This window comes from Pseudomonas sp. SLBN-26, assembly GCF_006715895.1.
In the GTDB taxonomy this organism is placed as follows: Bacteria; Pseudomonadota; Gammaproteobacteria; order Pseudomonadales; family Pseudomonadaceae; genus Metapseudomonas; species Metapseudomonas otitidis.
Genome location: NZ_VFOB01000001.1, coordinates 5680102 through 5734333 on the forward strand (window position 1 = coordinate 5680102; position 54232 = coordinate 5734333).

General features: G+C 67.1%; 55 protein-coding genes and 1 tRNA gene (2 of these 56 running past the window's edge). 31 read left to right on the top strand and 25 right to left on the bottom strand.

Translation table 11 applies throughout. The annotated features are described in order from the left end of the window. From FBY21_RS26320 to FBY21_RS26335, 4 genes are all read left to right on the top strand, one after another. Nucleotides 1-95, top strand: the final stretch of a protein-coding gene (locus FBY21_RS26320; RefSeq protein ID WP_142015094.1) for an FAD-dependent oxidoreductase. It extends 1306 nt beyond the left edge of the window; 95 of the gene's 1401 nt are visible here — the last part of the coding sequence; its start codon lies off the left edge, out of view; it ends in the stop codon at nt 93-95. A gap of 109 nt (nt 96-204) precedes the next feature. After that, entirely contained in the window at nt 205-1029 is an 825-nt protein-coding gene (locus tag FBY21_RS26325; protein WP_142015097.1) for a helix-turn-helix transcriptional regulator, read from the top strand. A gap of 192 nt (nt 1030-1221) precedes the next feature. Beyond that, complete coding sequence (locus FBY21_RS26330; protein ID WP_142015100.1) at nt 1222-2298, top strand: polyamine ABC transporter substrate-binding protein; 1077 nt, start codon at nt 1222-1224, stop codon at nt 2296-2298. 56 nt (nt 2299-2354) lie between these two features. After that, the gene (locus FBY21_RS26335) at nt 2355-2918 is read left to right on the top strand and encodes a hypothetical protein (RefSeq protein WP_142015103.1); all 564 of its coding nucleotides are present in this window, start codon (nt 2355-2357) and stop codon (nt 2916-2918) included. Here the strand turns inward: FBY21_RS26335 and FBY21_RS26340 are convergent. The 3 genes from FBY21_RS26340 to FBY21_RS26350 form a co-directional block, all read right to left on the bottom strand. After that, nucleotides 2884-3960 (bottom strand): ATP-binding protein, encoded by a 1077-nt coding sequence (locus FBY21_RS26340; RefSeq protein WP_142015106.1) that lies wholly within the window; start codon nt 3958-3960, stop codon nt 2884-2886. The two genes, FBY21_RS26335 and FBY21_RS26340, sit on opposite strands and share 35 nt — an antisense overlap. After that, a complete protein-coding gene (locus FBY21_RS26345; protein WP_253543792.1) occupies nt 3957-4700 on the bottom strand; it encodes a response regulator in 744 nt (247 codons plus the stop codon). The genes FBY21_RS26340 and FBY21_RS26345 overlap by 4 nt, the downstream gene beginning before the upstream one ends. Before the next feature lie 130 nt (nt 4701-4830). After that, nucleotides 4831-5274, bottom strand: coding sequence for a hypothetical protein (locus tag FBY21_RS26350; RefSeq protein WP_142015108.1), 444 nt, complete (start codon nt 5272-5274; stop codon nt 4831-4833). Between the two features lie 213 nt (nt 5275-5487). Here FBY21_RS26350 and FBY21_RS26360 point away from each other — a divergent pair, with 213 nt between their 5' ends. Next, the gene (locus tag FBY21_RS26360; protein ID WP_142015116.1) at nt 5488-5778 is read left to right on the top strand and encodes a hypothetical protein; all 291 of its coding nucleotides are present in this window, start codon (nt 5488-5490) and stop codon (nt 5776-5778) included. Nucleotides 5779-6052: 274 nt separating this feature from the next. On the opposite strand, the gene FBY21_RS26365 is transcribed toward FBY21_RS26360, so the two are convergent. From FBY21_RS26365 to FBY21_RS26375, 3 genes are all read right to left on the bottom strand, one after another. After that, on the bottom strand, nt 6053-6553 hold the full coding sequence (locus tag FBY21_RS26365; protein ID WP_142015120.1) for a hypothetical protein: 501 nt from the start codon (nt 6551-6553) through the stop codon (nt 6053-6055). Nucleotides 6554-6805: 252 nt separating this feature from the next. Beyond that, complete coding sequence (locus tag FBY21_RS26370) at nt 6806-7306, bottom strand: hypothetical protein (RefSeq protein WP_142015123.1); 501 nt, start codon at nt 7304-7306, stop codon at nt 6806-6808. Nucleotides 7307-7327: 21 nt separating this feature from the next. Continuing rightward, the gene (locus FBY21_RS26375) at nt 7328-8044 is read right to left on the bottom strand and encodes a hypothetical protein (protein WP_142015127.1); all 717 of its coding nucleotides are present in this window, start codon (nt 8042-8044) and stop codon (nt 7328-7330) included. Between the two features lie 218 nt (nt 8045-8262). Here FBY21_RS26375 and FBY21_RS26380 point away from each other — a divergent pair, with 218 nt between their 5' ends. After that, nucleotides 8263-8469: a hypothetical protein gene (locus FBY21_RS26380; RefSeq protein ID WP_044400114.1), complete on the top strand. Its 207-nt coding sequence runs from the start codon at nt 8263-8265 to the stop codon at nt 8467-8469. 67 nt (nt 8470-8536) lie between these two features. On the opposite strand, the gene FBY21_RS26385 is transcribed toward FBY21_RS26380, so the two are convergent. Together FBY21_RS26385 and FBY21_RS26390 are read right to left on the bottom strand one after the other, a co-directional pair. Beyond that, the gene (locus tag FBY21_RS26385; protein ID WP_142016625.1) at nt 8537-8791 is read right to left on the bottom strand and encodes a DNA-binding protein; all 255 of its coding nucleotides are present in this window, start codon (nt 8789-8791) and stop codon (nt 8537-8539) included. A gap of 187 nt (nt 8792-8978) precedes the next feature. Beyond that, nucleotides 8979-9236 carry a helix-turn-helix domain-containing protein gene (locus tag FBY21_RS26390; protein WP_044400120.1) on the bottom strand — a complete coding sequence of 86 codons (258 nt, stop codon included), beginning with the start codon at nt 9234-9236 and terminating at the stop codon, nt 8979-8981. A gap of 271 nt (nt 9237-9507) precedes the next feature. On the opposite strand from FBY21_RS26390, the gene FBY21_RS26395 reads away from it, so the two are divergent. Together FBY21_RS26395 and FBY21_RS26400 are read left to right on the top strand one after the other, a co-directional pair. Then, complete coding sequence (locus FBY21_RS26395) at nt 9508-9687, top strand: hypothetical protein (protein WP_139134056.1); 180 nt, start codon at nt 9508-9510, stop codon at nt 9685-9687. A 3-nt stretch (nt 9688-9690) separates the two neighbouring features. Beyond that, nucleotides 9691-9894, top strand: coding sequence for a hypothetical protein (locus FBY21_RS26400; RefSeq protein ID WP_107331564.1), 204 nt, complete (start codon nt 9691-9693; stop codon nt 9892-9894). 173 nt (nt 9895-10067) lie between these two features. Here FBY21_RS26400 and FBY21_RS26405 read toward each other — a convergent pair whose 3' ends face one another. The 5 genes from FBY21_RS26405 to FBY21_RS26425 form a co-directional block, all read right to left on the bottom strand. Continuing rightward, entirely contained in the window at nt 10068-10544 is a 477-nt protein-coding gene (locus tag FBY21_RS26405; protein ID WP_142015131.1) for a GNAT family N-acetyltransferase, read from the bottom strand. 177 nt (nt 10545-10721) lie between these two features. Continuing rightward, nucleotides 10722-10795: transfer RNA gene (locus FBY21_RS26410), tRNA-Gly, on the bottom strand. A 120-nt stretch (nt 10796-10915) separates the two neighbouring features. Continuing rightward, nucleotides 10916-11800: an alpha/beta fold hydrolase gene (locus FBY21_RS26415; RefSeq protein WP_142015135.1), complete on the bottom strand. Its 885-nt coding sequence runs from the start codon at nt 11798-11800 to the stop codon at nt 10916-10918. A gap of 431 nt (nt 11801-12231) precedes the next feature. Then, a complete protein-coding gene (locus FBY21_RS26420; RefSeq protein WP_069564330.1) occupies nt 12232-12924 on the bottom strand; it encodes a 16S rRNA pseudouridine(516) synthase in 693 nt (230 codons plus the stop codon). Continuing rightward, complete coding sequence (locus FBY21_RS26425; protein ID WP_142015140.1) at nt 12924-13130, bottom strand: cysteine-rich CWC family protein; 207 nt, start codon at nt 13128-13130, stop codon at nt 12924-12926. Before FBY21_RS26425 ends, FBY21_RS26420 begins: the two co-directional genes overlap by 1 nt. A gap of 301 nt (nt 13131-13431) precedes the next feature. Here FBY21_RS26425 and pcsA point away from each other — a divergent pair, with 301 nt between their 5' ends. From pcsA to FBY21_RS26445, 4 genes are all read left to right on the top strand, one after another. Further along, nucleotides 13432-14154, top strand: a complete 723-nt coding sequence (pcsA, locus tag FBY21_RS26430) for a phosphatidylcholine synthase (protein WP_044400135.1) — start codon at nt 13432-13434, stop codon at nt 14152-14154. A 148-nt stretch (nt 14155-14302) separates the two neighbouring features. After that, nucleotides 14303-14839: a hypothetical protein gene (locus FBY21_RS26435; protein ID WP_044400139.1), complete on the top strand. Its 537-nt coding sequence runs from the start codon at nt 14303-14305 to the stop codon at nt 14837-14839. 468 nt (nt 14840-15307) lie between these two features. Beyond that, nucleotides 15308-16672 (top strand): glutamine synthetase family protein, encoded by a 1365-nt coding sequence (locus FBY21_RS26440; RefSeq protein WP_142015143.1) that lies wholly within the window; start codon nt 15308-15310, stop codon nt 16670-16672. A gap of 74 nt (nt 16673-16746) precedes the next feature. Beyond that, on the top strand, nt 16747-18057 hold the full coding sequence (locus FBY21_RS26445; protein WP_142015148.1) for an NAD(P)/FAD-dependent oxidoreductase: 1311 nt from the start codon (nt 16747-16749) through the stop codon (nt 18055-18057). Between the two features lie 628 nt (nt 18058-18685). Here FBY21_RS26445 and FBY21_RS26450 read toward each other — a convergent pair. Beyond that, nucleotides 18686-19474 (bottom strand): helix-turn-helix transcriptional regulator, encoded by a 789-nt coding sequence (locus tag FBY21_RS26450; protein ID WP_142015153.1) that lies wholly within the window; start codon nt 19472-19474, stop codon nt 18686-18688. 150 nt (nt 19475-19624) lie between these two features. Here FBY21_RS26450 and FBY21_RS26455 point away from each other — a divergent pair, with 150 nt between their 5' ends. Both FBY21_RS26455 and FBY21_RS26460 read left to right on the top strand, forming a co-directional pair. Then, entirely contained in the window at nt 19625-20440 is an 816-nt protein-coding gene (locus tag FBY21_RS26455; protein WP_142015157.1) for a carbon-nitrogen hydrolase family protein, read from the top strand. A 115-nt stretch (nt 20441-20555) separates the two neighbouring features. Beyond that, the gene (locus FBY21_RS26460; protein ID WP_044400153.1) at nt 20556-21878 is read left to right on the top strand and encodes an APC family permease; all 1323 of its coding nucleotides are present in this window, start codon (nt 20556-20558) and stop codon (nt 21876-21878) included. A gap of 326 nt (nt 21879-22204) precedes the next feature. On the opposite strand, the gene FBY21_RS26465 is transcribed toward FBY21_RS26460, so the two are convergent. Both FBY21_RS26465 and FBY21_RS26470 read right to left on the bottom strand, forming a co-directional pair. Continuing rightward, nucleotides 22205-23590 (bottom strand): MFS transporter, encoded by a 1386-nt coding sequence (locus FBY21_RS26465; protein WP_142015159.1) that lies wholly within the window; start codon nt 23588-23590, stop codon nt 22205-22207. 151 nt (nt 23591-23741) lie between these two features. Further along, nucleotides 23742-24656, bottom strand: a complete 915-nt coding sequence (locus tag FBY21_RS26470; protein WP_142015162.1) for a LysR family transcriptional regulator — start codon at nt 24654-24656, stop codon at nt 23742-23744. A gap of 113 nt (nt 24657-24769) precedes the next feature. Between FBY21_RS26470 and FBY21_RS26475 the strand changes: the two genes are divergently transcribed. From FBY21_RS26475 to FBY21_RS26500, 6 genes are read left to right on the top strand one after another with little or no spacing between them, the layout of a single operon-like run. Beyond that, the gene (locus FBY21_RS26475; protein WP_142015166.1) at nt 24770-26494 is read left to right on the top strand and encodes an acyl-CoA dehydrogenase family protein; all 1725 of its coding nucleotides are present in this window, start codon (nt 24770-24772) and stop codon (nt 26492-26494) included. 16 nt (nt 26495-26510) lie between these two features. Then, nucleotides 26511-27707, top strand: a complete 1197-nt coding sequence (locus tag FBY21_RS26480) for a CaiB/BaiF CoA transferase family protein (RefSeq protein WP_142015169.1) — start codon at nt 26511-26513, stop codon at nt 27705-27707. Nucleotides 27708-27743: 36 nt separating this feature from the next. After that, nucleotides 27744-28544, top strand: a complete 801-nt coding sequence (locus FBY21_RS26485) for an enoyl-CoA hydratase-related protein (protein ID WP_142015172.1) — start codon at nt 27744-27746, stop codon at nt 28542-28544. Continuing rightward, nucleotides 28541-30070 (top strand): 3-hydroxyacyl-CoA dehydrogenase, encoded by a 1530-nt coding sequence (locus FBY21_RS26490; protein WP_142015177.1) that lies wholly within the window; start codon nt 28541-28543, stop codon nt 30068-30070. Before FBY21_RS26485 ends, FBY21_RS26490 begins: the two co-directional genes overlap by 4 nt. Next, a complete protein-coding gene (locus tag FBY21_RS26495; RefSeq protein ID WP_142015180.1) occupies nt 30070-31272 on the top strand; it encodes a 3-oxoadipyl-CoA thiolase in 1203 nt (400 codons plus the stop codon). The genes FBY21_RS26490 and FBY21_RS26495 overlap by 1 nt, the downstream gene beginning before the upstream one ends. A gap of 47 nt (nt 31273-31319) precedes the next feature. Beyond that, nucleotides 31320-32579 (top strand): OprD family porin, encoded by a 1260-nt coding sequence (locus tag FBY21_RS26500; RefSeq protein WP_142015184.1) that lies wholly within the window; start codon nt 31320-31322, stop codon nt 32577-32579. A 289-nt stretch (nt 32580-32868) separates the two neighbouring features. Here the strand turns inward: FBY21_RS26500 and metR are convergent, their stop codons facing one another. After that, nucleotides 32869-33786, bottom strand: a complete 918-nt coding sequence (gene metR, locus FBY21_RS26505) for a transcriptional regulator MetR (protein WP_074973385.1) — start codon at nt 33784-33786, stop codon at nt 32869-32871. A 147-nt stretch (nt 33787-33933) separates the two neighbouring features. Here metR and FBY21_RS26510 point away from each other — a divergent pair, with 147 nt between their 5' ends. The 5 genes from FBY21_RS26510 (at nt 33934) to FBY21_RS26530 (ending at nt 40654) form a co-directional block, all read left to right on the top strand. Continuing rightward, complete coding sequence (locus FBY21_RS26510) at nt 33934-34821, top strand: LysR substrate-binding domain-containing protein (protein WP_142015188.1); 888 nt, start codon at nt 33934-33936, stop codon at nt 34819-34821. 95 nt (nt 34822-34916) lie between these two features. After that, a complete protein-coding gene (aguA, locus tag FBY21_RS26515; protein WP_107330844.1) occupies nt 34917-36026 on the top strand; it encodes an agmatine deiminase in 1110 nt (369 codons plus the stop codon). A gap of 10 nt (nt 36027-36036) precedes the next feature. Continuing rightward, nucleotides 36037-37122 carry an extracellular solute-binding protein gene (locus FBY21_RS26520; protein ID WP_044414447.1) on the top strand — a complete coding sequence of 362 codons (1086 nt, stop codon included), beginning with the start codon at nt 36037-36039 and terminating at the stop codon, nt 37120-37122. Between the two features lie 109 nt (nt 37123-37231). Further along, the gene (metE, locus tag FBY21_RS26525; RefSeq protein WP_142015191.1) at nt 37232-39517 is read left to right on the top strand and encodes a 5-methyltetrahydropteroyltriglutamate--homocysteine S-methyltransferase; all 2286 of its coding nucleotides are present in this window, start codon (nt 37232-37234) and stop codon (nt 39515-39517) included. A 141-nt stretch (nt 39518-39658) separates the two neighbouring features. Next, nucleotides 39659-40654, top strand: coding sequence for an alpha/beta fold hydrolase (locus FBY21_RS26530; protein ID WP_044414444.1), 996 nt, complete (start codon nt 39659-39661; stop codon nt 40652-40654). A gap of 704 nt (nt 40655-41358) precedes the next feature. Here the strand turns inward: FBY21_RS26530 and glpD are convergent. Both glpD and FBY21_RS26540 read right to left on the bottom strand, forming a co-directional pair. Further along, nucleotides 41359-42885, bottom strand: a complete 1527-nt coding sequence (glpD, locus tag FBY21_RS26535; RefSeq protein WP_074973396.1) for a glycerol-3-phosphate dehydrogenase — start codon at nt 42883-42885, stop codon at nt 41359-41361. Between the two features lie 126 nt (nt 42886-43011). Beyond that, nucleotides 43012-43770: a DeoR/GlpR family DNA-binding transcription regulator gene (locus FBY21_RS26540; protein WP_044414439.1), complete on the bottom strand. Its 759-nt coding sequence runs from the start codon at nt 43768-43770 to the stop codon at nt 43012-43014. Between the two features lie 105 nt (nt 43771-43875). Here FBY21_RS26540 and ybaK point away from each other — a divergent pair, with 105 nt between their 5' ends. From ybaK to FBY21_RS26555, 3 genes are read left to right on the top strand one after another with little or no spacing between them, the layout of a single operon-like run. After that, entirely contained in the window at nt 43876-44346 is a 471-nt protein-coding gene (gene ybaK / locus FBY21_RS26545) for a Cys-tRNA(Pro) deacylase (RefSeq protein ID WP_044414438.1), read from the top strand. A gap of 27 nt (nt 44347-44373) precedes the next feature. Further along, a complete protein-coding gene (glpK, locus tag FBY21_RS26550; RefSeq protein WP_074973401.1) occupies nt 44374-45870 on the top strand; it encodes a glycerol kinase GlpK in 1497 nt (498 codons plus the stop codon). Nucleotides 45871-45908: 38 nt separating this feature from the next. Further along, the gene (locus FBY21_RS26555; protein WP_253543796.1) at nt 45909-46694 is read left to right on the top strand and encodes a substrate-binding periplasmic protein; all 786 of its coding nucleotides are present in this window, start codon (nt 45909-45911) and stop codon (nt 46692-46694) included. A 24-nt stretch (nt 46695-46718) separates the two neighbouring features. Here the strand turns inward: FBY21_RS26555 and FBY21_RS26560 are convergent, their stop codons facing one another. Both FBY21_RS26560 and argF read right to left on the bottom strand, forming a co-directional pair. Further along, nucleotides 46719-47828, bottom strand: a complete 1110-nt coding sequence (locus tag FBY21_RS26560) for an ABC transporter ATP-binding protein (protein WP_074973403.1) — start codon at nt 47826-47828, stop codon at nt 46719-46721. Beyond that, on the bottom strand, nt 47825-48742 hold the full coding sequence (gene argF, locus FBY21_RS26565; RefSeq protein WP_142015199.1) for an ornithine carbamoyltransferase: 918 nt from the start codon (nt 48740-48742) through the stop codon (nt 47825-47827). The genes FBY21_RS26560 and argF overlap by 4 nt, the downstream gene beginning before the upstream one ends. Before the next feature lie 330 nt (nt 48743-49072). Between argF and FBY21_RS26570 the strand changes: the two genes are divergently transcribed. From FBY21_RS26570 to grxD, 3 genes are all read left to right on the top strand, one after another. Next, nucleotides 49073-49507 (top strand): hypothetical protein, encoded by a 435-nt coding sequence (locus tag FBY21_RS26570; protein WP_142015203.1) that lies wholly within the window; start codon nt 49073-49075, stop codon nt 49505-49507. Between the two features lie 139 nt (nt 49508-49646). Next, nucleotides 49647-51755 (top strand): molybdopterin oxidoreductase family protein, encoded by a 2109-nt coding sequence (locus FBY21_RS26575; protein WP_142015206.1) that lies wholly within the window; start codon nt 49647-49649, stop codon nt 51753-51755. 96 nt (nt 51756-51851) lie between these two features. Continuing rightward, nucleotides 51852-52178 carry a Grx4 family monothiol glutaredoxin gene (grxD, locus tag FBY21_RS26580; RefSeq protein ID WP_044414422.1) on the top strand — a complete coding sequence of 109 codons (327 nt, stop codon included), beginning with the start codon at nt 51852-51854 and terminating at the stop codon, nt 52176-52178. A gap of 58 nt (nt 52179-52236) precedes the next feature. On the opposite strand, the gene bfr is transcribed toward grxD, so the two are convergent. The 4 genes from bfr to FBY21_RS26600 form a co-directional block, all read right to left on the bottom strand. Beyond that, nucleotides 52237-52707 (bottom strand): bacterioferritin, encoded by a 471-nt coding sequence (gene bfr, locus FBY21_RS26585; RefSeq protein WP_044414420.1) that lies wholly within the window; start codon nt 52705-52707, stop codon nt 52237-52239. A 195-nt stretch (nt 52708-52902) separates the two neighbouring features. Next, a complete protein-coding gene (locus FBY21_RS26590; RefSeq protein ID WP_044414418.1) occupies nt 52903-53121 on the bottom strand; it encodes a bacterioferritin-associated ferredoxin in 219 nt (72 codons plus the stop codon). Nucleotides 53122-53362: 241 nt separating this feature from the next. Further along, nucleotides 53363-53734, bottom strand: coding sequence for a hypothetical protein (locus FBY21_RS26595; protein WP_142015211.1), 372 nt, complete (start codon nt 53732-53734; stop codon nt 53363-53365). Nucleotides 53735-53831: 97 nt separating this feature from the next. After that, on the bottom strand, nt 53832-54232 hold the end of the coding sequence (locus FBY21_RS26600) for a putative RNA methyltransferase (RefSeq protein WP_142015215.1). The gene runs 403 nt beyond the window's last position; the window shows 401 of its 804 coding nt (coding positions 404-804); its start codon lies beyond the right edge, outside the window; the stop codon is at nt 53832-53834.

The window sequence follows — 54232 nt, forward strand, 5'->3', positions numbered from 1 at the left end:
CCGGCGAGGCCACCGACGAGTCCTTCTACCAGACGGTGCATGGCGCCTATGCCTCGGGCCTGCGGGCGGCGAACGAACTGATGCAGGCGAGCTGAGCCGCGCCGCTGGTCAACAGGCCGCCCCCGCAACGGGGCGGCCGCTGACCGGGATGGACTCCGTTGACTATCATCCGCGCGAACTGTCCGCCATCACGAGTCACCCGCCATGACTGCCACGACCCACCTGCCGGACGACGCCGAGCAGACCGAGCTGACGCGCAAGACCATCCTGCTCTACCGCGAAGGCTGGCGGACCGGTGACCTGGAAGGGCTCCTGAAGCTCTACCACCCCGACGTGGAGTACCACGACTACTCCAGCAACCGCCTGATGCGCCTGCCGGAGCTGAGGGCGTTCGTCTACGAGAGCCTGCCGCGCCTGAGCGGCGAGCTGCTGGAGCACACCGACCGCATCCGCATCGACGGCCACACCGCGTTCATCCAGTACCGCATCTGCCTGCATGGCAGCCGTGGCCTGGTGGCCTTTCGATCCAGCGAGGCGATCACCGTGTGCGATGGCCTGGTCTGGCGGGTGAACGAGTACGCCAACCTGGAGCGCATCGAGCCGGATGGTTCCACCGCATCGGATAGCCGCCCGGCGCTGAGCCGTCTGGGGCTCTCGCCCCGGCAGATCGGGATCATGGCGTGCGACCTGGAGAACTACTTCCAGCACCAGCGCCCCTACCTCGACCCTGATCTGGACCTGCAGCAGGTCGCCGCCGCCACCGGCTATACGCGCAACCAGATCTCCCACCTGCTCAACCAGGTGTTGGGGCAGAGTTTCTACCGCTACGTCAACCAGGCACGCCTCAGCCACCTGCTGGAGCGCTTGCACCAGAGCCCCGAGAGCGGGCGTGTCGACGACTGGGCCTTCGCGGCGGGGTTCAACTCCCTTTCGGCCTTCTACAAGTGCTTTCGCGAGCGCATGGGCATGACCCCCAAGGCCTACCAGGCGCAGCTTTCCACGCGGGCCCGCGCGCAAGACAAGCCCTGAGCGGCTTCATTAGCCTCGAACGCGCCGGGCCAGTCGCGCCGGTGCCGTTCCGGGCCCGTGCCCGCTCGTATCCAGGGTGCTCTCTTCGTCGGCGCGATGCGCTAGGCGGTCTTTGCAGACCGGCTTCGCGGCGTGTTGCAGCCGGCTTTTCAGTGACTGCAGACAACAAGAAAACTCCCCCGAGGTGGCGTCATGCTGAAAAAACTCATTCCCCTCCTGCTGCTGGCCAGCGCAAGCCAGGCAGCCGAGGAAGTCCGCGTGTACAACTGGAGCGCCTACGTGGCCGACGATACGTTGGCCAGGTTCACCGCCCAGACGTCGATCGGTGTGCACTACGACATCTACGACAGCAACGAGATCCTCGATGCGAAGCTGATGGCCGGGCACTCCGGCTATGACGTGGTGTTCCCCTCCAACCACTTCATGGTCCGGCAGATCCAGGGCGGTGCGCTGAAGAAGCTGGACCGCTCCAAGCTGCCGAACTGGAAGAACCTCGACCCCCGGCTGCTCAAGGCCACGGCGGTGAACGACCCGGGCAACCAGTACGGCTTTCCCTACGTCTGGGGCACCACCGGCATCGGCTACAACGTGGACAAGGTGCGCGCGGTACTCGGCGCCGATCACCCGATCGACAGCTGGGACCTGATCTTCAAGCCGGAAACCCTCGCCAAGCTTTCCACCTGCGGCGTGGCAGTGCTGGACAATGCGCCGGAGCTGCTGCCCATCGCCCTGCACTACCTGGGGCTGCCGCACCACAGCACGGAGCCGGAGGACTACAAGAAGGCCGAGGCCTTGCTCAAGCAGATGCGCAAGCACGTCACCTACTTCCACTCCTCGAAGTACGTCACCGACCTGGCCAATGGCGATGTGTGCCTGGTGGTGGGTTTCTCCGGGGATGTGCTGCAGGCGGCGGCCAGCGCCAATGAAGCGAAGAACGGCATCCACATCGAATACATGGTGCCGAAGGAGGGCTCGACGACCTGGTTCGACATGGTGGCCATGCCCGTGGACGCCAAGGATGAGGATGCCGGCTACGCCTTCATGAACTACCTGCTGCAACCCGAGGTGATGGCCTCGGTCACCAATGCCATCAAGTACGCCAATGGCAACCAGGCGGCGGACGCCCTGGTGGACCCGGCCATCCGTGCGGACAACAAGGTGTACCCCTCGCCGGAGGTCTTCGGCACGTTGTTTGCGCTCGAGGCCGTTCCGCCGCGTATCGACCGGCTCCGCACGCGGATCTGGAACAGCGTGATCACTGGGCACTGACCGCCAGGCCCCGCTCCGCGCGAGGTTGGGGCCACATTTGCAACAGGTGTAGCGCGATGCACACACAACACCCCGCCACGCCGGCGGAGGCCACTGGGCACGGGACCGCTGCGGCGTGTGAGGCGCCGCTGTTCTACCCGCGCCTGCTGGCGCTGCTCGAGCCGTGCCAGGCTTCCCCCCGGCTCGCGCTCCGGCGGCAGGTCCGGCGCTTGCTGCGGGCGCAGGGCCCCCGTGAACAGGCCCTGCGCTGCCTGGCGATCGAGGGGGTGGATATCGTCACCGCCGCGCTGCTGGCCGGCGCCTATGGGCAGGGCGAATTCAAGAGTGCCGGCGCCTACATCGCCTTCGTCAACAGCGGGCGCGCCAGCCCGCTCCGGGAGGCGCCGCTCCACGGCCAAACCCACCACCTGTTGCTGACGGCGGCACGGACCGCCCGCCGCTCGGTGGCCTGGCGCGAGCGCTACCAGCTGTGCAGACGGCACGGCCGCACCGAAACCCAGGCACTCAAGGGGCTGGCACGGCATCTGGCACGGGTGGCGTTCAGCCTGATGGAAACGCGGGGTGACTACCTGCCTGGGGGACGCATCAGCCGCTCACGCCACCCCGCACCGGCCAGCTGAGGCTGAAGGCGGTGCCGCCGAGCGATGAGGGGTGACAGCTGGCGTGGCCGCCGTGGGCTTCGACGATGGCCCGGACCACGGACAGGCCAAGGCCGCTACCGCCGCTCTTCCGCGAGCGGGAGGGGTCGCCCCGGCGAAAGGCCTCGAACACCAGCGCGGCGGTTTCGGCCGGCAGGCCCGGGCCGCTGTCCTCGACGCTCACCCGGCAGGTGCCGTCCTCGATGTGGGCGTGGATCTTCAGCGCGCCCGGTTCGGCGTACTTCAGGGCGTTCTCCAGCAGGGCCATCAGCGCCTGGCGGATGCGAAAGGCATCGCACTCCACCTGGGCGCGGGCGGGCACCTCCAGCTGCAGCACGAAGCCCTTGGCCTCAAGGCTGGAGGTGAAGGCCTGGGCGATGCTGGTGACCTCCTGTGCCAGGTCGGTCGGGGCCAGCTCCATCTCCAGGTGGCCGCTGTCATTGAGGCTCACCACGCGCAGGTCTTCGATGAGCCTGCCAAGCCCTTCCACCTGGCGCAGCAGCCCTTCGAATATCTCGTTGCTGGGGGTGAAGACGCCTTCGGTCAGCCCTTGCAGGCGGCCACGGAGGATGGTGACCGGGGTTCGCAGCTCGTGGGCCACGGCGGCGTTCCAGAACTGCTGCTCGCGGGTCATGCCCTCCAGGCGTTCGGCCATGGTGTTGAAGTCGTGCACCAATTGGGCGGTTTCCCCCATGGCGTGTTCGTCCAGCGTGGCGCGGGCCTGCAGGTTGCCCTGGGCCACCTCCCGCAGGCTGTGGGCCACCGAGTTCAGCGGGGTGAGGATGCGCCGGGAGAGCTGGAAGGCCACGTAGCCGGCGATCACCAGCGCAGCGAGGATCGTGGCCAGCACCCAGGCCAGTTCGGTGCGCGTCGGCGGCCAGGTCTCCGAGATGCTGCTGGGCTCGTAGGCATAGAGCACTTCGTAGAAGGCATAGGTGCCGACGATGGAGATGAGCATGATGCCCAGCGCCATGGTGCACAGGGACAGGATGATCTGCCGGCGCAGGCCTGGGGTGCGGCTCATGCTTCGCCACCGAAGCGGTAGCCGACGCCACGCACGCTGGTGGGTACGCCCTGGATGCCCAGCAGCTCCAGCTTCTTGCGCAGCTTGCTGATGTGGCTGTCCACCGTGCGCTCCTGGGTGTCGCCCTCGGGCAGGCAGGCCTCCAGCAGCTCGCCACGGCTGAACACCCGTCGGGGGGCGCGCATCAGGCTGGTGAGCAGCTTGAACTCGGTGAGGGTGAGGTCCAGCAGGTGCCGCTGGCCGGCGCAATCCACGCTCGCTTCGTGGTTGTCCAGGTCGATACGGAAGGCGCCGACACTGAGCACCCGCGAGCCCTCGGCGCGGGTGGCCTTCGCCCGCCGCAGCACGGCCTGCACCCGCGCCACCACTTCCGCCGGGTTGAAGGGCTTGACCACGTAGTCGTCCGCGCCGATGCGCAGCCCGGTCAGCTTGTCGATGTCCTGGTCCAGTGCGGTGAGCAGGATCACCGGGGTGTCGCCGCGATGGCGGATCTCGCTGAGTACCTGCCAGCCGTCCAGCAGCGGCATCTGCACGTCCAGCAGCACCAGGTCGGGCTTCTGGCTATGGTGCCGGGCCAGGGCGTCCTGCCCGTCCCTGGCGTGGACGGTGCGCAAGCCGCTGCGCTGGAGGTAGGCCGCGAGGATCTCGGCAATCTCCACTTCGTCTTCGGCAATGAGAATGAGGGCGTCGGCGGGTTTGCTCCGCATCGCGGCGGTCGAGTCCATAGCACGCTGGTTCATGGAAGGCCCCTGTGTGTTCAGCGGCGCATTATCGCGCCAAACACGGGGGCGGACACCAACGGCGTCGCACCGATCTCAAGGTGCTGCGGGCCGCCGCCCAGGGGCGGCGGTTCGCCTGGGGTGGTCGGCGTTACGCCTGCCAGTGGCTGTTGGAGGCGCCGTCTTCCTGGTAGCGGCCGAGCAGGTCCAGGGTGGAGCGCAGGCGCTCGGCTTCCTTCATGTCGTTGCGCTGCTGCGCCCCGTCGATGCCGTCGCGCAGCAGCTTCAGGTAATCGAAGCTGCGGCTGTTGTCGGCGCTGCCATCCACCGCCGACACACCGTTAAGGGTCATGGACACCAGCGACTCGGTGCCATCCAGCGTGCCCGTTGCCTTGACCTGGGCGTTGATCCACTCCATCAGCTCGCCACGGTTCATGTGGCTGAAGTCGGCCTTGGGCGGCTGCCCCGCCTTCTCGCCGGCCAGCGCAGCGGCATAGTCCCCGGCGAAATCCCCCGTGCCCTGCGCCGTACCCCGGCCGGTTTTCTGCGTGCTGGAGGCGCCGGCCCCCTGCATCAACTGGGTATCGATCCTCATGGTTCTGCTCCTTCAGGTTGGGCTAGGCCCGTTATTAGCAGGTTCCATGCCGAGCCCTGCAGGCGCCGGATGGCGCGGCTTGCAGGTGCGTGCGGGTGGAGGAGGGCGGCAGGTGTGTGCCGGGGGGCGGCAAGGGGGGGGCTGGGTTGGCATACCAGCGCCCGCCATGCACTATCCGCCACCCACACGGGATGCCGCCTTGCGACCGAGACCATGAAGAAAGCCGCCCTCCTGCTGATGCCCCTGCTTTGCGTGGCCTACCTCTACACCGGCTACTACGAGACACGCTGGGCGGAAGACAACCGAATGGTGTTCTTCATCAAGCAGTACCCCTCCCTCACGCTGGAATTCCCCAACATTTTCGCCAGTGACCGAGACGACAAACCCCTGGAGCAACTGACCGCCGAAGAGCGGGACACGGTGCGTGCGTACTGCAAGTACCGCCTGGGTATTGAAACGCGGCTGGAGACGCAGGCGGAGTTGGAGCGGTGCAAGGGGTTGTAGCTGGGTGCCGTGTCAGCAGGGGCAATGAGGCGTAATTGAATGGCTACAAGCGCTATGCGGTTTGAAGGGGCGCTCATTATTCGTCAGGGATGCGGCGCTGCGTTAACTCCTAAGGCAATGGCCTTTCCATTTGCATGATCCAATCAGCAAGAATCGTGAAGTGGGTTGGCTGGTTTTTATTGTGCTGACTGGCCGCGCGGCCCTAAAGTTTTCCTGCTTCTTGTTGGCCTGTTTGCGGAGGGGCGGGTTAACTCCGCGTCATAATCAGGCATGATTAATTTACTACCTTGATATTGAAGGTTTTTTGGAAGCTGTGAGAATTTTCTGGTGCACACCCTGAGTTAAACAAAAGCGGTGCACCTGTTTCCGAAATTCCGAGCAGGCGAATTAACCATCCTCCCTTTGCCTGAAGTATGTGGTAGCGAATAATTACCTTATTTGTTTCGATGTCCCTAAATACATAAGGGTCAATTCTTATTTTCAAAGCTGTGCCTTCGGCGTAAGTATCTGAGCCTCTTGATTCAAATATCACTTGACGATTCTTTGCATTCTGCTCATCAATTTCCACGACGGCGTATTTATCGCAAAGCGAGCTGAACTGAAAGGCACCGATCAACTCATCACAGAAAGGTGCTAGGAGCAGTATTGAAAATATCGCCAGCTTGCTTGTGGTTTGCCTGGTTTGGGATTTTATGTTTCTTGTGAGTTTCTTGCTAATGGCCCTGCAGATCAGTAGCCATGTAACAAGGACAGCGATTAAAAGTATTCCGCTCATGGTGTTCTCCGGTAGATACGGCTACACGCGCTATACGGTTTGAAGGGCGCTCATTGTTCGTCAGGGATGCGTCGCTGCGTTAACGCCAAGGCAACGGCCTTTCAACTTGCATGATCCAATCAGCAGGAGTCGTGAAATGGGTTGGCTGGTTTTGGCTCGTGCTGACCGGCCGCGCGGCCCTGAAGTTTTCCTGCTTCTTTTGAACCTATTTGCGGAGGGGCAGGGGCAACGCCGCGTCATAATCATACTTGATTAATTTACTACCTTGATGTTGAAAGTCTTTTTGAAGTCGTGAGCATTTTCTGGCACACACGCTGGATTAAACAAAAGCGGTGCATTTGTCTCCGAAATTCCGAGCAGGCGAATGAGCCATCCTCCCTCTGCCTGAAGAATGTGGTAGCGAACAATTACCTTATTTGTTTCGATGTCCCGATATACATAAGGGTCAATGTAGATTTTCAAAGCTGTGCCTTCGGCGTAAGTGTCTGAGCTTCTTATTTCAACTCTTACTTGACGATTCTTTGCATTCTGCTCATCAATTTCCACGACGGCGTATTTATCGCAAAGCGAGCTGAACTGAAAGGCTCCGATCAACTCATCACTGAAAGGTGCTAGGAACAGTATTGAAAATATCGCCAGCTTGCTTGTGGTTTGCCTGGTTTGGGATTTTATGTTTCTTGTGAGTTTCTTGCTAATGGCCCTGCAGATTAGTAGCCACGTAACAAGGACAGCGATTAAAAGTATTCCACTCATGGTGTTCTCCGGGAAATACGGCTACATCATCGGGCTAAAGCTGCTGGCGGCGGAGCAGTAGCGCTGCTTCATAAGCTCGCTGCTCGGCTCACGGTCCTGCTGCCAGCGCTCTCCCCAGCCCCTGCACTCGGCTTTGAAGAACTGCTTCGCGCCTTTGCGGCACTCCCGGTAATCGATCGAGCCGCGTTTGTGGTTGTCGCACACGCTGCCGTTGTCGATGTAGTTGTTCACGATGGTCCAGGTTGCGTAGTAGCTGCCGCCGCCGTCCCATTTCCTGACCATCTGGCCGTCCTTCTCAATGGATCGGCGGCGGGTGGACGTTTGCTGGTTGGGCTGCTGATAGGCGAGCGACTGCCGCACGCCTTCCATGCTCACCACGTTGTCGGGCTGCCGGGGCGTGTAGTTGTGGTCGTTGAAGTCGGTCTGCCGCTGCGGGGCTTGGGCCTGTGCTCGGCGCTGTTCTTCCTTGCGGCGTTGATCGGCCCAGAACTGCTCTTCGGCGGTGGCGGTTTGCGGTTGCCGTTCAGCCCCGTTGCCGTATGGATCGGTATGCACGTATTCCGCTGGCGGCTCGGCGGGTTGATCGTTGAAGCGGGGGAAGGCGAAGTGGGTGCCTGCCAGGTTGAGCAAGCCAAACACCAGGGCACAGCCTGCGAGCCCTGGCACCAGCCAGCGAACCCATGCGTTTTTCCCGTTCCGTCTTACATGGCGGGGGGCGTCATCCCAATCGGCTTTCATGGCCATCACTCCTTTGATCGGCAAGCCGCTGAATCCTATTCAGCCAGGGCGCCGTTATCAACGCCGGTGCCCATGCCCATTGGTAGGGGGCCTACGCATGCAGGGGTAGCTGGGATGCCGAAGTTTCCTAGGAGACGTCTGAATCCATCTGGCTGCCCTCGCGCTAACCCGGCCCCTGTGCTGTTCTTCACCTCGTGAAAATGTGAGGTGTGTCACACATGCAATTACATGAAGGTGTCTGCCGTGCGGGCGATGTGGTGTCGATCAACATCCTTGATGGGGAGCCGGACGAGCGGGTAATGCGGTTGCTGCTGACCCAGGGGATCGAGGTGGAAGTGCTGGAGGTTCTGGAGGGGGCGGTGAAGCTGGCGGTGAGGGCACCGGGTGGGATGCTCATCGTGGAGGAGCTGACGTTTCCTCCGTGATGCTGCTGGGGGGGTGTTACGAGCGGCTCGCCGGGGAACTGGCGGGCCGCTTCTATATATAGAAGGCCTATTCGGTATCCGTGGCATTCGCCTGATCGTACTCGGGGCTGGTCTGGCCGCACTCGGGGGCGATCTTTCCGCTTACAAGCCACAGCGCGTACTCCGGGGCCAGTTCGACGATGACCTTGATGTCGTCCTCGTTGACCCTCCTTCCACCCTTTCTGAGCGCATACCACTTCTCGCGGTCGACACCGCTCAGCTCTTCCAGCTTCTTGGCCGTGAGCTTCTTATGCTCAAGTATTGCGACGATTCGCTCTCTCATATTCTCAATTCGCCTCTGGAGGTGCTGGAGGGTTCTGGAGGGGGCGGTGAAGCTGGCGGTGAGGGTATCGGGTGGGATGCTCACCGTGGAGGAACTGACGTTTCCTCCGTGATGGTGCGGGTTGAGGGCTGGGTGTTACGGGCGGCTCGCCGAGGGGGTTGGCGGGTCGCTTCTATCTATAGAGGGCCTATTCGGTATCCGTGGCATTCGCCTGGTCATACTCGGGGCTGGTCTGGCCGCACTCGGGAGCGATCTTTCCGCTTACAAGCCACAGCGCGTACTCCGGCGTGATATTGGCCATTGCTTCGATGTCGTCTTCGTTCGCACGGCGCTTTCCATTTCGTAGGGCGTACCACTTCTCGCGGTCGATCCCGCTCAGCTCCTGCAGCTTCTTGGCTGTGAAGCTCTTCGCGTCCCATATGGCTATAAGCCGCTCTCTAATCATTCCAATTTGTTCTTAGTAATTAGCAAATAGTGCTACTAACTATCTGCAATGGTGGTTATTCTTGCATTATGTGATTTGCATTAAATGCAAATCATCATTTCCCAATAAAGACCAACATAGTGCAACAAAGGCCAGGGAGATGGAAGAAAACTACCTTGTTCTTATGTCATGCCGTAAAGCCCGGAGCCCTTACCGCGCCGCTACCAGCTTGCTGTTCCGACTGCTCCGGATCATCCGCTTCGACCTGCATCGCGATCCCAACGCGGCTGCCATGAGGTTTCGCCAACTGGTGCTGCTGTTCCACGTCGCCGGCTTCGTGGACGACCTGCAGGTCAGCCGCCTCAACAAACTGGGGGACAACGCTCTGTACTACGGCCTGCGCGCCGCGCTCCACCGCGCCCGTGCCGACTTCTGGACCCGCCACCGTTCAGAATCCGTGAAGGATAGCTAAGCCATGGACCGTGATGACTTCCTGGCGCCGCCACCGCTGATGCCATGGCGCCAGTTCGCCAACTGGATTCGCATGGGCGACGAACACGACGTGGTGTGGGGCTGGATTCGCAACGGCTACCTACCGTCCCGTAAGGTGGGCAAGTACGTGATGGTCAACGTGGCGCTGCTGACTCAGCAGATGTTGAAGCAGGAGCCTGATCCGTAGGCAGGGGAGGGCGGATGACGCCGACACTTGCAAGCCCTGGAAACGACCAAGCCCCTGGAAGTATGGGGTTCAGGGGCTTGGCTTTTGATGGCAGCACCTACCACCGCCAGTCGATCCGGGCTTTTCAGGGCGAACCAGCTGGCGTTTGCGAGGAAGGACGTGACGGTCTGTCATCACCAGGTGATTGCGTAGATGCTTTGAGGCTCATTGAAACGCGTCAGCTCACGCTCAAGGGTCATCCCGATTCTCTTGAGCAAGCGTATGGAGGCGAGATTTCTGCTCTGCGTTTCGGCAATCACTCTTCTAAGCCCCATCACGTTTTTCCCGTAGTGCAGCGCGAGGGTTAACGCCTCGGTGGCGTATCCCTTGCCGAAGTGCTCCGGGAGCAGTTCGTAACTCACCTCAATATCAACGCCATCATGATGCTGGTCGAACGAAACAACGCCAGCGAACTGCCCAGCTCGCTGGGTTCGGATGACCCATAAAGGGGCTTCTCTGTGAGCACCTACCTCAAGTTCCGCCCGCTTCACCGCCGCCTCTTTGCTGATCGGGCCTCCCAAGTAAGCGCGCACCACAGGGTCGGTATACAACCTCACGAGATCTGCGGCATCTGCAGGGCATGGCGGTGTTAGACGAATACGTGAATGCATTGACGTTTCATCGCAGGTAAGGGGACTCGGCATCTTGGGCACACCTCGATTCAATGGCGCTTGCATCGATGGCTGGAGTGGCAGCGGGATTTGCTGAGTTCTTTCACACTTCCCAACCCCCAGAAACGACTAAGCCCCTGAAAACCGAGGTTATTCAGGGGCTTAGCTTTTGATGTCTGGAGCGGGCGAAGGGAATCGAACCCTCGTCATGAGCTTGGGAAGCTCAGGTAATGCCATTATACGACGCCCGCTTGCGAGGCCGACTTTTTACCAGAAGTCGTGGCCGAAATGAAGCCCTGCCCCTGAACCTTCCGTGATGAAACGCACCTTGCCGGCCGCCCGCGTCGGGCGCTGGCGGCCGGGTGTGCGCGTCATACGGCCATGGCCTGCGGGCCCAGGCCGTGGAGGACGCGGGGCTGCTGGCTGCGGGTGGGGGCGTTGAGGAAGCCCAGCAGGACGTCCTGGGTCTGCTGCCAGCCGGCCTTGTGCTCCAAGTCGATGAAGTGGCCGGCGTTGCGGATGGTGGCGAACTGGCAGTCGCGCACGTGGCGGGCGAAGCCGCAGGCGTCCTCGGGGGAGGTGTAGAGGTCGTGCTCGCCGTTGATGAACAGCAGGGGGATGTCCACGGCCTGCAGGCAGTCGACGTAGCAGTGGGCGTCGAGGTTGAGCACCTGGCGGATGTGGAAGTGCATCTGCAGGTATTCGTGGTCGTCGAGGCTGGCGACGTGCTTGTGGTTGAAGCGCTTGAACAGCGTCGGCAGGTAGCGGCCGATGGTGGCGTTGACCAGCTGCGCGACGTTCTCCCGGTCCAGGGCCTGGAGGTGGGTCATGCCGTTGCGCAGGTAGTCGAGCATCGGTTCGTTGAGCACCGGCGAAAAGGAGTTGATCACCGCCTTGCGGATGCGCGCGGGGTTCTGCGACAGGGCGAGCAGGGTGGCGACACCGCCCCAGGAGAAGGAGGAGACGTAGTCCACCTGGTGGTGCTCGATGAGCGCCAGGAGGATCTCGGCCTCGGCTTCCTTGGTGACGGGGCTGCCGTGGTCGTTGTGGGGCTTGGACTGGCCGGCGTAGGGCTGGTCGTAGAGCACGACGTTGAACTGCGGGTGCAGGTACTTGACCGTCTGCGCGAACGAGGCCGTGGTGGCGAGGGAGCCGTTGACCAGGATGATGGTCCGGCTGGCCTGCGGGTTGGCGTAGAACTCCGTGTGAACCTTGTACTTCCTGTTGACTGTGACGACTTGGGTTTGAGGCCTCATGTCGTTTCCTCCGGGCGCAGGTTGGACGAGCGGGCGATGGGGGCATCGTTCGCGGCGCATGGCAGTCAGATAAACGCCTGGAGATGACAGGGGAATGTCAGGCGATGATTTTTAGAATTATTTATTTTTCAATGATTTACAGCGAAAAAGGGTGGCCGTTCCAGCGCCTCTGAGGGGGCGTTGGAGTGGGTCCTTTGACCAGGCAGGTGGAACAGGGCAGGGCGCGTGCGCCGGTACAGCGGGTCGCTTGGAAGGTCGTTGTGACTCATTGGTCACACTCTGACCTTGGGTTGGGAGTTAAGCAGCCGCGTTTTCCGCCCGCAAGCCTCTGGCCGAAAAAAATCCTGCAGTTGGTCGGCTGCCTGGCCACGGAGCTGTGAGTGGGGGCGGGGGCGAAAGGTTCGGGGGATCGGGCGGCCGCTGGTCGGGCTTCAGAACAGGGCGATCTCGTCCGGCGTGAGGGCGCGGTACTGGCCGGGGCCTAGGGCCGGGTCCAGCGGCAGGTCGCCCATGCGCTCGCGGTGCAGGCCGACGACCTTGTTGCGGAAGTGGCCGAACATGCGCTTGACCTGGTGGTAGCGCCCTTCGTGCAGGGTGAGGCGGGCCTGGCGCGGGGCGAGGATTTCCAGCTGGGCGGGGCGGGTGACGAGGTCTTCGTAGGCGAAGTAGAGGCCGGCGGCGAAGGCGGCGATGCAGGCAGGGTCGATCTCGTCTTCGGTCTCCACGCGGTAGACCTTGGGCTGTTTGGTTTCGGGCTGGGTCACGCGGCGCGACCAGAGGCCGTCGTTGGTGATCAGCAGCAGCCCGGTGGTGGTGAGGTCGAGGCGGCCGCCCAGGTGCAGTTCGTGCTTGTCGGGCTCGTCCAGTAGGTCGAGCACAGTGGGGTGTTCGTCGTGGCAGGTGGCGCTCACCCAGCCGGCCGGCTTGTGCAGCATGAAGTAGCGGGCGGGCTTGCCGGGCTGGATCTCGCGGGCGTCGAGGGTGACGCGGTCGAACACGCGCACTTCGCGCCGGGCGTCGCGCTCGGGGGCGCCGTTGACCTGCACGCGGCCTGCGGCCAGGGCGAGGCGGGCGTCCTGGCGGTTGAGGTCGGGGAGGTTGCCCAGCAAGCGGTCGAGGCGCATCAGGCCGGCTCGTCGTCGGCGCGCAGGCGGGCGCAGCGGGGGCACAGGCAGGCGCGGCCGCGTGCCTCCAGCGGCACCTGGCGCAGGGCCTCGGGGTCGATCTCGACGCTGAAGCACCAGCACGGCTGGGCATCGCCACGGGCGAGGCTGCACTGGTTGGGCTGGCCGCAGAGCGGGCAACGGGCGGGGTCGAGGGGCTGGCTCATGGGACGGGCGTCGGGTTTCGGCGCGCTAGGGTGCAGCGGGGTGGGCGGGGATGCAAGCCGCAGCGGGCCGACGGTCGGTCAGGCACCTGCCGGGCCTCTGGCCGGGGCGCTGCGGCGGCACAGGGGCAAGCCGCTGGGCGGCGGAGCGTGCCCAACGTGAAGGAAGCTGCATCGAATGACTGGCGCAACGAGTAGAATCTTCGGCATTGTGCCCGTCGTCGCTCGGACTCGATCGATGAACGTGTAGGAAAAACCTGTTGTCTACCCAACATCGTCACCACTCAGCGGAATAGAGACGAACGTGTCCACTCAAATCAACGCGGTCAATAAAGCCAAGGCCTGGTCGGCCCACGGCGTCACTGCCACCGGTGTGGTGCTGGCCCTGATGGCCATCCTGGCACTCTTCGACAACCACCCCCGCGACTGCCTGCTGTGGCTCGGCGCGGCGTTGCTGGTGGACGGCCTGGACGGCAGTTTCGCGCGCAAGGTCCAGACCAGCACCATGCTGCCGAACTTCGACGGTTCGACGCTGGACCTGGTGATCGACTACCTCACCTACGTGTTCATCCCCGCCATCTTCATCTACCGCTACGTGCCGCTGCCGGATTACACCGTGCTGCCCACGGTGAGCCTGATCCTGGTGTCGTCGCTGTTCTGCTTCTGCAACCTGAACATGAAGAGCAGCGACAACTACTTCGTCGGCTTCCCCGCCGCCTGGAACGTGGTGGCGCTGTACCTCTACCTGCTGGACCTGCCGCCGGTGGTGAGCTTCGGCATCATCTGCGTGCTGGCCGCGCTGACCCTGACCAAGCTGAAGTTCCTGCACCCCTTCCGGGTGAAGCGCCTGATGCCGCTGAACATCACCGTGACCTTCGTGTGGATGCTGAGCAGCATGTTCCTGGTCATCCAGTACCCGGGCATGAAGCCGATGATGCTGGTGCTGTGGGGCCTGTCCTCGGCCTACTTCGTGGGCGTGTGCCTGTGGCGCAGCCTGATGGACTGGACCGGCAAGCTCCGCGCCTGAGCCGGTTGGTGGTGAAAGAGCCCGTCCTTGTGACGGGCTTTTTCGTGGGACATCGGCGGCCCGGCAGTGCGAGGGCCGGTTCGGCTGACGGCGCGGCGGCTTGCCTATATCCTTCACGCCTCGTTATCCACCCCAGGACTTCCTTGCCATGAAAGCGCAGCTCGTCGAACTCATCACCAAAATCAGCTCGGGTTGCATGACCGAGCAAGAGATCGAGCAGATCGCCGACGAAGCGGCCCAGGCCTATGCCGACCCGGAAGCCTTCCTCGCGGCCAATCCCGACATCAACTACGACGACACCTTCACCATCCCCCTCGGCGAGTGGGTGGTGGTGGGCAGCCTGCCGGAGACCGTGCTGTTCCACGCGGACGACTACCCGGAGCTGCTGAGCCAGATCATCGCCTCCTTCGGCCCGAGCGTGACCTTCAACATCCAACCCAAGCAATTGAAGAAGGTCGAGCCGCTGCGCGCGGTGCGCAGCATCCAGGTGCAGCTCAGCGCCCTCTACCCGGAGAAGGGCGGCTACGTGCTGGTGGGTTTCAGCGACCCGATGGAAGAGGGCGTGCTGCAGGCCGTGCTGGTCTACACACAGGACCTGCCGCGCGTGCTGGAGCTGGCCGAAGAGCTGGGCATCGAGGCCGTGGCCGTCTACGAGGCCATGCAGGGCGCCCAGGACGACGCCTGAGGCATGTGGGGGCGGCGTCATTCGCGAAGGCCCGGTGCCCGGGCACTTCGCGGTCGAGCCCGCTCCCACAAGCGGTAATTTGTTTAGCGCCGCCTGAACCAAAGATAGGAAAAACTGGATTTTAAGCACCCATGGGGGCGTGCGAGTCTCCGGGGCATCCTTGTTTTCGGCACCTTCCCGATGGGTTCGACCCGCACAACCGCCCCCGTATCGCACACGCCGCCCCACCTGGGCAGCGTGCGCTGGCGGTGCCGCCGGTGGCCGGCCCTGACCCGCGTCTCCCTCCCTCTCGAACTGGCCTTCTGGGCGCTCTGGCACTGCCGCCACGCGCGCCCGCCGGATAGCGCACCTGCCTGATCGCGGCCCACGCGCCGCACCGTGACTATCGTTGACCTTGCCCGCCTGCACAGCCTTTGCATGGCCAGGGACGGGACCATTTCGCGCGCCACAGGGCGCAGAGGGAGCCACATGACATTCGCCAGAGCGCAGGAAGCCCAGGACTTCCTGGACCAGAACCCGGACATCGACACCTTCGAGCTGTTCATCCTCGACGCCAACGGCGTGCCGCGCGGCAAGCTGCTGCACCGTGAGGAACTGCTCGCCGTCTACCAGAGCGGCCGGCCGCTGCCGAGCACCATCCTGGGGCTCACCCTCAACGGCGAGGACGTGGAGGACTCCGGCCTGGTCTGGGACGTGGGCGACATCGACTGCCGCGCCTACCCGCTGCCCGGCAGCCTGGTGCGCCTGCCCTGGCGGCGCATGCCCACCGCCGCGCTGCAGGTGTGCATGCACCCGGAAGAGGGCATGCCGGCGGCCATCGCCGACCCGCGCCACCTGCTGGTGCAGGTGATCGACCAGCTCAAGGCCGACGGCTACCACCCGGTGATGGCCTGCGAACTGGAGTTCTACCTGCTGGACCAGAAGAACGACGCGCAGGGCCGCCCGCAACCGGCGCTGGACACCGACGGCCGCCGTCCGTGCACCACCCAGGTCTACGGCCTGCGCGAGCTGGAGCAGATCGAGCCGTTCCTCGCCGACCTCTACGCCGCCTGCAAGGCCCAGGGCATCCCGGCGCGCACCGCCATCTCCGAGTACGCCCCGGGCCAGGTGGAAATCACCCTGGAGCACGGCGACGCGCTCACCGCCATGGACCAGGCCGTGCGCTACAAGCGCCTGGTCAAGGGCGTGGCCAATGCCCACGGCATGCGCGCCTGTTTCATGGCCAAGCCCTTCGACCACCTGGCTGGCACCGGCATGCACATGCACGTCAGCCTGGCCGACGCACAGGGCCGCAACCTGTTCGCCAGCGAAGACCCGGCCGGCACCCCGCTGCTGCGCCTGGCGGTGGGCGGCATGCTCGAATCGCTGCTGGATTCGCTGCTGCTGTTCTGCCCCAACGCCAACTCCTACCGCCGCTTCCAGGCCAACAGCTACGCCCCGCTGGCGCCCACCTGGGGTGTGGACAACCGCACCGTGAGCCTGCGCGTACCGGGCGGCCCGGCGGCCAGCCGGCACGTGGAACACCGCATCTGCGGCGCCGACGCCAACCCCTACCTGGCGGCGGCCGCCATCCTCGCCGGCATCCACCGCGGCCTGCGCGACGAGATCGACCCCGGCGAGCCGGTCCAGGGCAACGGCTATGCCCAGGCCACCGAGCGCCTGCCCACCGACTGGCTCACCGCACTGCGCGCCCTGGAGGCGTCCACCTGGGCCCGCGAAGCGTTCGGCGAGGCCTTCCTCGGTGTGTACCTGGCTGTGAAGCGCGCCGAGTACCGCCAGTTCATGGCCGAAGTCAGCGAGCAGGACTGGCGCTGGTACATGGACCAGGCCTGACCCTTTTTTGCGCGGGCCGCCGGGCGGCCTGCACCCGTTGGATGCCCCCACAGGGGCACTGAAGGAATGACCCGATGAATGCTGTACTGAAGAACACCGCCAGCGCCGAGCGCTGCCGCTCCTACTACACCGCGACCCTCAACCAGGAGACCGACTACCCCACCCTGACCGGCACGGTCGAAGCGGACGTGGTCATCATCGGCGGCGGTTTCACCGGCGTCGCCACCGCCGTCGAGCTGGCCGAGCGCGGGCTCAAGGTGGCCCTGGTGGAAGCCAAGAAGATCGGCTGGGGCGCCACCGGCCGCAATGGCGGCCAGGTCACCGGCAGCCTTTCCGGCGACGAGGCCATGCGCAAGCAGATGCGCCAGCGCCTGGGCAAGGAGGTGGATGACTTCATCTGGAACCTGCGCTGGCGCGGCCACGAGATCATCAAACAGCGCGTCGCCCGTTACGGCATCCAGTGCGACCTCAAGCACGGTCACCTGCACGCGGCGATGAAGCCCGCGCACATGGACGAGCTGAAGGCCTCCTACGAGGAAGCCCTGGCCCGTGGCATGGAAGGGGAGGTGACCCTGCTGGATGCCGCCGGCATGCGCAGCCACCTGGAGAGCGACCTGTACCTGGGCGCGCTGAAGAACACCCGCAACATGCACCTGCACCCGCTCAACCTGTGCCTGGGCGAGGCCCGCGCGGCCGAGAGCCTGGGGGCGATGATCTTCGAACACTCCGAGGTGCTGGAGATCGTCCACGGGCCGCGCCCGGCGGTGGTCACCGCCCAGGGCCGGGTCAACGCCGGGCAGGTGCTGCTGGCCGGCGATGTCTACCACAAGCTGGAGCGCAAGAAGCTCAAGGGCATGATCTTCCCGGCCATGGGCGGCATCGTCACCACCCGCCCGCTGGGCGAGGTCGCCGACCAGATCAACCCGCAGGACCTGGCCGTCTACGACTGCCGCTTCGTGCTCGACTACTACCGCCTCACCGCCGACAAGCGCCTGCTGCTGGGCGGCGGCGCCAACTACTCCGGACGTGACTCGCGGGACATCGCCGCCGAACTGCGCCCGGCCATCGAGCGCACCTTCCCCCGGCTCAAGGGCGTGGAGATCGAGTTCCAGTGGAGCTGCGCCATGGGCATCGTCATCAACCGCATCCCGCAGCTGGGCAAGCTCTCGCCCAATGTCTGGTACTGCCAGGGCTACTCCGGCCACGGCGTCGCCACCACCCACATCATGGGCGAGATCATGGCCGAGGCCATGACCGGCACCCTGGGGCGCTTCGACACCTTCGCCGGCTGCTCCCACATCAAGGTCCCCATGGGCGACGTGTTCGGCAACCCCATGCTCGCCGTGGGCATGTGGTACTACCAGATGCTGGAAAAACTCCGCTAAAACCCCGTAGCCCGGGCTTCAGCCCGGGTGGCCCGTGCCGACCGCATGGGCTTCGCCGAGCTCAGCCCATCCTACGTGGGCCTTGCCCGCTCCCTGTGGGAGCGGTTTCAACCGCGAAGTTTGGTGTCGCCTAGCCTTGATCGCGAATGCATTCGCATCCAGATGGCACGGCACCTACCGATCCGCAGCCCGCGACCAACGATGGGCTTCGCATAGCTCAGCCCATCCTACGGACGGAGCAGGCCCGCAGGATGCGTCGAGCTCGGCGAACCGCATCGATCCGTTACGGGGATGTGGGAGCGGTTTAAACCGCAAAGGGTGAGCGCGCCGGGCCTTGATCGCGAATGAAGTCGCATCCACAGGGCATGGCACCCTACCGATCCGCAGCCCGCCAGCAACGATGGGCTTCGCATAGCTCAGCCCATCCTACGGACGGAGCAGGCCCGTAGGATGCGGTGAGCTCGGCGAACCGCATCGATCCGTTACGGGGATGCGGGAGCGTTTTCAACCGCAAAGGGTGAGTGCGCCGGGCCTTGATCGCGAATGAATTCACACCCACGGGGCACGGTACCTGTAGGGGCGAATTCATTCGCCAAGGAGCGCGCAGCGCTCCCCTCGCCCCTGCGGTCTACCCCCGCTGCGCCTTGAGGAACAGCGAGAACAGCTCCGACTGCGACTTGATCCCGAGCTTGGCGTAGATGTGCTTGCGGTGGACCTTCACCGTCTCCGCCGAGATGGCCAGCTTGCGCGCCACTTCCTTGCTGGAGCAGCCGCTGAGCATCAGCCGGGCGACCTCCAGCTCGCGGGCGGTGAGGGCGCTTTCCACCTGCTGGCCCACCTGTTCCAGCTGCACCGCCCAGTTCGGCGCCGGTTGCGGGGTGCTGGCCAGGCGTTCGGCCTCGAAGGCCAGGCGCTGACGCATCAGCCCCACCACCCAGGGTTCCACCAGGCTCAACAGCGCGATCTGCTCGGGGGTGAAGGCCTGGCGCGAACCAAGGGACAGGCACAGGGTGCGCCCGCCCTCCAGCGGCACGTTGAACTGCAGCTCGTCGGTCACCACGTTGAGTCGGTGATAGCGCTGGTAGTAGTCGGTCTGCTCGAAGCATTCCGGCGCCACGTCGGCCAGGCGCAGCAGGCCGCCACGGTTGCTTTCGCGGCTGTGGATGTAGAAGGGGTCCAGCAGGTAGAGGCCGTCCAGGTAGTCCTGGAACAGCAGATCCGGCTCGCCGTCCTCGCCCGGGCATTCGGCGAACACCAGGGGCCGGCCTTCGCTGAACAGTAGCGCCACCCAGCTGTCGTGGGGCACGTACTGGCCGAGGGTGCGCACCAGCGCCACCCAGAAACCCGGGGCGTCCAGCGACTCGATCAGTTGCCCCACCGAGCGGTGCCAGGCGATGTCCTGCAGGCTCAACGTCATGCTTCTACCCCTGATGGGTTACCACGCGGGCGTGATTTCACCGAAGGCGCCGGGGGTTCCATACTGCGCGAACACCGGGACCGACGCAGCGCGCATTCTGACCGTTTTGCGCCAGCAGGTCTCGCGCAACGACAAGAATCAGGAGTGCCCATGAAGGTCGAACTCGTCCAGCTCACCGGTCGTGACGGCGATACCGCCCACAACCTCGCCGCTGCCCTGGAAGCCATCGCCGCCTGCGCCGCCGACACCGACCTGGTGGTGTTCCCGGAGACCCACCTGATGGGCTTCCCCAACGCCGAGAACATCGCCGCCGTCGCCGAACCGCTGGATGGCCCCACCGTCCAGGCCGTACAGCGCGCCGCCCGCGAGCGCAACGTCGCCGTGGCCATCGGTGTGGCCGAGAACGACGCCGGCACCTACTACAACACCACGCTGCTGATCACCCCCGAAGGCATCGCCCTGACGTACCGCAAGACCCACCTGTGGGCCTCCGACCGCGGCATCTTCACCCCCGGCGACCGCTACGCCACCTGCCTGTACAAGGGCGTGCGCGTGGGCCTGCTGATCTGCTTCGACATCGAGTTCCCCGAGAGCGCCCGAGCCCTTGGGCAGCTCGGCGCCGAGCTGATCATCGTCACCAACGGCAACATGGACCCCTACGGCCCCACCCACCGCACCGCCATCATGGGCCGCGCCATGGAGAACCAGGCCTTCGCCGTGATGGTGAACCGCGTGGGTGAGGGTGACGGCGGGCTGGTGTTCGCCGGTGGCAGCGCCGTGGTCGACCCCTTCGGCCACCTGCTGCTGGAAGCCGGGCGCGAGCCGTGCCGGCAGGTCATCGAACTGGACCTGGCCCAGCTCGCCGCCGCCCGCAGCGACTACCGCTACCTCGACGAACGCCGCATGCACCTGCCCGGCCGGCTGGTCGAGCACGAGGGCGGCCTGCGCGAGTGGCTGATTCCCTGAATCACGATCTGACGGGCGCCTGCAGGGCGCCCGCCTGGCCGCCCGTTCGAGGCGGTCGCTCCACCTTCGCCGACTTCGGCTCTGCCATAACAACCAACAATTCGGAGTAGCAGTAATGGCTCGTCTTCAGCGCACCCTGTCGCTGGGGTCCGTGGTGCTGTTCGGCATCGCGTACATGACCCCGATCATCGTCCTCGGCACCTTCGGCATCCTCGCCGACGTCACCCAGGGCCTGGTGCCCGCCGCCTACGTGGCGGCGTCCCTGGCCATGCTGTTCACCGCGCTGAGCTACGCGCGGATGGCCGCCGCCTTCCCGGTGGCCGGCTCGGCCTACACCTACGTGCGCAAATCCATCAGCCCCAAGCTGGGCTTCCTCGCCGGCTGGGCGGTGCTGCTGGACTATCTGTTCCTGCCCATGGCCATCTGGCTGATCGGCGCGGCCTACCTGCACTCGGCCTTCCCCGACGTGCCCCAGGCGCTCTGGGTGCTGGCCTTCATCGGCGTCACCACGGCCATCAACGTGGTCGGGCTGAAGCTGGCCAAGACCGTCAACGGTGCGCTGATGCTGGTGCAGTTCCTGGTGCTGCTGGCCTTCGTCGCGCTCTGCGTGCACTACGTGCTGGGCGATGCCAGCAAGCCGCTGTGGTCCCTGGCGCCCTTCGTCGGCGAGGGCCTGAACCTGCCGCTGGTGATGAGCGGCGCGGCCATCGCCTGCTACTCGTTCCTCGGCTTCGATGCGGTGAGCACCCTCACCGAAGAGACCCGCGACCCGCGCCGGACCATTCCCAGGGCGATCCTGCTGATCACCCTGATCGGCGGGCTGATCTTCATCGCCACCTCCTACTTCGTGCAGCTGGCGCACCCGTCCATCGAGTTCCAGAGCGCGGACTCGGCGGCCTACGAGATCGCCCGCAACATCGGTGGCGATGTGTTCGTCTCGGTGTTCCTCATCGGCCTGATCGTCGGCCAGTTCACCTCGGGCCTCTCCGCACAGGCCAGCGCCTCGCGCCTGCTGTTCGCCATGGGCCGCGACGGCGTGCTGCCTCAGTCCCTGTTCGGCCGCCTCAGCGAGCGCTTCGGCACCCCGGTGGGCAGCATCGTGCTGTGCGGCGTGGTGGCCCTGCTGGCGCTGAAGATGGACGTGACCACCTCCACCTCCTTCATCAACTTCGGCGCCTTCCTGGCCTTCAGCCTGGTGAACCTGTCGGTGATCTTCCACTACTGGCTGCGCAGCGATCAGCGCGGCCCGCGCGAGGCGCTGCTGTTCGTGGTCTGCCCGCTGATCGGCATGGTCTCCACCCTGTGGCTGATGATCAGCCTCGACCACCTGGCGATCATCCTCGGCCTCTCCTGGCTGGCCCTGGGTGTGATCTACCTCGCCTGGCTCACTGGCGGCTTCCGCCGCCAGCCGCCGGAGCTGCACTTCGAAGAGGCTTGAGGTCAGCTGCTGCGGGTGACGCTGAGGGGGGGCTGAAGCCCACCTTACGCGCGGATGTCCGGGTTACCGCAGCGGAGCGGCTTTGGGTGGGCGCGAATTCATTCGCGAAAGCAGGCCGGAGGGCTGCCTGTCGGTTCCTGGCCGCTGGGGAGTCCATCGCGAATGAATTCGCTCCCCACAGGCTGGGATGCCGCATGTGGCCCGTAGGAGCGAGCTCTGCTCGCGAAGCCTTTGGCGGTGCTGTGCACTGCTTGGCGACTGAAGTCGCCCCTACAGGTGCGGTGCCGGGCCCTACCCGCGCGCAGGCACGCGGGTAGGGGAGAGGGTCAGGCCGGGTGGGTCTGGCCGAGGGGGGCGCCTTTGCGCTGGCGGGGCGGGGTGTCGGCTTCCGAGGGGCCGTCGTCCCGTTCGGCGGCGGACAGCTCGCTGGCGCGGTGCCCGGTGATGCGCAGCAGGGCCAGGGTGCACACCAAAGACACTACCGCGTAGAGCGCCGAGGCGATGGCCACGCCGACGATGCTGCCGGTGGAGTTGAGGATCCACTGGGCCAGCAGCGGGGTGCCACCGCCCACCAGCAGGGAGCACAACTGGTAGGCCAGCGACAGGCCGGAGTAGCGCACCCGGGTGGGGAAGGCGCGGGCCAGGATGCCGCCGATGGCACCGTAGAACATGGCGTGGGGGATGGTCGCCAGGCACATGCCGACGGCGGCGATCCAGTACACGTTGGTCTCCACGGCGAAGAACATCGCCGGCATCAGGATGAACTCCGGCAGCACCATGATCGCCACCGCCTTGCGCATGTCGATGCGGGTGGTCAGCAGCGCGCCGAGGGGCTGGCTGATGAACTGCACCACCAGCGCGATGACGATGATGCTGAGGAAGGTGCTCTGGCTGTAGCCCAGGGTCTTGGTGGCCCAGGACAGGGCGAAGGTGCTCTTGAAGTAGGTGACGTGGATCACCGGCAGCGTCCCCGCGCCCAGCAGCACCACCAGCCAGTGTTTGCGCAGCACTTCGAGGATCGGCAGCTTGGCGGTCTTCTTCTCGCGCATCAGCCGCTGCATGTCCGCCGACTCTTCCAGGGTCAGGCGGATCACCATGCCGACGATCACCAGCGCCGCCGAAAGCAGGAAGGGAATGCGCCAGCCCCACTGCAGGAAGTCCGGCATGGGCAGGCTGCTGAGGGCGAAGAAGGCCAGGGTCGCCAGCAGGTTGCCGGTGGGCGAACCCTGCTGGGCGAAGGCGGCGTAGAGGATGCCCTTGCCCTTGGGCGCGCTCTCGCTGGCGATGAGGATGGCGCCACCCCACTCGCCGCCGACGGCGATGCCCTGCAGCACCCGCAGGCACACCAGCGTCACCGGTGCCCAGACGCCGATCTGCGCATAGGTGGGCAGCAGGCCGATGCCGGTGGTGGCCAGGCCCATCATCACCAGCGTGATGACCAGGGTGGTCTTGCGGCCGATGCGGTCGCCCAGGTGGCCGAAGATGATGCCGCCCAGGGGCCGGGCGATGAAGCCGGACCAGAGCGTGGCGAAGGACAGCAGGGTGGCGACGCCCGGGTCCATGTCGGCGGGGAAGAACACCTTGCCGAACACCAGCGCGGCGGCCAGGCCGTAGATGTAGAAGTCGTACCACTCGATGGTGGTGCCGATGAAGGAGGCGATGCCGGCCTTGCGGGCCTTGCGATGCTGCTCCTGGAGGGAGGTCGTGTGCATGGAGTCCACCTGTCTTGTTCTTGTTGTCGGATGCGCGCCGGCGTGCCCGGCCAGCAGGGCTGGCGAGCAGGGTGGCGAAACGCGCACGGCTTTGGACTCGAGTCGAGCCGGAGTCTAGGAGGGGCCCCGGCAAATCAATAGTCGTTTGTTCTTATGGCGTGATAAGCGGAGTCGTATCGCCTTCGCCCGCTGTCGCCGCGCGGAGCACATCGAGGAACAGCCGTGCGGCGCGGGGCGGATTCTCCTCCATCAGCAGGGCATGGATTTCCGACGGCCCGCCGGGTTGCTCGATGCTCACGCAGCTCACCTGGGGGCTCCAGGCGCGGCACAGCGGTTCGGGCAGCAGGGCCACGCCCATGTCGTGGGCGACCATGGCCACGATGGTTTGCCACAGGCGCGCCTCGTGGCGGATCTGTGGGCTGAAGCCGGCCCCCACGCAGCGGGCGATGATCAGGTCGTGGTAATGCGGCGACACGTTTCGCGGAAAGAGGATGAAGGGCTCGTCGCGCAGTTCCGACAGGTCCACCCGCTCGCGGCCGGCAAGCCGGTGGTTCGGCGGCAGGCAGCAGAGGAAGGGGTCGGCCCGCAGCCGCTCGGACACCAGTCCCGCCGGCACGATGCCCCGGTGGGCGAGGCCGACGTCGATCTGCCCGCGCAGCAGCGCCTGGGGCTGCTCGGCGCTGTTCATCTCCTGCAGCACCACCTCCTGGCCCGGGTGCTCGGCCTCGAAACGGCGCACCGCCGCCGGCAGGCCCTGGTAGAGCATGGAACTGACGAACCCCACCCGCACGCGGCCGAGTGCGCCCTGGGCCGAGCGCAGGGTCAGGCGCCGTGCCTGCTCGGCCTGCAGCAGCAGGTTGCGGGCTTCGTCCAGCAGCACCTGGCCTGCCGGGGTCAGGGCCACCGACTTGTTGGTGCGCAGCAGCAACTGCACGCCGAGCTGTTCCTCCAGCTTCTTGATGTCGAAGGACAGGGCCGGCTGGGAGATGAACAGCCGCGCCGCGGCGCGGCCGAAATGCAGTTCCTCGGCCACGGCGACGAAGTTGCGGAGCTGCCTGAGATCCATGGAATGGGCGCCTTCTACGATATTTTTTACTTATCGTAGGTGCTTTTATTTGTATTGGATACTTATCGAACGGGTTCCTAGGCTCGCTCCACAACAACAAAAGGAGAGCCGCCATGAATGCCCCGCTCGACCCCTCCGCACTCGATGACCTGAACATCCCCGACAGCCACGGCCTCAACCTTTTCGGCTGCGACCCGGAGCTGGCGCGCCTGCTCGCGCTGTACCTGCCGGACGCGGTCTGCCGGGCCTGGCTGCCCACGCTGGAGCGCCTCGGCGCCCGCGCCGGTGGCGAGCTGGACACCCTGGCGCTCTCGGCGGACAAGAACCCGCCGGTGCTGGCCAGCCGCACCCGGCGCGGCGAGGACCGCCAGCGCATCCTCAAGCACCCCGACTACGTGGCCCTGGAGCGGGTGGCCTACGCCGAGCTGGGCCTGGCCTCCATGAGCCACGTGGCCGACGGCCCGCCGCCGCTGGTCAAGTACGCGCTGACCTACCTGTTCGTGCAGGCCGAGTTCGGCCTCTGCTGCCCGGTGAGCATGACCGACTCCCTCACCCGCACCCTGCGCAAGTACGGCGCCCCGGAGCTGGTGGAGCGCTACCTGCCGAGCCTCACCTCGCGGGACTTCGACAGCCTCTACCAGGGCGCCATGTTCATGACCGAGCAGGCCGCCGGTTCCGACGTGGCGCGCACCCGCACCGTGGCGCGGCAGAAGGACGGGGCCTGGACCCTGCACGGCGACAAGTGGTTCTGCTCCAACCCCGACGCCGACCTCGCCATGGTGCTCGCCCGGCCCGAGGACGCCCCCGAGGGCATGGCCGGGGTCAGCCTGTTCCTGCTGCCCAAGCACCGGCCCGATGGCAGCCGCAACGCTTACCGCATCGTGCGCTTGAAGGACAAGCTCGGCACCCGCTCCATGGCCAGCGGCGAGATCACCCTGGAAGGCGCCACCGCCTACCTGATCGGCGAGGTGGGGCGCGGCTTCCAGCAGATGGCCGACATGGTCAACATGTCGCGCCTGTCCAACGGCGTGCGGGCCGCCGGGCTGATGCGCCGGGGGCTCAACGAGGCGCTGTTCGTCGCCCGCCAGCGCCAGGCCTTCGGCAAGCGCCTGGTGGACATGCCGCTGATGCAGCGCCAATTGCTCAAGCTGATGCTGCCCGCCGAGCAGGCGCGTTCCCTGTTCATGCAGATCGCCACCCTGCTGCCCCATGCCGATGCCGGTGACCGCGAGGCGCAGCAGTGCGTGCGCATCCTCACTCCGCTGATCAAGTTCCGCGCCTGCCGTGATGCCCGCCGTGCCACCGGCGACGCCATGGAGGTGCGCGGCGGCGTCGGCTACATCGAGGAATGGAGCGACGCCCGCCTGGTGCGCGACGCCCACCTGGGCTCGATCTGGGAGGGCACCAGCAACATCGTGGCGCTGGACATCGCCCGCGCCGTGACCCGCGAAGGCGCCCTGGAGCCCCTGGCCCGCCACCTGCGCGGCCTGCTCGACGAGGCAGCCCTGCCTGCCGCCGCCGATGCGCTGCTGCGCAGCAGCCTGGACAAGGCCGTCGCGCTGATGGCCGAGGTCGCCGAAGCCCGCCGCCACCAGCAGGTGCGCCAGGCCGGCAGCGCGCTCTACCACGTCGCCACGGCCATCGCCCTGGCCTGGGAAGGCGCGCACCTGGCTCCCAACCACCGGCGCCTGGCCCTGGCCCTGCTGGTGCTGCGCCACCGCGTGCTGCCCCGCGACCCGCTGGCGGCCGAGGCGGATGCCGGCGATGCGCTGCTGCCGGCCCTGCTGGCCGAAGGCCCGCTGAGCCTGGACGACGCCCTGCGCCTGCTGCCCCACTGATCGCGGAGCCCTGACCATGACCACAACGACAGCCCCTCGGGGCGCCTTGCACGGCATCCGCGTTCTCGACCTCAGCCGCGTCCTGGGCGGCCCCTACTGCTCCCAGGCCCTGGCCGACCACGGCGCCGAGGTGATCAAGCTGGAACCCCCGGCCGGTGACGAGACCCGGGGCTGGGGCCCGCCCTTCGAGGGCGACACCGCTTCTTATTTCCGTGGCATCAACCGCAACAAGAAGGGGCTGGTGGTGGACCTCGCCCAGCCCGAGGGCCGCCAGCTGCTGCTGCGCCTGCTGGAAGACGCTGACGTGCTGCTGGAGAACTTCAAGCCCGGCACCCTGGAGCGCTGGGGCCTGGGCTACGAAGCGGTGCTGGCCGAGCGCTTCCCCCGGTTGATCCACTGCGCGGTCTCCGGCTTCGGCGCCGACGGCCCCCTCGGCGGGCTGCCCGGCTACGACGCGGCGATCCAGGCCATGGCCGGGCTGATGAGCGTGAACGGCGAGGCCGACGGCGGGCCGCTGCGGGTCGGCCTGCCGGTGGTGGACATGGTCACCGGGCTCAACGCCCTGGCCGGCATCCTCCTCGCGTTGCACGAGCGGCAGCGCAGCGGGCGCGGGCAGTCCGTGGACATCACCCTCTACGACTGCGGCCTGTCGCTCCTGCACCCGCACCTGCCCAACTACTTCGGCTCGGGCCGGGTGACCCCGCGCAGCGGCAACGCCCACCCCAACATCGCCCCCTACGACAGCTACCGAACCGGCGGCGAGCCGATCTTCCTCGCCGTGGGCAACGACCGGCAGTTCGCCCGGCTCTGCGAGCACCTGGGCGCCGAGGCCCTGCTGGACGACCCGCGCTTCGCCGACAACGGCAGCCGCTCGGTGCACCGCCAGGCCCTCAAGCAGGCTCTGGAGCACCACCTGGCCGGGCACGACGGCCGGGCACTGGCCGAGGCGCTGATCCACCTCGGGGTGCCCTGTGGTGCGGTGTCCAGCGTAGACCAGGCCGTGGCCCACCCCCACACCACCCACCGGCGCATGCGGGTGGAGATGGGTGACTACCAGGGCATCGCCTCGCCGGTGAAGCTCTCCCGCACGCCGGCCCATTACCACAGCCCCCCGCCCGGGCTCGGCGAGCACAGCCGCGCGGTGCTCGCCGACCTCGGGCTGGATGCCAGCGCCGTGGAGGCGCTGATCCAGCGCGGCATCGTCCGCGGCTGAGCCTTCCTTTCCCTCCCAGCAGTTCTGGAGATCGTCATGACGGTTCGCGATGCGACCCTTTGCCCGCCGCCGCCCTCGCTGCGGCTCGAACACCCCCTGCCCGGCGTTGCCGTGCTGACCCTGGACCGGCCCGCCGTGCGCAACGCCCTCGACCTGGCCCTGCGCCAGGCCATCGCCACGGCCGTACAGCAGCTCGACGAGGACCCCGCCGTGCGGGTCATCGTCATCACCGGCGGTGAGCGCGTGTTCGCCGCCGGGGCCGACCTCGGCGAACTGGTGGAGGCCAGCCCGCTGCAGGTGCAGCAGCGCCGCGTCGAGCGCTACTGGCAGGCCCTGGCGGACTGCCGCAAACCGCTGATCGCCGCCGTCAACGGCCTGGCCCTGGGCGGTGGCTGCGAACTGGCGCTGCATGCCGACCTGATCATCGCCGGCAGCAGCGCCCGCTTCGGCCAGCCGGAGGTGCGCCTGGGGATCATGCCCGGCGCCGGCGGCACCCAGCGCCTGGTGCGCGCAGTGGGCAAGTACCAGGCCCTGCGCCTGCTGTTCACTGGCTGCCTGGTGGAGGCCCGCGAAGCCCTGGCCATGGGCCTGGTCAGCGAGGTGGCGGAGGGCGACGCCTTACCCCGCGCGCTGGCGCTGGCCGAGGAGATCGCCGGCCTGCCACCCCTGGCCCTGGCGCAGATCAAGGCGGTGGTCAACGCCGGCGCCGACCTGCCCCTGGAGCAGGCGCTGCTGCTGGAGCGCCAGGCCTTCCAGCTGCTGTTCGACAGCCATGACCAGAAGGAGGGCATGCGCGCCTTCCTCGACAAGCGCCAGCCGGAGTACCACGGACGATGAACGCCGAGACCCTCTTTCCCCGCATCGGCCTGGTGGGCTGCGGCGCCATGGGCCAGGGCATCGCTCAACTGGTGGCCTGCTCGGGGCGGGACGTTCACCTGTTCGACACGCGCCTGGGCGCGGCGCGGGATGCCTGCGAGCGCATCGCCTACGAACTGGCCCGCCAAGTGGAGCGTGGACGCCTCGACGCTCAGCGGGCGGCGGAGGCCATGGAGCGCCTGCACCCGGTGGACAGCCTGGAGGCGCTGGCGGAGTGCACCCTGGTGGTGGAGGCCATCGTCGAGGACCTGGCCGCCAAGCAGACGCTGTTCCGCCAGCTGGAAGGGCTGCTGGACGCCCGCGCGCTGATCGTCAGCAACACCTCCTCGCTGTCGATCACCGCCATCGCCGCCGCCTGCCGTGACCCGGGGCGGGTGGCCGGGCTGCACTTCTTCAACCCCGTGCCGCGCATGCGTCTGGTGGAAGTGGTGCCAGGGCTGATGACCCGCAAAACGGTGGTCGAACGGCTGATGGCGCTGGTGCACGACCTCGGCCACCAGCCGGTAAGGGTGCAGGACGCCCCCGGCTTCCTGGTCAACCATGCCGGCCGCGCCTACGGCACCGAGGCCCTGCGCATCCTCGCCGAGGGCGTGGCCACGCCGGAGCAGGTGGATGCCCTGCTGCGCGACGGCGCCGGGTTCCCCATGGGGCCCTTCGAGCTGATGGACCTGGTGGGGCTCGACGTCAGCGTCCCGGTGATGGAGTCCATCTACCACCAGTACTACGAAGAGCCGCGCTACCGCCCCCATCCCCTGGCCCGCCAGCGCCTGGCCGCCGGCCACCTGGGGCGCAAGAGCGGCCGTGGCTTCCATGTCTACCCCCGGCCGCAGCCGGTGCCTCCGCCGTTGCCGGCGCGGGTGGCGCTGCCGCCGGTGTGGCTGGCTGCCGACGACCCGCAGCTGGAGGCTGAGTGCGGCACCTGGCTGGCCGGGCTGGGTGTGGTGCTGGAAAGCGGCCAAGCGCCCTCTGCCGAGGCCCTGTGCCTGCTGGCGCCCCTGGGCGATGACGCCACCCAGGCCGCCCTGCGCTTCGGGGTCGACCCGGTGCGCACGGTGGCGTTCGACAGCCTGGCCGAGCACGCGGCGCACCGCTGCCTGATGCCGACCCCGGTCACCGAGGCGCGTTACCGCGACGCCGCCTGTGCCCTGCTCGGCGCCGATGGCGCGCGGGTGACGCTGATTGGCGACAGCGCCGGTTTCGTGGTCCAGCGGACCCTGGCCGGCATCGTCAATCTGGCCTGCGACATCGCCCAGCAGCGCATCGCCGCACCGGCGGACATCGACCTCGCCGTGCGCCTCGGCCTCGGTTACCCCCATGGCCCGCTGGCCTGGGGCGACCGCCTCGGCCCGGCGCGGGTGCTGCGTGTCCTCGAACGGTTGCACGCCCTCAGCGGCGACCCGCGCTACCGCCCCAGCCCCTGGCTGCGCCGCCGCGCCCAGCTGGGCCTGTCCCTGCTTCACCAAGAGCCCAGCCGAGGAGAACCCTGATGCTCGATGCCTACCTCTACGACGGCCTGCGCACCCCGTTCGGCCGCTACGGCGGGGTGCTGTCCGGCGTTCGCCCCGATGACCTGGCGGGCGCCTTGATGCCGGCGCTGCTGGCGCGCAGCGGCGTACCGGCCCAGGCCCTGGAGGACGTCATCCTCGGTTGCACCAACCAGGCCGGCGAGGACAGCCGCAACGTGGCGCGCAACGCCCTGCTGGCAGCCGGCCTGCCCTGGCAGGTGCCCGGGCAGACGGTCAACCGCCTCTGCGCCAGCGGCCTGGCGGCGGTGATCGACGCTGCCCGGGCGATCACCGCCGGCGAGGGCGAGCTGTACCTGGCCGGCGGGGTGGAGAGCATGTCCCGCGCGCCCTTCGTCCTGGGCAAGGCCGAAGGCGCCTTCAGCCGTCGGCTGGAGGTGCACGACAGCACCATCGGCGCGCGCTTCGCCAACCCCCGGCTGGTGTCGACCCACGGCGGCCACAGCATGCCGCAGACCGCCGACCTGCTGGCCCGGGAGATGGGCATCGAGCGCGACGCCGCCGACCGGTTTGCCCTGGCCTCCCAGGCGCGTTACCAGGCGGCCCTGGCTGCCGGTTTCTTCGACGACGAGATCGCCCCCGTGACGCTGCCGGGCCGCCGTGGGGCGCCGCCCCGTGACGTGCTGCGGGACGAGCACCCGCGGGGCGACACCACCCTCGAACAGCTCGCCACCCTGGCGCCGCTGGAGCCGGGTGGCGTGGTCACCGCCGGCAACGCCTCGGGGGTCAACGACGGCGCCGCCCTGTTGCTGCTGGGCAGCCGCGCGGCAGGCGAGCGCTACGGCCTGCGGCCGCTGGCACGGGTGCTGGCCAGCGCCAGCGTCGGGGTCGAGCCACGGATCATGGGCATCGGCCCGCACCCGGCGATCCTCAAGGCCCTGCAGCGGGCCGGCCTGGGCCTGGCGGACCTGGACCTCATCGAGATCAACGAAGCCTTCGCCGTGCAGGTCCTGGCCTGCCTGAAGGCCCTGGGCCTGGCCGCCGACGATCCCCGGGTCAACCCTCGGGGCGGGGCCATCGCCCTCGGCCATCCCCTGGGCGCGTCCGGTGCGCGGCTGGCCCTGACCGCCGCCCGTGCTTTGCAGCAACACGACCAGCGTTACGCCGTGGTGAGCCTTTGCGTCGGGCTGGGGCAGGGCGTGGCGATGGTCCTGGAGCGCGCCTGAGCGCCCCGTCTTCGGGGCCCCCGGCGGGCCCCGCCTTGGAGAGCACCATGCACAACAACAAGAAACGTACCCACTGCCTTTCAATCACCGTGCTGCTCGTCGGCGCCAGCGGCCTGGCCCAGGGCGCCGAGGGCTTCGTCGAGGGGAGCAGCGCCAGCCTGCAGCTGCGCAACTTCTACATGAACCGCGACTTCCGCGAGGGGCACGGCGTGTCGCGCGCGGAGGAGTGGGCCCAGGGCTTCCTGCTGGACTATCGCTCCGGGTCCACCGAGGGCACCGTCGGCGTCGGCCTGGACCTCGTCGGTCGCCTGGGGCTGAAGCTGGATTCCGGCGGCGGCCGCGACGGCACCGGCCTGCTGCCCAGTGGCGACAGCGGCAAGGCCGCCGACCGCTACGGCCGTCTGGACCCGACCCTCAAGTTGCGGGCCTCCCGCAGCGAATTGCGCCTGGGGGCGCTGGTGCCCAAGCTACCGACCCTGCAGCCCAACAACGGCCGGCTGTTTCCCCAGACCTTCCATGGCGGCCTGCTCAGTGCACGGGAGCTGGAGGGTTTCACCTTCACCCTGGCGCGGCTCGATGACGTCAGCCAGCGCAACGAGGGCGGGCGCAGCGACCTGGCCCTGTTCAACCGCAACAAACGCTTCGCCGCCGCGCCCCGTGCCGGTCACCTGGACCTGGCCGGGGTGGACTGGGAAGCCGCGCCGGGCTGGGTGCTGAGCTACCACCACGGCAGCCTGGAACAGGTCTACCGCCAGGACTTCCTTGGCCTGCGCGGCCAGGTGCCGGTGGGCGGCGACCGCCTGGAGCTGGACCTGCGCCTGTTCGACAGCCGCGACGCCGGCACCGGCTGGCGCCGCGAGATCGACAACCGCGCCCTCGGCGCGCTGTTCACCTACCGCCGCCAGGACGGCCACGCCCTGGGCCTGGGGCTGCAGCGCATGAACGGCGACACCGCATTCCCCTACGTGCACGGGGCGGATGCGTACCTGGTGAACTTCGGCCAGTACAACGACTTCTCCGAACGTGGCGAGCGCTCCTGGCAACTGCGCTACGACTACGACTTCGCCGCCCTCGGCCTGCCCGGCCTGAGCCTGATGACCCGCTACTTCAAGGGCTGGGACGGGCGCCTGGGCAACGGCCGCGCAGTGGACGAATGGGAGCGCGACACCGACCTCAAGTACGTGATCCAGAGCGGCCCGCTCAAGGACCTGGGGCTGGCCTGGCGCAACGCCGTGTACCGCACCAGCGAAGGCCGCGACGTGGACGAGAACCGGGTGATCCTCAGCTACAGCCTGGCGTTGTTCTAGCGCACGTAGCCCGGGCTTCAGCCCGGGAGCGGGGCGGGATCTTTCCCGGACTGAAGTCCGGGCTACTGCATGCGTTGGGTGGATGTCGTTTTTTACGTCCAGCAGCAGTGCGGCGGGTGGCTCCGATGGTGGGCTGAAGCCCACCCTGCGGGCGGGTTACCGCAGTGGGGCGGCTTTGGGTGGAGGTTTGCCCGCAGGAGCGAGCTCTGCTCGCGAAGCCCTTGGCGGCGCTGCGCACCGCTGGGCGACTGAAGTCGCCCCTACAGGGAGGGTGTCGGTTGGGTGCGCATCAACGTGCGGCGCTGACGCCTTCGAGGGTGGCGAAGGAGGTGTCCTTGGCGGTGAGGAGGAAGTCGCGCATGAATGGGGCGTCGAGCATGTCGGCGCGGATGGCGGCGTGCAGGGTGGCGTACAGGCCCTTGTCGCCCAGGCGCTTGGCGGTGACGTAGCCCCGCGAGCTGTACTCGTGCAGCGCCCAGTTGGGCAGGCAGCACACGCCGCGGCCGCTGGCCACCAGCTGCATCATCATCACCGTCAGCTCGGCCGTGCGGATCTGCGCGGGCTCGACGTCGGCCGGTTCGAGGAAGCGGGTGAACACGTCCAGGCGGTCGCGCTCCACCGGGTAGGTGATCAGGGTTTCGCTCTCCAGGTCCTCGGGCACCACGTAGGGTTTGCCCGCCAGCGGGTGCTGGTTGGCCACGGCCAGCAGTGCCTCGTAGGTGAACAGCGGCACGTAGCTGATGCCCGGCAGTTCGATGGGGTCGGCGGTCACCACCAGGTCCAGGTCGCCCCGGGCCAGGGCCGGCAGCGGGGCGAAGGAGAAGCCCGAGGCCAGGTCCAGCTCGACTTCCGGCCAGGCGTCACGGAACTGGTCGATGGTGGGCATCAGCCACTGGAAGCAGCTGTGGCACTCGATGGCCATGTGCAGGCGCCCGGCGGTGCCACCGGCCAGGCGCGCCAGGTCGCGTTCGGCGGCGCGCATCTGCGGCAGCAGGCTGTCGGCCAGTTGCAGCAGGCGCAGGCCGGCGCTGGTGAAGCGCACCGGCTTGGTCTTGCGGATGAACAGGGGCAGGCCGAGGCGCTCCTCCAGCTCCTTGAACTGGTGGGAGAGGGCCGACTGGGTGAGGTGCAGGCGCTCGGCGGCCTCCACCAGGCTGTCGGCCTCGCGCAGGGCATGCAGGGTCTTGAGGTGGCGTACTTCGAGCATGCGTGTGCTCCCGTCCATGAATGGAACTGGTGAAGAATCGAAGGGCCATGAGTTTCCTTCATCCATCGTGTGGGTGTCGAGCGGCGCCCTTGTCGCAGCCTGTGGCTTGCGCCAGCATGCGCCGTCCGTTTCCGGGAGCCTTCTGCCATGCGTCGCCTGCCTTCGCTCACCGCCTTGCGCACCTTCGAGGCGGCCGCGCGCCATGCGCATTTCGGCCGTGCGGCCCAGGAACTGTGTGTCACCGACAGCGCGGTGAGCCACCAGATCCGCCAGCTGGAGGAGCAGCTCGGGGTGACGCTGTTCGAGCGCGAGGGGCGCCAGGTTCGCCCCAGTGCGCCGGCGCGGCGCCTGTTGCACAGCCTGCAGCAGGCCTTCGAGCTGATCCTCGATGCCTGCGACGAGCTGCGCGACCCCGGTTCCCAGGCCCAGCTGCGGGTGGCGGTGACCACCGAGCTGGCGCAGAAGTGGCTGGTGGGGCGGCTGGCGGATTTTGCCGAGCGCCACCCGCAGATCACCCTTCACCTGCACGAGCAGCCTTTGGAGGCGCAGCTGCCCGGTGCGGAGATGGACCTGGCGATCATCTACGGCACCGGTCCGGAGGACGCCAGCGGCTACTTCGTGCGGCCGCTGCCGACCCTGCAGTTCTTCCCGGTGTGCAGCCCGGGCCTGTTCAACCAGTCGCCCCTCAAGCACCCCCGCGACCTGGCGCGCCACTGCCTGCTGCACGACGACCAGGACGGCAAGACCTGGAACGCCTGGCTGGCCACCCACGCCGCCGACCTGCGTCCGGCCCGGCACCTGTACCTGGGCCACGCGGGGCTGACCATGGAGGCGGCGGCGCGGGGCCAGGGGGTTGCCATCGGCGACAACCTCACCAGCGCCGAGGACCTGGCCAGCGGCCGGCTGGTGCGGCCGTTCGCGGCCCAGGTGCCGTCTCTCGGGCAGTACGCGCTGGTGTGCGAGCGCCTGCGGCTGGACAAGCCGGCAGTGGCGCAATTCGTCGATTGGTTCACTGATCAGTTGGCAGATATGTGAATTGAATTCATGGGTTAAGCGAAAAAGGTCATTGGTCGCCGCCGCGTCGGCGCGGGTACTGTCGGGGCATTCCCATCCCCCACGAGGACCTGAACATGGCACGTACCCTGACTTCCCTGCCCAAGGCCGACGGCTTCCGCCTGCCCGGTGAATTCGAACCCAAGGCCCGCTGCTGGCTCGGCTGGCCGGAGCGCCCGGACGTGTGGCGCAACGGCGCCAAGCCGGCGCAGAAGGTCTGGGTGCAGATCGTCAGCGCCATCGCCAGCAGCGAGCCGGTCACCGTCTGCGCCTCGGCAGCGCAATACGCCAACGCCCGCCGCCTGCTGCCCGAGCACGTGCGGGTGGTGGAGATGACCTGCAACGACACCTGGTTCCGCGACAGCGGCCCGGCCTTCCTGGTCAACGACGCCACCGGCGAGGTGCGTGGCGTGGACTTCGAGTTCAACGCCTACGGCGGCCTCGATGGCGGCCTCTACTACCCCTGGGACAAGGACGACCAGATCGCCCAGAAGATCCTCGAGATCGAGGGCTACGACCGTTACCGCGCCCCCTTCATCGCCGAGATGGGCGGTATCCAGAGCGACGGCCAGGGCACCGTGCTGACCACCGAGCAATGCCTGCTCAACCGCAACCGCAACGCCCACCTGGGCAAGACGGAAATGACCGGGCGCCTGTGCGACTACCTGGGCGCCGACCAGGTCATCTGGCTGCCCCGTGGCTGCAAGTTCGACGAGACCGATGGCCACATCGACGACCTGGCCTGCTTCGTGCGCCCCGGCGTGGTGGTGATGCAGTGGACCGACGACCGCAGCGACCCGCAGTGGGAGATCTACCAGGAGGCCTACGACATCCTGCGCAGTACCCGTGACGCTCGTGGTCGCGCGCTAGAGGTGCACAAGCTCCCGCAACCGCGCGTGCTGGAGTGGACGGCGGAGGAAGCCGAGGGGCTGGACCAGGTGGACGGCACCCACCTGCGCGAGGCCGGCACCCGCATCTGTGCGTCGTACATCAACTACTACGCCGGCAACTCGGCCATCGTGCTGCCGCTGTTCAACGACCCGTGCGACGTGGTCGCCCAGGCCACCCTGGCGGAGCTGTTCCCGCAGCACCGCATCCTCGGCATCGGTTTCTCCCGCGAGATCCTCCTGGGGGGCGGCAACGTCGCCTGCATCACCATGCCGCAATACGCCGCGCGGCAGCGCTAGGAGGCTCACCATGCGCTCGCTCGCAGCCGCACTCCTGCTCGGCCTGGGCCTGTGTGCCCAGGCCGAGGACGCGCCCCGGCAGGTCAACCTGTTCATCTGGGGCGAGTACATGGCACCGGATACCCTCTCGCGCTTCCAGGCCGAGACGGGCATCCGCGTGGTGGCCGACCACTTCGACTCCCTGGAGGCGATGGAGACCAAGCTGCTCACCGGCCACAGCGGCTACGACCTGGTGCTGACCGCCGGCCAGCACCTGCAGCGGGCGATCCGCAGCGGCGCCATCCAGCCGCTGGACAAGGGCGCGCTGCCGAACTTCGCCGGGCTGGGGGATGAATTCGTCCAGCACATGGCCGCCTTCGACCCGGGCAACCGCTACGCCGGGCTCTACGCCTGGGGCACCACCGGCTTCGGCTACCAGGAGGAGGCCATCCGCACACGCATGGCCGATGCCCCGGTGGACAGCTGGGCGATGCTGATGGACCCGGCGGTGGTGGCGCGCTTCGCCGACTGCGGGGTGAGCCTGCTGGACGACCCCAACGAGGTGTTCGGCGCGGCCATGCGCTACCTCGGCCTGGACATCAACCGCCAGAACCTGGACGACCTGAAGAAGGCCGCCGAGCACCTGGCGACGATCCGCCCCTCGATCCGCTACTTCGCCAACGACCGCAACATCAACGACCTGGCCAACGGCAACACTTGCCTGGCGATGGCCTGGAACGGCAACGCCACGGTGGCCGCCAGCCAGGCGACCCAGGCCGGCAAGCCGTACCACATCCGCTATTCGATTCCGCGGGAGGGCGCGCAGATCTGGTTCGATGCGATGGTCATCCCGGCGGATGCACCGCACCCCCGCGAGGGGCTGGCGCTGATGGACTTCCTCATGCGGCCGGACGTGATCGGCCCGATCACCAACAGCATCGGCTACGCCAACGCGGTGACGGCGGCCTCGGCCACGGTGGACCCGGCGATCCTCGCCGACCCCGGCACCTACCCGCCGGCCGAGGTGCGCGCCCGGCTGTATACCAAGAACGACAACGGCTCGGCCTTCAACCGCGCCCTGACCCGGGCCTTCACGCGCTTCAAGTCGGGCACCTGAGTGCTCGGTTTTGTATGAGCGTTTCTTGAGTTGAAAGAGAATTTTATGAGTTTGTCTCATGTTCTGTGGGTGCCCAGAATGCCCGGCATTCACAGACAAGGAGACAGACATGGTCCGGGTACATTCCCTCGGCTTTCCCCGCATTGGTCGCGATCGCGAGCTGAAGAAGGCCCTTGAAGCCCATTGGAAGGGCGAGCTGGACGAAGCCGGCCTGCGCGACGTGGGCCGCACCCTGCGCGCCGAGCACTGGCGCCTGCAGGCCGAGGCGGGCATCGAACTGCTGCCGGTGGGCGACTTTGCCTGGTACGACCAGGTGCTCACCCATTCCCTGATGGTCGGCGCGGTGCCGGAGCGCTTCCGCCCGGCCGACGGTCGCGCCACCCTGGCGACCCTGTTCGCCATGGCCCGTGGCGTGGGGGCTGGCTGCTGCGGCGGACACGCCCAGGAGCTGACCAAGTGGTTCGACAGCAACTACCACTACCTGGTCCCCGAATTCAGCGCCGGCCAGACCTTCCACCTCGGTTGGGAACAGCTCTTCGAGGAGGTCGACGAAGCCTTGGCGCTGGGCCACGCCGTGAAGCCGGTGGTGCTCGGTCCGCTGACCTACCTCTGGCTGGGCAAGGCCAAGGGCGGCGCCTTCGACCGCCTGGACCTGCTGGAGCAACTGCTGCCGGTGTACGGCGAGATCTTCCAGCGCCTGGCCGAGCAGGGCGTGGAGTGGGTGCAGATCGACGAGCCGATCCTCGCCCTGGACCTGCCCCAGGACTGGCGCACCGCCTTCGAGCGGGCCTACAACCTGCTGCAGCGCGAGCCGCTGCGCAAACTGGTGGCCACCTATTTCGGCGGCCTGGAGGACAACCTCGGGCTGGCCGCCAGCCTGCCGGTGGACGGCCTGCACATCGACCTGGTGCGCGCCCCCGAGCAGTACCCGACCATCCTCGACCGGTTGCCGGCCTACAAGGTGCTGTCCCTCGGCGTGGTGAACGGCCGCAACGTCTGGCGCTGCGACCTGGACCGCGCGCTGGAGGTGCTGCGTCACGCCCATGAGCGCCTGGGGGATCGGCTGTGGGTCGGGCCTTCCTGCTCGCTGTTGCACTGCCCGGTGGACCTGGCCCGTGAGGATCGCCTGGACGCCGAGGTGAAGGGCTGGCTCGCCTTTGCCGTGCAGAAGTGCGCCGAACTGGCGCTGCTGGCCCGCGCCCTGCGCGAACCGGAGCACCCCGAGGTGCTCACCGCCCTGGCTACAAACCGCGAAGCGTTGGCGGCCCGTGCGGCCAGCACTCGCATCCACAAGCCCGAGGTGGCGGCGCGCCTGGCGGCCATCCGCCCGCAGGACAGCCAGCGCCAGTCGCCCTTCGAGCAGCGCATCGTCCGCCAGCGCGAGCGCCTGGGCTTGCCGGCGTTCCCCACCACCACCATAGGCTCCTTCCCGCAGACGGCTTCCATCCGCCTGGCACGCCAGGCCTACCGCCAGGGCAGCCTGTCGGCGGCGGCCTACACCGAGGCCATGCAGGCCGAGATCCGCCACGCGGTGGAGGTGCAGGAGCGCCTCGGGCTGGACGTGCTGGTGCACGGCGAGGCGGAGCGCAACGACATGGTGGAGTACTTCGCCGAGCAGTTGGACGGGTACGTGTTCAGCCGTTTCGGCTGGGTGCAGAGCTACGGCTCGCGCTGCGTGAAGCCGGCGATCATCATCGGCGACCTGTCGCGCCCGGCGCCGATGACGGTGGAGTGGATCCGCTATGCCCAGGGCCTGACCGGCAAGTGGATGAAGGGCATGCTCACCGGGCCGGTGACCATGCTGATGTGGTCCTTCCCCCGCGAGGACGTGCCCCGCGAGGTGCAGGCGCGCCAGTTGGCGCTTGCCATCCGCGACGAGGTACAGGACCTGGAGGCGGCGGGCATCCGCATCGTGCAGATCGACGAGGCGGCCTTCCGCGAGGGGCTGCCCCTGCGCCACAGCGGCTGGGCCCATTACCTGGAGTGGGCCACCGAGGCCTTCCGCCTGGCGGCCAGCGGGGTGCGCGACGACACGCAGATCCACACCCACATGTGCTACAGCGAGTTCAACGATGTGATCGAGTCCATCGCGGCGATGGACGCGGACGTCATCACCATCGAGACCTCCCGTTCGGACATGGAGCTGCTGCAGGCCTTCGAGGCCTTCGCCTACCCCAACGAGATCGGTCCGGGGGTCTACGACATCCACTCGCCCCGGGTGCCGGACACCGCCGAGATGGTCAAGCTGATGCGCAAGGCGGCACGGCGCATCGACCCGCAGCGTCTGTGGGTCAACCCCGACTGCGGCCTGAAGACCCGTGGCTGGCCCGAGGCCGAGGCGGCGCTGGTGAACATGGTGGCCGCGGCGCGGCAGCTGAGGGCGGAGTTAGCCTGACGCCCCTCCGGGTATCAGGCGAGGAGGGCGCCATGACCGTTGGGCGCCCTTCATCAAACTGTCACGGTTCTGTGGCAGAGCGCACGACGGGAATTCATCAGAATCGCGCTTCACTGGGGTTCTGCATTCCGGATTTCCACCATGCGCCTGTTCATTCTTCTCGTCGCCCTGCTGGGCGGCCTGCCAGCCTTTGCCGCTGCGCGCTGCGACACCCACGTACCCACCGAGACGGTGGCGCTGGGGGACGTGCGCCTGGCCTACCAGAGCATCGGTGATGCCGATGACCCGGCCCTGCTGCTGATCATGGGGCTGGGCGGACAGCTCATCCATTGGCCGGACGAGGTGGTGGCGGCGCTGTGCGAGCAGGGTTTTCGCGTCATCCGCTACGACAACCGGGATGTCGGCCTGTCCGCCTGGGCCCAGACGGCGCCCAGCGCGAACCTGACCTATGAGGTGATCCGCTACCGCCTGGGCTTCCCCGTGGAGGCGCCGTACAGCCTGCGGGACATGGCCGGCGATGCGCTGCACCTGATGGACGCCCTGAAGGTGCGCGAGGCTCATGTGCTCGGCGCCAGCATGGGCGGGATGATCGCCCAGCACCTGGCGGACATGGCCCCGGAGCGGGTGCTGAGCCTGACCCTGGTGATGACCAGTTCCGGCGCCCAGGGCCTGCCGGCGCCCAGCGATGCCTTGCTGGCGCTGCTGGCCCGCCGCGAGGCGCCGAACCGCCAGGTGGCGCTGGAACAGCAGGCCGACCTGTTGGCCGCCCTGGGCAGCCCGCAGGTGACCGATGACCGGGCGCAACTGCTGGAGCAGGCCGCGCGGGCCTATGACCGGGCGTTCAACCCCGAAGGTGTGCAGCGGCAGATGCTGGCGATCCTCGCCGAGCCGAGCCGGGTGGAACTGCTCAACCGCCTGCACGTGCCGACCCTGGTGGTGCACGGCACCGCCGACCCGCTGCTGCCGGTGATGCACGGGGTGCATGTGGCGGCACATATCAAGGGCGCGGAGCTGCGGTTGATCCCCGGCCTCGCCCATCGCTTCCAGGACGCCTTCAAGGAACCGCTGCTGGCCGCCGTGCTGCCGCACCTGATGGCCCACCGGCAGCCGGCGGACGGGCACTTCGCGCAGTTGTGAGTGCGCCGCCTGCATAGGCGCGAGCGCTGCTCGCGAAACCTCTGGCCTTTGTAGCCCGGGCTTCAGCCCGGGAGCGGTGTGGGGCTTCCCGGACTGAAGTCCGGGCTACGCCAGGTTCATTCATGGCGCTGTGCAGCCCCAGCGATGGGCTTCGCACAGCTCAGCCCATCCTACGGACGGAGCTGCCCGTAGGATGCGGTGGGCTCGGCGAACCGCATCGATCCGTCAGGCGAGATGTAGGCGCGGGCGTTGCTCGCGAAGCCTTTGGCCTTCGTAGCCCGGGCTTCAGCCCGGGAGCGGGTGGGGCTTCCCGGACTGAAGTCCGGGCTACGTCAGGTTCACTCATGGCGCTGTGCAGCCCCAGCGATGGGCTTCGCACAGCTCAGCCCATCCTACGGACGGAGCCGCCCGTAGGATGCGGTGAGCTCGGCGAACCGCATCGGTTCATGGCGGGGATGTAGGAGAGAGCGCTGCTCGCGAAGCCCTGACCTTCGTAGCCCGGGCTTCAGCCCGGGAGCGGCGTGGGGCCTCCCGGACTGAAGTCCGGGCTACGTCAGGTTCACTCGTGGCGCTTTGCCGCCCCAGCGATGGGCTTCGCACAGCTCAGCCCATCCTACGGACGGAGCCGCCGTAGGATGCGGTGAGCTCGGCGAACCGCATCGGTTCATGGCGGGGATGTAGGCGCGAGCGCTGCTCGCAAGGCTTCAGGCCGCGTCGGCCTGGGCGCGGTGGATCAGGTATTGGGCGAGGCGTTCCTGCTGGCCGGGGGTCATGAACAGCCCTTGCTTGGTGCGGCGCCAGAGGATGTCTTCGGCGTCTTGCGCCCATTCCTCGCGGCACAGGTAGTCCACTTCGCGGGCGTAGAGGCCGCCGCCCAGGTGTTCGCCCAGGTCGGTGAGGTTGGCGACCCCTTCCAGCAGTTTCCACACGCGGCTGCCGTAGGTGCCGGCCCAGCGCCGGGCCAGGCTGTTGGGCAGCCAGCCGTAGCGTTCGCACAGGGCTTCGGCCAGGGCCTCCTGGCTGTCCATGGACTCGCCGCCGGGGAGGGTGGCGGTGGCAGTCCAGCTGCCTCCCATGGTCGGGAAGAAGGGCGCGAGCTGCGCCAGGGCCGACTCGGCGAGCTTGCGGTAGGTGGTGAGCTTGCCGCCGAACACCGAGAGCAGCGGGGCTTCGCCTGGGTGGGCATCCAGCGCCAGGGTGTAGTCGCGGGTGACGGCGGACGGGTCGTCGGATTCGTCGTCGCACAGCGGGCGCACGCCGGAGTAGGTGCGCAGGATGTCGTCGGCGCTGATCTGCTTCTTGAAGTGCTGGTTGACCACGTCGAGCAGGTAGCGGGTTTCTTCCTCGGTGATGGCCACCTTCGCCGGGTCGCCCTGGTACTCGCGGTCGGTGGTGCCGATCAGGGTGAAACGCCCCAGGTAGGGGATGGCGAAGACGATGCGGCGGTCCTCGTTCTGCAGGATGTAGGCGTGCTCGCCCTCGTAGAGCTGGGGCACGACGATGTGGCTGCCCTGGATCAGGCGGATGCCGTAGGGCGACTTCTGCTTGAGGTCGTCCTTCAGCAGGCGGGCGACCCAGGGGCCGGCGGCGTTGACCAGTGCCCGGGAACGGATCGACAGCAGGGTGCCGTCGGCACGTTCCAGGTGGATGTGCCACAGGCCCTTGCTGCGCCGGGCGCTGACGCAGCGGGTGCGGCTGTGGATGTGGGCTCCGTGCTCGCGGGCGCTCATGGCGTTGAGCACCACCAGGCGCGCGTCGTCGACCCAGCAATCCGAATATTCGAAGCCACGGCTGATGCCGGCCTGCAGCGGGCTGCCGACGCCGAAGCGCAGACCACGGGAGCCGGGCAGCTTCTCGCGCTTGCCGAGGTGGTCGTAGAGGAACAGGCCGGCGCGGATCATCCATGCCGGGCGCAGGTGCGGGCGATGGGGCAGCACGAAACGCATCGGGCGGACGATGTGCGGCGCCTTGGCCAGCAGCACTTCGCGTTCGGCCAGGGCCTCGCGCACCAGGCGGAATTCGTAGTGTTCCAGGTAGCGCAGGCCGCCGTGGATGAGCTTGCTGCTGGCGGAGGAGGTGTGCTGGGCCAGGTCGTCGCGTTCGCAAAGGAACACCGACAGGCCGCGCCCGGCTGCATCGGCGGCGATGCCGACACCGTTGATGCCGCCGCCGATCACGGCCAGGTCATAGACTTCGGAGATGGGCGCGGAGCGCTTCGTCGAGGCGGGCATGGCAAGGCACCTGAATCGAAAGTGAACTTTGAATGTTCGTTTCCGAAAAATGCTAGACGAAGCGAAGGCGAATCGCCACCCCCGCCGAGCGGCCACGGCGGGATGGGCGACGAAAGGCAGGCGGGATCAGACCGGTTCGAGCTGGACCTTGTGCTCGGCCATCAGCCGGGCCAGGGCGGGGGAGGGGGCGTGGTCGGTGAACAGGCGGTCCACCAGGGCGATGGAGCCCATGCGCACCACGGCGTTGCGACCGAATTTGCTGGAGTCGGCGGCGAGGAACACCTGGCGGGCGTTGTCGATGATGGCCTGGGAGACGCGCACCTCCTGGTAGTCGAAGTCCAGCAGGCTGCCGTCCTCGTCGATGCCGCTGATGCCGACGATGGCGAAGTCGACCTTGAACTGGCGGATGAAGTCCACTGCCGAGGGGCCGACGATACCGCCGTCGCTGCGCACCGTGCCGCCGGCCACCAGCACTTCGAAATCGGGTCGGTCGGCGAGCTGGGCGGCGACGTGCAGGTTGTTGGTGATCACCTTCAGGCCCTTGTGCCCCATCAGTTCGCGGGCGATGGCTTCGGTGGTGGTGCCGATGTTGATGAACAGCGAGGCGTGGTCGGGGATCTGCGCCGCCACGGCTTCGGCGATGCGCTGCTTCTCGTCGCGCATCTGCCCGGCGCGCATGGCGTAGGCGGTGTTCTGGATGCTCGAGGCATCGGCGGCCGCGCCACCATGGGTGCGTCGCAGCAGGCCCTGTTCGGCGAGCTGGTTGATGTCGCGGCGGATGGTCTGCGGCGTCACCGCGAAGGCCTGGGCCAGTTCGTCGATGCTGACGTAGCCGCGTTCGCGGGCGAGGTCGAGGATGTTCTGTTGGCGGGGGGCCAGGGTCATGAACGGGGTCCCGGATTTTTGACGCGCATTATAGCGGCGGGCTGTCGAAGAGCGACTTTTCAGCTAAGGTACGACCACTTCGTCGCATTGTTTTCACTATCGAACATGACTCCAGCCATCGACCTGCTCAAGAAGGCCAAGGCCGAGCACCGTGTGCTCAGCTATACCCATGACCCGAAGGCGCCCTCCTATGGCCTGGAGGCGGCGGAAAAGCTCGGGCTGGACCCGGCGCGGGTGTTCAAGACCCTGCTGGCGGCCACCGAGAAGGGCGAGCTGCTGGTGGCCGTGGTGCCGGTGGCCGGCAGCCTTGATCTGAAGGCCCTGGCTCATGCGGCGGGCGCCAAGAAGGCCGACATGGCCCCGGCCGATGCGGCGCAGCGCGCCACCGGCTACCTGGTGGGCGGCATCAGCCCGCTGGGGCAGAAGAAGCGCCTGCGCACCTTCATCGACCGCTCCGCGCTGGACCACCCCACCATTCATGTCAGCGCCGGTCGGCGTGGCCTGGAAGTGGAGCTGGCGGCGCAGGTGCTGGCCGAACACACCCAGGCCCAGTTCGCCGCCATCGGGCGGGAATGACCCCTCCATAACAACAAGGAAGCCGGAATGGCCCAGTACCTTCTTGCCATCGACCAGGGCACGACCAGCAGTCGCGCCATCGTATTCAGTGCCCAGGGCCTGCCTGTCGCCCGCGCCCAGACGGAGTTCAAGCAGTACTTCCCGAAGGACGGCTGGGTGGAGCACGACGGCGAGGAGATCTGGCTGACGACCCTCAAGGTCTGCCGCGAGGCCATCCGCCAGAGCGGGCTGCAGGCGTCGCAGATCGCGGCCATCGGCATTACCAACCAGCGCGAGACCACCCTGGTGTGGGACGCCGAGACCGGTACGCCGATCCACCCAGCCATCGTCTGGCAGGACCGCCGCACCGCCGACTACTGCTCCCGCCTCAAGGCCGATGGGCACGACGAGGAAGTGGCGCGGCGCACCGGGTTGCTGATCGACCCGTATTTCTCCGCCACCAAGCTGCGCTGGATCCTCGACAACGTGCCGGGCGCCCGTGAGCGCGCCGAGCGCGGTGAGCTGCGCTTCGGCACGGTGGACTGCTTCCTGCTGTGGCGCCTGACCGGCGGCAAGGTGCACCGCACCGACGCCACCAACGCCTCGCGCACGCTGCTGTTCAACATCCATGAGCAGCGTTGGGACGATCACCTGACGCAGCTGTTCGACATTCCGCCGAGCCTGCTGCCGGAGGTGCTGGACTGCTCTGCCGAGTTCGGCATCACCGAGGCCGGGCTGCTGGGCAGCGCCATCCCGGTGCTGGGCATGGCCGGCGACCAGCAGGCGGCGCTGATCGGCCAGGCCTGCTTCCAGCCGGGCATGGTGAAAAGCACCTACGGCACCGGCTGTTTCATGATCCAGAACACCGGCGACACGCCGGTTACCTCGCGCAACCGTCTGCTGACCACCGTGGGTTACCGCTTGGATGGGAAGGTGACCTACGCTGTAGAAGGCAGTATCTTCGTCGCCGGTGCGGCGGTTCAGTGGTTGCGTGACGGCATCAAGCTGATCAGCCATGCCCGGGATACCGAGGCGCTGGCGGAGCAGACCGGGGATGCTTGTGGCGTCTATCTGGTGCCGGCCTTCACGGGCCTGGGGGCGCCTTACTGGGACCCGAAGGCCCGGGGCGCGATCTTCGGCCTGACCCGCGACACCGGTATCAAGGAGATCGTCACCGCCGGCCTGCAGTCGGTGTGCTACCAGACCCGTGATCTGCTGGAAGCCATGCGCCAGGACGGGGCCGCCGCGCCCAGCGCTCTGCGCGTGGACGGCGGGATGGTGGAAAACAATTGGGTCATGCAGTTCCTGGCGGACATCCTCGGTGTGGCAGTCGAACGCCCCGAGGTGACCGAGACCACCGCCCTGGGCGCCGCCTACCTGGCGGGCCTGAAGGCGGGGCTGTACCGGGATCTGGACGAAATCGCCCGTCACTGGCACCGCCAGCAGCGCTTTGCGCCGCGCATGGCGGAGGCCCACCGGGCCAAGCTTTACGAGGGATGGCTGGATGCCGTCCAGCGAGTACGCAGCGAGGCTTCCCAGGGGTAGTTGCACGCCTGGTCGGCCGCTCACGAAGGGAGTTCGCCTTGACCACACAGGATGCACGTTCAACCCCCGCGGCCCTGCTATTCGGCTTGGTCGCCCTGTTCGCCTCCGGCTTGTCGAAGGCGGAGACCCTGGTCATTGCCGGTGACCTGTGGTGCCCGATCAATTGCCAGCCCGATTCACCCCGGCCGGGGATCTTCGTCGAGCTGGCCCGGGAGATCTTTGCCGAGTCCGGCATCGAGGTGGAGTACCGGGTGGTCAACTGGGCTCGGGCACTCAGCGATGCGCGGGCGGGGAAGGTCAACGCGGTGATCGGTGCCGGCATCCAGGACGCACCGGATTTCGTCTACACCCCCACCGCGCCCGGCATCTCGCGCATGTGCTTCTACACGGCGCTGGATGCCACGTGGCGCTACCAGGGGCTGCCCTCGCTGCAGCAGGTGCGCCTGGGCAGCATCAACAGCTACAGCTACGGCCAGGAAATCGATACCTACATCCGCATGCACCGCAGTCGCGGGGACCGGGTGCAGGTGGTGGCGGGCGACCAGGCGCTGGACATGAACATGGAGAAGGTCCGTCACGGTCGGCTCGATGCGACCATCGAGAACAGCTGGGTGATGGACAACCTGCAATCCACCTTGCCGCCCTCCGAGCGCCTGCGCCTGGCGGGCTGCCGCTCGCCGGACGTGGCCATCTACCTGGCCTTTTCCCCGGCGCTGACTGCCAGCGCACGCTACGCCGCGATCTTCGAGGACGGCCTGGCCCGTTACCGGGAGAACGGCAAGCTGCGTGAGGTGATGGGGCGCTACGGCGTCAGCGAGCCTTGAGCGGCTCGCCGACGCGCGGCGGGATCAACTGGCGGTGACGTAGCGACGGACGCCGTTGTCCTGTGCCGGTAACTGGGCGGCGACGCTGCCTTGGGCGGGGAACACCACCAGGTGATCGGCGGCGATGCGGATGCCCACTTCCTGGCCTGGTGCGTGGTCGGCATGGCTCGGGAAGATGGCTTCCAGCTGGGTGCCGGTGGGCAGTTGCAGGCGATAGAGCGTGGCGGCGCCGAGGAAGGTCTTGCCGGTGACGGTGGCCTTCAGCCCGGCATCGCTGGCGGGGACGATGTCGTCCGGCCGCAGCAGCACGTCCACCGCACTGCCTTCCGGCCAGGTATAGGCGCGGTTGCCGCGGATGGTGCCCAGCTCCGTCTGCACGGTGTCGGGGCTCAGTTGCTGGCCGCGGATGAAGTAGCCCTGGCCGATGAAGCTGGCGACGAAGGGGGTCGCCGGCTCGTGGTAGAGGTTGTAGGGGGTGTCCCACTGCTCCAGGTGGCCCTTGTTGAACACGCCGACCTGGTCGCTGACGGCGAAGGCTTCCTCCTGGTCGTGGGTGACGAGGATGGCGCTGGTGCCACGGGCCTTGAGGATGTCGCGGACCTCGTGGCTGAGGCGCCGGCGCAGTTCGCCATCGAGGTTGGAGAAGGGTTCGTCGAGCAGCAGCAGGGCCGGCTCCGGCGCAAGGGCGCGTGCCAGGGAGACGCGCTGCTGCTGGCCGCCGGACAGCTCGTTGGGGAAGCGCTTGGCCAGGGCCGAGAGGTTCACCAGCTCCAGCAGCTCGCCGACGATGCGCTCGCGCTGCGGGTGCTTGCGGATGCCGAAGCCGACGTTCTCTTCCACGGTGAGGTGGGGGAACAGGGCGTAGTCCTGGAACACCATGCCGATGCGCCGCCGCTCGGGGGCGAGGGTGTAGCCGGCGCGGGAGATGACCTCGCCGGCGAGGCTGATCTCGCCTTCCAGCACCGGCTCGAAGCCGGCGATGGCGCGCAGGGTGGTGGTCTTGCCGCAACCCGAGGGGCCCAGCAGGCAACCGATGTCCCCGGCGTTGAGGTGGAGGTTGAGGTTCTGGACGACGCGCTGATCCTGGTAGCCGCAGCTCAGGTCACGCAGGTTGAGTAGCAGTTCGTGGCTCATGCTCTGGACGCGTGTTCGACGAGGAATTCCAGCAGCGCCTTCTGGGCGTGCAGGCGGTTTTCTGCCTGGTCCCAGGCCACTGAACGGGGATCGTCCAGCAGGTCCATGCTGATTTCCTCGCCCCGGTGTGCTGGCAGGCAGTGCATGAAGATAACCGCTTCATCGGCCAGGTCCAGCATTTCCTTGTTCACCTGGTAGGGCGCGAACAGGGCCAGGCGCCGTTCGGTTTCCTCTTCCTGGCCCATGGAGGTCCAGACGTCGGTGCTCACCAGGTGGGCGCCACGCACCGCTGCGCGAGGGTCGCGCATCACGCGGACACGCTCGCCGGCCTGGGCCACCAGCGCGGCACTGGGCTCGTAGCCCTCGGGGCAGGCGACGTTGAGGTGGAAGTCGAACTGGATCGCCGCCTCGATATAGGAGTTGCACATGTTGTTGCCGTCGCCGATCCAGGCCACGGTCTTGCCCTGGATCGAGCCGCGGTGCTCCTGGAAGGTCTGCATGTCGGCCAGCAACTGGCAGGGGTGCAGGTCGTCCGACAGGCCGTTGATCACCGGCACGCGGGAATGGGCGGCGAACTCCACCAGCTTGCTGTGGGCGAAGGTGCGGATCATCACCGCATCGAGCATGCGCGACATGACGATGGCGCAGTCGCTGATCGGCTCGCCACGGCCCAGCTGGGTATCGCGCGGGGACAGGAAGATCGCCTGGCCGCCGAGCTGGATCATGCCGGCCTCGAAGGACAGGCGGGTACGGGTGGAGGCCTTCTCGAAGATCATCCCCAGCACGCGGCTCTTGAGCGGCTCGTAGAGCACCCCTCGATGGCGCAGGTCCTTCAGCTCGATGGCTCGACGGATCAGGCTGCTCAGCTCCTGGGGGGTGCAATCCATCAGGGAGAGAAAATGCCTTGCGCTCATTGCTGACTACCTTTTTTGTTGCCGCTGGCCGCAAGTCCGGGCCGGGTTTTTCGAGGAAAAGCAGGCGGGACCGGCGGGCTGGGCCGCTCGGGGGCGACGGAATGGGGAAGGCGCGATCTTATAAGGAAATTACGCATAGGCGCAAATTGCCCCGCAGATGCTTCGTCGAAGTGGCGGGGAGTAGCCTGACGGCAGCTTGGGAAGTCATGAACTGATGGGAAAAAAACCAGGGCTGTAGGGTGTCGCCTCCCCGGATCGGACCCGGTCCGGGGCTCGGTCCATCAAGACGTGGAACAGGACCGAGGCACATTCCCAGACATGGAGTACCACATGAAAAAGTTCCTGATGCCCGCTGCCCTGATGGCGCTGATTGCTTCGGTAACCGGCTGCAGCAGCTACCACATCAGCCAGCCGTCTTCCGCCCTGGAAGCCGAAGTCCAGACCGACCTGAGAGCCGACGTTGCCGTCGGTGAGTCGATCAGCGGGCAGTCCGAAGTGAACATCCTGTTCAACTTCATCCAGTTCGGTGGCGACAGCCAGTTCGCTGACGGCGTCACCTACGGCGGCGCCTCCGCCGGCCTGCCGTTCGGTCCCGATCCGGTTGGCGCGGTGAAGTCCGCTGCTGCCTTCAAGGCCGTGAAGAACTCCGGCGCCGACCTGATCGTCGCCCCGCGCTACGAGCTGAACATCGACGACTACTTCGTGTTCAAGAAAGTCAGCGCCAAGGTCGTGGGCAACAAGGGCACCATCCGCTCCATCAAGTAAGCCCGCACCACCCGAATCGGCAGGCTTGATGCCTGCCGATTCACATCGCTTAAGCCGCTGGTCAAGCGGCAGCCCTGCTTCCATAGTTCAGCGATTGCGACCCGACCGGTCGTCTCGAACAAGAACATGAGGCAAGGCCATGACCAAGTCCGTTCACTACCGTGCGTGCCACCTGTGCGAGGCCATCTGCGGCCTGGCCATCGAAACCGAGGACCGGGCGGACGGCTCGCGGCACATCCTCTCCATCAAGGGCGACCCGCAGGACAGCTTCAGCCGTGGGCATATCTGCCCCAAGGCCGTGGCCCTGCAAGACATCCAGAACGACCCTGATCGCCTGCGCCAGCCCATGCGCCGGGCGGGCAGCGAGTGGCAGCCCATCGGTTGGGACGAAGCCTTTGCGCTGGTGGCCGAGCGACTGGCCGATATCCAGGCCCGCCACGGGCAGCAGGCGGTCGCCGTGTACCAGGGCAACCCCAGCGTGCACAACTACGGGCTGATGACCCACAGCAACTACTTCCTCGGCCTGCTGAAGACCCGCAACCGCTTCTCCGCCACCTCGGTGGACCAGTTGCCCCACCACCTGGTGAGCCACCAGATGTACGGCCACGGGCTGCTGATCCCGATCCCGGACATCGATCACACCGATTTCATGCTGATCCTCGGCGGCAATCCGCTGGCCTCCAACGGCAGCATCATGACGGTGCCGGACGTGGAGAAGCGCTTGAAGGCGATCAAGGCCAGGGGCGGGCGCCTGGTGGTGGTGGACCCGCGGCGCAGCGAGACGGCCGCCATCGCCGACCAGCACCTGTTCGTGCGGCCGGGCCAGGACGCCGCCCTGCTGCTGGGCATGCTCAGCACCCTGTTCGAGGAGGGCCTCGGCCGGGCCACACACCTGCCGGTGGATGGCCTCGACGCCGTGCGTCAGGCCGTGGTGGCCTTCACCGCCGAGGCCATGGGGCCGCGTTGCGGCATCGAGCCCTCGATGATCCGCCAGCTGGCGCGCGACTTCGCCGCTGCCGAACGGGCGGTGTGCTACGGGCGCATGGGCGTGTCCACCCAGGCGTTCGGCAGCCTGTGCCAATGGCTGATCCAGGTGATCAACCTGGTCACCGGCAACCTTGACCAGGCCGGCGGTGTGCTCTGCACCGAGCCGGCGGTGGACCTGGTGTCGACCACCTCCGGCGGCCACTTCGGGCGCTGGCACAGCCGCGTCTCCGGGTTGCCCGAGTACGGCGGCGAACTGCCCGTCTCGGCCCTGGCCGAGGAGATGCTGACCCCAGGCGAAGGGCAGATCCGCGCCCTGGTCACCGTGGCCGGCAACCCGGTGCTCTCCACCCCCAACGGGCGGCGCCTGGAGCAGGCGCTGGACGGGCTGGAGTTCATGGTCAGCGTCGACCTCTACATCAACGAGACGACGCGCTACGCCGACCTGATCCTGCCGCCGACCGCGCCGCTGGAGCACGACCACTACGACACCACCTTCAACCTGTTCGCGGTGCGCAACGTCACCCGTTTCAACGAACCGGTGCTGGCCAAGCCGGCTGGTGCGCTGGATGACTGGGAGATCTTCGTCGGGCTGGCCAAGGCCTTCGCGGCGCGCACCGGCGTGGAGCTGAAGCCGACCCTGCCGCCACGGCAGATGATCGACATGGGGCTGCGCTTCGGCCCCTATGGCGAGCGCTCCAGCTGGGGGCTTTCCGTCGAGCGCCTGGCGGAGCACCCCCACGGGCTGGACCTGGGGCCGCTCAAGCCGAACCTGGCCGGCCGCCTCAAGACCGAGGCGCGCCGCGTGGTGGCCGACCCGGCGCTGTTCATGCAGGACCTGGCGCGCTTCGCCGAGCAACCCGCTCCGGTGGCCGGCGAGCTGGTGCTGATCGGCCGGCGGCATGTCCGCAGCAACAACTCCTGGATGCACAACTACCACCGCCTGGTGAAGGGCAAGCCGCGCCACCAGCTGCTCATGCACCCGGACGACCTTGCCCGGCGCGGGCTGCGCGATGGCCAGCGGGTGAGGGTGCGTTCGCGGGTCGGCAGCATCGAGGTGGAGGTAGCCGCGAGCCTGGAGATGATGCCCGGCGTGGTGAGCCTGCCCCACGGCTGGGGCCATGGGCGGCCCGGTGTGATGATGGCCATCGCCGCCGAGTTGCCAGGGGCCAGTGCCAATGACCTGACCGACGAGCGGTTCCTCGATGCCGTGTCCGGCAATGCCGCGCTGAATGGCGTGCCGGTGGAGGTGGTGGCGGCCTGAAAAGTGACCGTGCAAGTCCGAGCGACATGCTCGGACTTCCGTTACAATGCCGCCACCGCGCCGACCCTGTAGTCGGATAGTTCAGCCGAGGTAGCCATGGATATCATCGAAACCATCAAAGAGCAGATCGCCAACAACACCGTCCTGCTGTACATGAAGGGCTCTCCCAATGCTCCCCAGTGCGGTTTCTCCGCCCGTGCTGCCCAGGTCCTGATGGGCTGTGGCGAGAAGTTCGCCTACGTCGACATCCTGCAGAACCCGGAAATCCGCGCCAACCTGCCCAAGTACGCCAACTGGCCGACCTTCCCGCAGCTGTGGGTCGCCGGTGAGCTGGTCGGCGGCAGCGACATCCTCGTCGAGATGTACGAGAAGGGCGAGTTGCAGCAACTGATCAAGGATGCGGTGAGCAAGGCCGGCGCCTGAGCCTCCCGCTGAAATGAAAAAGCCCCGCTGATGCGGGGCTTTTTCATGGGCGGGTGTCTTACTCGTCCATCTGCGACTGCAGGTAGTTCTCCAGGCCGACCTTCTCGATCAGGCCCAGCTGGGTTTCCAGCCAGTCGATGTGCTCTTCCTCGGACTCGAGGATGTCTTCCAGCAGCTCGCGGCTGCCGTAGTCACCGACGCTTTCGCAGTAGGCGATGGCGGCCTTCAGGTCCGGCAGGGCGTTGTGCTCCAGCTTCAGGTCGCTGCTGAGCATTTCCTTGGTGTTCTCGCCGATCATCAGCTTGCCCAGGTCCTGCAGGTTCGGGATGCCTTCCAGGAAGAGGATGCGCTTGATGAGCTTGTCGGCGTGCTTCATCTCGTCGATGGACTCGTGATACTCGTGCTCGCCGAGCTTCTTCAGGCCCCAGTCCTCGTACATCCGGGCGTGCAGGAAGTACTGGTTGATGGCCACCAGTTCGTTGCCGAGGATCTTGTTGAGATGCTGGATGACTTTCTTGTCGCCTTTCATGAGGGGGTCCTGCCACGCAAGGGGTTGAGTGACGGAATTTTAACCAGTTCCGCTGAGGTGTCAACGTAAGTGCTTGATATATAAGATAATTTGAATGTGAATACGAACGCTTCAAGTCCGCGTCTTGTCGCTAACTGCTTGATTTGCGGGCATAAAAAAACCGGACTCGAGGTCCGGTTCTTCATAAGAGGGTGTTCAGGCCGGTACGAAAGTGGCCGGGTAGGCGAGGGCGGCCTGGCTGCTCTGGACCTCGGTGAGGGTCTCGCGCACCACCTGCTTGGCCAGGCAGGCACATTTGCCGCACTGGGTGCCGACGCCGAGCGTCTCGCGAATCTCACGGTAGCTGCAGCAACCTTCGTAGATCGCTTCGCGGATGTGACCGTCGGTGACACCTTGGCAGAGGCAGACGTACATGGGGACCGGCACCTGTGGTTGGATTCGATGGATGGCGATACTAATTAGAATGAGAATGATTGTCAAAGTCCGTCCGTCTGCTCCGCGTGTAGGTCATTTCACGCAGGGGGTGTCGAATTTGAAGGCGATGTGCAGCTGCTGATTCAGGGATGCAGCTGCAGACGCTTCATGAACAAGGCGGCGTAAGGGGGCCGGAATGAAAGAACCCGGCCGAGGCCGGGTTCGTCTGCAGCGGGAGGGGTCAGTCCGTACGCCAGGTGATCTCGCTGACGCCGTCGGCATTGACCTTGAGCCAGCGGTCGGCATCTTCCTCGCCCAGGGCTTCGTCCCAGCCGCCGGGGGCGCAGCGGATCTCCACGCCCAGCGCCTGGTGGGCCGCCTGGGCGCAGGCCAGGTCGCTGTCCCAGGGGGTTGCATCGCTTTCCAGCAGGAGGCTGTGCCACTTGCCCACGGCCTTGGGCAGCCAGGTCACCGGGATGTCCCCCGCGCGGCACTTGAAGGTCTGGCCGCGCGCCTGCCAGTCGCTGCAGGGACCGATGGCTTCGGTCAGCCAGGCGGTGACAGCGTCCTGTTCGGCGTCCTTCAGGTAGATCTCTATATCGGGTTGGCGCATGGGAAGGTCCTGGCGGGGCCCCGGCCGGTGCGCGGGGCGGTCACTCGTGAGGCTGCAAGTTTAAGGGGGAGTGGGCGCTATTTCGAGCCCGCCGGGGCTAGGCCTTGACGATCCAGTCGTAGCGGATGGACACCGTCACGTCGAACGGTTCGGCGATCACCGCAGCGCGGCGCTCGGCGCTGGCACGCCAGCCGTGGGGCGTCATCGCCAGCAGGTCGGCACGGGCCTCGGCGCTGTCCAGGTGCAGGGTGTACTCCAGGGTTTCGCTGTGGGCCAGGGCCATTCCGTCGGGAATCAGCGCCAGGTGCTTCTGGTCGTCGTAGTCGCGCACCTCGTCATAGATGCGCTCGCGCAGCTGCATCAGATGGCCGCGGGTCGGGCCCATGCGCAGCAGGCCGCCGCCCGGGGCCAGCAGGCGCTGCGCTTCCTGCCAGTCCAGCGGGCTGAAGACGCTGGCCAGCAACTGGCAGCTGGCATCGGCCAGTGGCACGCGGGCCA

What these genes read in the sequence shown, in the direction of transcription:
- FBY21_RS26325 (WP_142015097.1), top strand. Translation starts at nt 205, where the DNA reads ATGACTGCCACGACCCACCTGCCGGACGACGCCGAGCAGACCGAGCTG.
- FBY21_RS26330 (WP_142015100.1), top strand. Translation starts at nt 1,222, where the DNA reads ATGCTGAAAAAACTCATTCCCCTCCTGCTGCTGGCCAGCGCAAGCCAG.
- FBY21_RS26335 (WP_142015103.1), top strand. Translation starts at nt 2,355, where the DNA reads ATGCACACACAACACCCCGCCACGCCGGCGGAGGCCACTGGGCACGGG.
- FBY21_RS26340 (WP_142015106.1), bottom strand. Translation starts at nt 3,960, where the DNA reads ATGAGCCGCACCCCAGGCCTGCGCCGGCAGATCATCCTGTCCCTGTGC.
- FBY21_RS26345 (WP_253543792.1), bottom strand. Translation starts at nt 4,700, where the DNA reads ATGAACCAGCGTGCTATGGACTCGACCGCCGCGATGCGGAGCAAACCC.
- FBY21_RS26350 (WP_142015108.1), bottom strand. Translation starts at nt 5,274, where the DNA reads ATGAGGATCGATACCCAGTTGATGCAGGGGGCCGGCGCCTCCAGCACG.
- FBY21_RS26360 (WP_142015116.1), top strand. Translation starts at nt 5,488, where the DNA reads ATGAAGAAAGCCGCCCTCCTGCTGATGCCCCTGCTTTGCGTGGCCTAC.
- FBY21_RS26365 (WP_142015120.1), bottom strand. Translation starts at nt 6,553, where the DNA reads ATGAGCGGAATACTTTTAATCGCTGTCCTTGTTACATGGCTACTGATC.
- FBY21_RS26370 (WP_142015123.1), bottom strand. Translation starts at nt 7,306, where the DNA reads ATGAGTGGAATACTTTTAATCGCTGTCCTTGTTACGTGGCTACTAATC.
- FBY21_RS26375 (WP_142015127.1), bottom strand. Translation starts at nt 8,044, where the DNA reads ATGAAAGCCGATTGGGATGACGCCCCCCGCCATGTAAGACGGAACGGG.
- FBY21_RS26380 (WP_044400114.1), top strand. Translation starts at nt 8,263, where the DNA reads ATGCAATTACATGAAGGTGTCTGCCGTGCGGGCGATGTGGTGTCGATC.
- FBY21_RS26385 (WP_142016625.1), bottom strand. Translation starts at nt 8,791, where the DNA reads ATGAGAGAGCGAATCGTCGCAATACTTGAGCATAAGAAGCTCACGGCC.
- FBY21_RS26390 (WP_044400120.1), bottom strand. Translation starts at nt 9,236, where the DNA reads ATGATTAGAGAGCGGCTTATAGCCATATGGGACGCGAAGAGCTTCACA.
- FBY21_RS26395 (WP_139134056.1), top strand. Translation starts at nt 9,508, where the DNA reads ATGAGGTTTCGCCAACTGGTGCTGCTGTTCCACGTCGCCGGCTTCGTG.
- FBY21_RS26400 (WP_107331564.1), top strand. Translation starts at nt 9,691, where the DNA reads ATGGACCGTGATGACTTCCTGGCGCCGCCACCGCTGATGCCATGGCGC.
- FBY21_RS26405 (WP_142015131.1), bottom strand. Translation starts at nt 10,544, where the DNA reads ATGCATTCACGTATTCGTCTAACACCGCCATGCCCTGCAGATGCCGCA.
- FBY21_RS26415 (WP_142015135.1), bottom strand. Translation starts at nt 11,800, where the DNA reads ATGAGGCCTCAAACCCAAGTCGTCACAGTCAACAGGAAGTACAAGGTT.
- FBY21_RS26420 (WP_069564330.1), bottom strand. Translation starts at nt 12,924, where the DNA reads ATGCGCCTCGACCGCTTGCTGGGCAACCTCCCCGACCTCAACCGCCAG.
- FBY21_RS26425 (WP_142015140.1), bottom strand. Translation starts at nt 13,130, where the DNA reads ATGAGCCAGCCCCTCGACCCCGCCCGTTGCCCGCTCTGCGGCCAGCCC.
- FBY21_RS26435 (WP_044400139.1), top strand. Translation starts at nt 14,303, where the DNA reads ATGAAAGCGCAGCTCGTCGAACTCATCACCAAAATCAGCTCGGGTTGC.
- FBY21_RS26440 (WP_142015143.1), top strand. Translation starts at nt 15,308, where the DNA reads ATGACATTCGCCAGAGCGCAGGAAGCCCAGGACTTCCTGGACCAGAAC.
- FBY21_RS26445 (WP_142015148.1), top strand. Translation starts at nt 16,747, where the DNA reads ATGAATGCTGTACTGAAGAACACCGCCAGCGCCGAGCGCTGCCGCTCC.
- FBY21_RS26450 (WP_142015153.1), bottom strand. Translation starts at nt 19,474, where the DNA reads ATGACGTTGAGCCTGCAGGACATCGCCTGGCACCGCTCGGTGGGGCAA.
- FBY21_RS26455 (WP_142015157.1), top strand. Translation starts at nt 19,625, where the DNA reads ATGAAGGTCGAACTCGTCCAGCTCACCGGTCGTGACGGCGATACCGCC.
- FBY21_RS26460 (WP_044400153.1), top strand. Translation starts at nt 20,556, where the DNA reads ATGGCTCGTCTTCAGCGCACCCTGTCGCTGGGGTCCGTGGTGCTGTTC.
- FBY21_RS26465 (WP_142015159.1), bottom strand. Translation starts at nt 23,590, where the DNA reads ATGCACACGACCTCCCTCCAGGAGCAGCATCGCAAGGCCCGCAAGGCC.
- FBY21_RS26470 (WP_142015162.1), bottom strand. Translation starts at nt 24,656, where the DNA reads ATGGATCTCAGGCAGCTCCGCAACTTCGTCGCCGTGGCCGAGGAACTG.
- FBY21_RS26475 (WP_142015166.1), top strand. Translation starts at nt 24,770, where the DNA reads ATGAATGCCCCGCTCGACCCCTCCGCACTCGATGACCTGAACATCCCC.
- FBY21_RS26480 (WP_142015169.1), top strand. Translation starts at nt 26,511, where the DNA reads ATGACCACAACGACAGCCCCTCGGGGCGCCTTGCACGGCATCCGCGTT.
- FBY21_RS26485 (WP_142015172.1), top strand. Translation starts at nt 27,744, where the DNA reads ATGACGGTTCGCGATGCGACCCTTTGCCCGCCGCCGCCCTCGCTGCGG.
- FBY21_RS26490 (WP_142015177.1), top strand. Translation starts at nt 28,541, where the DNA reads ATGAACGCCGAGACCCTCTTTCCCCGCATCGGCCTGGTGGGCTGCGGC.
- FBY21_RS26495 (WP_142015180.1), top strand. Translation starts at nt 30,070, where the DNA reads ATGCTCGATGCCTACCTCTACGACGGCCTGCGCACCCCGTTCGGCCGC.
- FBY21_RS26500 (WP_142015184.1), top strand. Translation starts at nt 31,320, where the DNA reads ATGCACAACAACAAGAAACGTACCCACTGCCTTTCAATCACCGTGCTG.
- metR (WP_074973385.1), bottom strand. Translation starts at nt 33,786, where the DNA reads ATGCTCGAAGTACGCCACCTCAAGACCCTGCATGCCCTGCGCGAGGCC.
- FBY21_RS26510 (WP_142015188.1), top strand. Translation starts at nt 33,934, where the DNA reads ATGCGTCGCCTGCCTTCGCTCACCGCCTTGCGCACCTTCGAGGCGGCC.
- aguA (WP_107330844.1), top strand. Translation starts at nt 34,917, where the DNA reads ATGGCACGTACCCTGACTTCCCTGCCCAAGGCCGACGGCTTCCGCCTG.
- FBY21_RS26520 (WP_044414447.1), top strand. Translation starts at nt 36,037, where the DNA reads ATGCGCTCGCTCGCAGCCGCACTCCTGCTCGGCCTGGGCCTGTGTGCC.
- metE (WP_142015191.1), top strand. Translation starts at nt 37,232, where the DNA reads ATGGTCCGGGTACATTCCCTCGGCTTTCCCCGCATTGGTCGCGATCGC.
- FBY21_RS26530 (WP_044414444.1), top strand. Translation starts at nt 39,659, where the DNA reads ATGCGCCTGTTCATTCTTCTCGTCGCCCTGCTGGGCGGCCTGCCAGCC.
- glpD (WP_074973396.1), bottom strand. Translation starts at nt 42,885, where the DNA reads ATGCCCGCCTCGACGAAGCGCTCCGCGCCCATCTCCGAAGTCTATGAC.
- FBY21_RS26540 (WP_044414439.1), bottom strand. Translation starts at nt 43,770, where the DNA reads ATGACCCTGGCCCCCCGCCAACAGAACATCCTCGACCTCGCCCGCGAA.
- ybaK (WP_044414438.1), top strand. Translation starts at nt 43,876, where the DNA reads ATGACTCCAGCCATCGACCTGCTCAAGAAGGCCAAGGCCGAGCACCGT.
- glpK (WP_074973401.1), top strand. Translation starts at nt 44,374, where the DNA reads ATGGCCCAGTACCTTCTTGCCATCGACCAGGGCACGACCAGCAGTCGC.
- FBY21_RS26560 (WP_074973403.1), bottom strand. Translation starts at nt 47,828, where the DNA reads ATGAGCCACGAACTGCTACTCAACCTGCGTGACCTGAGCTGCGGCTAC.
- argF (WP_142015199.1), bottom strand. Translation starts at nt 48,742, where the DNA reads ATGAGCGCAAGGCATTTTCTCTCCCTGATGGATTGCACCCCCCAGGAG.
- FBY21_RS26570 (WP_142015203.1), top strand. Translation starts at nt 49,073, where the DNA reads ATGAAAAAGTTCCTGATGCCCGCTGCCCTGATGGCGCTGATTGCTTCG.
- FBY21_RS26575 (WP_142015206.1), top strand. Translation starts at nt 49,647, where the DNA reads ATGACCAAGTCCGTTCACTACCGTGCGTGCCACCTGTGCGAGGCCATC.
- grxD (WP_044414422.1), top strand. Translation starts at nt 51,852, where the DNA reads ATGGATATCATCGAAACCATCAAAGAGCAGATCGCCAACAACACCGTC.
- bfr (WP_044414420.1), bottom strand. Translation starts at nt 52,707, where the DNA reads ATGAAAGGCGACAAGAAAGTCATCCAGCATCTCAACAAGATCCTCGGC.
- FBY21_RS26590 (WP_044414418.1), bottom strand. Translation starts at nt 53,121, where the DNA reads ATGTACGTCTGCCTCTGCCAAGGTGTCACCGACGGTCACATCCGCGAA.
- FBY21_RS26595 (WP_142015211.1), bottom strand. Translation starts at nt 53,734, where the DNA reads ATGCGCCAACCCGATATAGAGATCTACCTGAAGGACGCCGAACAGGAC.